Source organism: Heyndrickxia sp. FSL W8-0496 (genome assembly GCF_038007825.1).
GTDB classification, from domain to species: Bacteria; Bacillota; Bacilli; order Bacillales; family Bacillaceae_C; genus Heyndrickxia; species Heyndrickxia oleronia.
In genome coordinates this window covers 3,979,931-4,025,000 of sequence record NZ_JBBOXX010000001.1, presented here as the reverse complement: position 1 = coordinate 4,025,000, position 45,070 = coordinate 3,979,931, and the positions used below count along the sequence as shown (strand labels likewise).

The 45,070-nt window shown below is 34.5% G+C and carries 36 protein-coding genes, 15 tRNA genes and 3 pseudogenes (1 of these 54 only partly in view); 49 read left to right on the top strand and 5 right to left on the bottom strand.

Features of this window, described 5'->3' with window-relative positions; all coding sequences use genetic code 11:
- The 22 genes and pseudogenes from NST63_RS20380 to NST63_RS20275 all read left to right on the top strand — a co-directional run.
- A tRNA-Ser gene (locus tag NST63_RS20380) sits at nucleotides 1–71 on the top strand (it extends 22 nt beyond the left edge of the window).
- Between the two features lie 11 nt (nucleotides 72–82).
- Nucleotides 83–157 (top strand) — tRNA-Glu (locus tag NST63_RS20375).
- Between the two features lie 21 nt (nucleotides 158–178).
- A tRNA-Val gene (locus NST63_RS20370) sits at nucleotides 179–254 on the top strand.
- Nucleotides 255–263: 9 nt separating this feature from the next.
- Nucleotides 264–337, top strand: a tRNA-Met gene (locus NST63_RS20365).
- 35 nt (nucleotides 338–372) lie between these two features.
- Nucleotides 373–449 (top strand) — tRNA-Asp (locus NST63_RS20360).
- Between the two features lie 21 nt (nucleotides 450–470).
- Nucleotides 471–546: transfer RNA gene (locus NST63_RS20355), tRNA-Phe, on the top strand.
- Between the two features lie 7 nt (nucleotides 547–553).
- Nucleotides 554–629 (top strand) — tRNA-Thr (locus NST63_RS20350).
- Nucleotides 630–642: 13 nt separating this feature from the next.
- Nucleotides 643–727, top strand: a tRNA-Tyr gene (locus NST63_RS20345).
- Nucleotides 728–738: 11 nt separating this feature from the next.
- A tRNA-Trp gene (locus tag NST63_RS20340) sits at nucleotides 739–812 on the top strand.
- 2 nt (nucleotides 813–814) lie between these two features.
- Nucleotides 815–890: transfer RNA gene (locus NST63_RS20335), tRNA-His, on the top strand.
- A 37-nt stretch (nucleotides 891–927) separates the two neighbouring features.
- Nucleotides 928–999 (top strand) — tRNA-Gln (locus tag NST63_RS20330).
- Nucleotides 1,000–1,002: 3 nt separating this feature from the next.
- Nucleotides 1,003–1,077: transfer RNA gene (locus NST63_RS20325), tRNA-Gly, on the top strand.
- A gap of 5 nt (nucleotides 1,078–1,082) precedes the next feature.
- Nucleotides 1,083–1,156: transfer RNA gene (locus NST63_RS20320), tRNA-Cys, on the top strand.
- Nucleotides 1,157–1,162: 6 nt separating this feature from the next.
- Nucleotides 1,163–1,244, top strand: a tRNA-Leu gene (locus NST63_RS20315).
- Nucleotides 1,245–1,722: 478 nt separating this feature from the next.
- The gene (locus NST63_RS20310) at nucleotides 1,723–1,917 is read left to right on the top strand and encodes a hypothetical protein (protein ID WP_341043570.1); all 195 of its coding nucleotides are present in this window, start codon (nucleotides 1,723–1,725) and stop codon (nucleotides 1,915–1,917) included.
- A 63-nt stretch (nucleotides 1,918–1,980) separates the two neighbouring features.
- The gene (locus NST63_RS20305; RefSeq protein WP_341043569.1) at nucleotides 1,981–2,229 is read left to right on the top strand and encodes a hypothetical protein; all 249 of its coding nucleotides are present in this window, start codon (nucleotides 1,981–1,983) and stop codon (nucleotides 2,227–2,229) included.
- Between the two features lie 902 nt (nucleotides 2,230–3,131).
- A complete protein-coding gene (locus NST63_RS20300) occupies nucleotides 3,132–4,202 on the top strand; it encodes a serine/threonine protein kinase (RefSeq protein WP_341043568.1) in 1,071 nt (356 codons plus the stop codon).
- A gap of 158 nt (nucleotides 4,203–4,360) precedes the next feature.
- Nucleotides 4,361–4,739, top strand: a pseudogene (locus tag NST63_RS20295) (recombinase family protein); the annotation flags it as partial.
- A gap of 358 nt (nucleotides 4,740–5,097) precedes the next feature.
- On the top strand, nucleotides 5,098–5,997 hold the full coding sequence (locus NST63_RS20290; protein ID WP_341043567.1) for a ParA family protein: 900 nt from the start codon (nucleotides 5,098–5,100) through the stop codon (nucleotides 5,995–5,997).
- A complete protein-coding gene (locus NST63_RS20285; RefSeq protein ID WP_341044243.1) occupies nucleotides 5,966–6,361 on the top strand; it encodes a hypothetical protein in 396 nt (131 codons plus the stop codon). The genes NST63_RS20290 and NST63_RS20285 overlap by 32 nt, the downstream gene beginning before the upstream one ends.
- Nucleotides 6,358–7,029, top strand: coding sequence for a hypothetical protein (locus tag NST63_RS20280; RefSeq protein WP_341043566.1), 672 nt, complete (start codon nucleotides 6,358–6,360; stop codon nucleotides 7,027–7,029). Before NST63_RS20285 ends, NST63_RS20280 begins: the two co-directional genes overlap by 4 nt.
- Nucleotides 7,030–7,147: 118 nt before the next feature.
- A tRNA-Leu gene (locus NST63_RS20275) sits at nucleotides 7,148–7,226 on the top strand.
- Between the two features lie 305 nt (nucleotides 7,227–7,531).
- On the opposite strand, the gene NST63_RS20270 is transcribed toward NST63_RS20275, so the two are convergent.
- Nucleotides 7,532–8,971 (bottom strand): RNA-guided endonuclease InsQ/TnpB family protein, encoded by a 1,440-nt coding sequence (locus NST63_RS20270; RefSeq protein WP_341043565.1) that lies wholly within the window; start codon nucleotides 8,969–8,971, stop codon nucleotides 7,532–7,534.
- A gap of 466 nt (nucleotides 8,972–9,437) precedes the next feature.
- On the opposite strand from NST63_RS20270, the gene NST63_RS20265 reads away from it, so the two are divergent.
- The 5 genes from NST63_RS20265 (at nucleotide 9,438) to NST63_RS20245 (ending at nucleotide 13,909) form a co-directional block, all read left to right on the top strand.
- Entirely contained in the window at nucleotides 9,438–11,144 is a 1,707-nt protein-coding gene (locus tag NST63_RS20265; protein WP_341043564.1) for a DUF6119 family protein, read from the top strand.
- 154 nt (nucleotides 11,145–11,298) lie between these two features.
- Nucleotides 11,299–11,856, top strand: a complete 558-nt coding sequence (locus tag NST63_RS20260; RefSeq protein WP_341043563.1) for a hypothetical protein — start codon at nucleotides 11,299–11,301, stop codon at nucleotides 11,854–11,856.
- 451 nt (nucleotides 11,857–12,307) lie between these two features.
- Nucleotides 12,308–12,502 (top strand): hypothetical protein, encoded by a 195-nt coding sequence (locus NST63_RS20255; RefSeq protein ID WP_341043562.1) that lies wholly within the window; start codon nucleotides 12,308–12,310, stop codon nucleotides 12,500–12,502.
- Nucleotides 12,503–12,533: 31 nt separating this feature from the next.
- Nucleotides 12,534–12,839: a hypothetical protein gene (locus NST63_RS20250; RefSeq protein WP_341043561.1), complete on the top strand. Its 306-nt coding sequence runs from the start codon at nucleotides 12,534–12,536 to the stop codon at nucleotides 12,837–12,839.
- Nucleotides 12,840–13,228: 389 nt separating this feature from the next.
- Nucleotides 13,229–13,909, top strand: a complete 681-nt coding sequence (locus NST63_RS20245; RefSeq protein ID WP_341043560.1) for an Ltp family lipoprotein — start codon at nucleotides 13,229–13,231, stop codon at nucleotides 13,907–13,909.
- Between the two features lie 420 nt (nucleotides 13,910–14,329).
- Here NST63_RS20245 and NST63_RS20240 read toward each other — a convergent pair whose 3' ends face one another.
- Nucleotides 14,330–15,220, bottom strand: a complete 891-nt coding sequence (locus NST63_RS20240) for a helix-turn-helix domain-containing protein (protein ID WP_341043559.1) — start codon at nucleotides 15,218–15,220, stop codon at nucleotides 14,330–14,332.
- 117 nt (nucleotides 15,221–15,337) lie between these two features.
- Between NST63_RS20240 and NST63_RS20235 the strand changes: the two genes are divergently transcribed.
- The 4 genes and pseudogenes from NST63_RS20235 to NST63_RS20220 all read left to right on the top strand — a co-directional run bounded on the left by NST63_RS20235 (nucleotide 15,338) and on the right by NST63_RS20220 (nucleotide 22,027).
- Nucleotides 15,338–16,672: an amidohydrolase family protein gene (locus NST63_RS20235; RefSeq protein WP_341043558.1), complete on the top strand. Its 1,335-nt coding sequence runs from the start codon at nucleotides 15,338–15,340 to the stop codon at nucleotides 16,670–16,672.
- 1,401 nt (nucleotides 16,673–18,073) lie between these two features.
- On the top strand, nucleotides 18,074–18,625 hold the full coding sequence (locus NST63_RS20230; RefSeq protein ID WP_341043557.1) for a hypothetical protein: 552 nt from the start codon (nucleotides 18,074–18,076) through the stop codon (nucleotides 18,623–18,625).
- Nucleotides 18,612–20,594 (top strand): hypothetical protein, encoded by a 1,983-nt coding sequence (locus NST63_RS20225; RefSeq protein WP_341043556.1) that lies wholly within the window; start codon nucleotides 18,612–18,614, stop codon nucleotides 20,592–20,594. Before NST63_RS20230 ends, NST63_RS20225 begins: the two co-directional genes overlap by 14 nt.
- Nucleotides 20,595–20,679: 85 nt before the next feature.
- Nucleotides 20,680–22,027 (top strand): annotated as a pseudogene (locus NST63_RS20220) (IS3 family transposase).
- Nucleotides 22,028–22,419: 392 nt separating this feature from the next.
- On the opposite strand, the gene NST63_RS20215 reads toward NST63_RS20220, so the two are convergent.
- Complete coding sequence (locus NST63_RS20215; RefSeq protein ID WP_341043555.1) at nucleotides 22,420–23,712, bottom strand: hypothetical protein; 1,293 nt, start codon at nucleotides 23,710–23,712, stop codon at nucleotides 22,420–22,422.
- Between the two features lie 330 nt (nucleotides 23,713–24,042).
- On the opposite strand from NST63_RS20215, the gene NST63_RS20210 reads away from it, so the two are divergent.
- Genes NST63_RS20210 through NST63_RS20200 form a run of 4 tightly spaced genes read left to right on the top strand, consistent with a single transcriptional unit; the run spans nucleotide 24,043 to nucleotide 26,762 of the window.
- On the top strand, nucleotides 24,043–24,222 hold the full coding sequence (locus NST63_RS20210) for a hypothetical protein (RefSeq protein WP_341043554.1): 180 nt from the start codon (nucleotides 24,043–24,045) through the stop codon (nucleotides 24,220–24,222).
- A complete protein-coding gene (locus tag NST63_RS20205; RefSeq protein WP_341043553.1) occupies nucleotides 24,219–24,776 on the top strand; it encodes an ABC-three component system protein in 558 nt (185 codons plus the stop codon). Before NST63_RS20210 ends, NST63_RS20205 begins: the two co-directional genes overlap by 4 nt.
- A complete protein-coding gene (locus NST63_RS27825; RefSeq protein WP_436580617.1) occupies nucleotides 24,751–24,999 on the top strand; it encodes an ABC-three component system middle component 7 in 249 nt (82 codons plus the stop codon). Before NST63_RS20205 ends, NST63_RS27825 begins: the two co-directional genes overlap by 26 nt.
- Nucleotides 24,996–26,762 carry a DUF2326 domain-containing protein gene (locus NST63_RS20200; protein WP_341043552.1) on the top strand — a complete coding sequence of 589 codons (1,767 nt, stop codon included), beginning with the start codon at nucleotides 24,996–24,998 and terminating at the stop codon, nucleotides 26,760–26,762. The genes NST63_RS27825 and NST63_RS20200 overlap by 4 nt, the downstream gene beginning before the upstream one ends.
- 645 nt (nucleotides 26,763–27,407) lie before the next feature.
- On the opposite strand, the pseudogene NST63_RS20195 reads toward NST63_RS20200, so the two are convergent.
- Together NST63_RS20195 and NST63_RS20190 are read right to left on the bottom strand one after the other, a co-directional pair.
- Nucleotides 27,408–27,800: pseudogene (locus NST63_RS20195) on the bottom strand (Rgg family transcriptional regulator); the annotation flags it as partial.
- 441 nt (nucleotides 27,801–28,241) lie between these two features.
- Nucleotides 28,242–28,766, bottom strand: a complete 525-nt coding sequence (locus NST63_RS20190) for a hypothetical protein (RefSeq protein WP_341043551.1) — start codon at nucleotides 28,764–28,766, stop codon at nucleotides 28,242–28,244.
- Nucleotides 28,767–29,098: 332 nt separating this feature from the next.
- On the opposite strand from NST63_RS20190, the gene NST63_RS20185 reads away from it, so the two are divergent.
- The 14 genes from NST63_RS20185 to NST63_RS20120 all read left to right on the top strand — a co-directional run bounded on the left by NST63_RS20185 (nucleotide 29,099) and on the right by NST63_RS20120 (nucleotide 44,885).
- Nucleotides 29,099–29,701 carry a TetR/AcrR family transcriptional regulator gene (locus NST63_RS20185; RefSeq protein ID WP_341043550.1) on the top strand — a complete coding sequence of 201 codons (603 nt, stop codon included), beginning with the start codon at nucleotides 29,099–29,101 and terminating at the stop codon, nucleotides 29,699–29,701.
- A 14-nt stretch (nucleotides 29,702–29,715) separates the two neighbouring features.
- On the top strand, nucleotides 29,716–31,197 hold the full coding sequence (locus tag NST63_RS20180; protein ID WP_341043549.1) for an o-succinylbenzoate--CoA ligase: 1,482 nt from the start codon (nucleotides 29,716–29,718) through the stop codon (nucleotides 31,195–31,197).
- Between the two features lies 1 nt (nucleotide 31,198).
- The gene (locus tag NST63_RS20175) at nucleotides 31,199–31,618 is read left to right on the top strand and encodes a MaoC family dehydratase (RefSeq protein ID WP_071977069.1); all 420 of its coding nucleotides are present in this window, start codon (nucleotides 31,199–31,201) and stop codon (nucleotides 31,616–31,618) included.
- Entirely contained in the window at nucleotides 31,618–32,628 is a 1,011-nt protein-coding gene (locus tag NST63_RS20170; RefSeq protein ID WP_058003265.1) for a 3-oxoacyl-ACP synthase, read from the top strand. Before NST63_RS20175 ends, NST63_RS20170 begins: the two co-directional genes overlap by 1 nt.
- On the top strand, nucleotides 32,625–34,472 hold the full coding sequence (locus NST63_RS20165) for a 6-bladed beta-propeller (protein WP_341043547.1): 1,848 nt from the start codon (nucleotides 32,625–32,627) through the stop codon (nucleotides 34,470–34,472). Before NST63_RS20170 ends, NST63_RS20165 begins: the two co-directional genes overlap by 4 nt.
- Before the next feature lie 30 nt (nucleotides 34,473–34,502).
- Nucleotides 34,503–35,705 carry a substrate-binding domain-containing protein gene (locus NST63_RS20160; RefSeq protein ID WP_341043546.1) on the top strand — a complete coding sequence of 401 codons (1,203 nt, stop codon included), beginning with the start codon at nucleotides 34,503–34,505 and terminating at the stop codon, nucleotides 35,703–35,705.
- A 45-nt stretch (nucleotides 35,706–35,750) separates the two neighbouring features.
- On the top strand, nucleotides 35,751–36,524 hold the full coding sequence (locus NST63_RS20155; protein ID WP_341043545.1) for an ABC transporter ATP-binding protein: 774 nt from the start codon (nucleotides 35,751–35,753) through the stop codon (nucleotides 36,522–36,524).
- Nucleotides 36,502–37,206 (top strand): ABC transporter ATP-binding protein, encoded by a 705-nt coding sequence (locus tag NST63_RS20150; protein ID WP_341043544.1) that lies wholly within the window; start codon nucleotides 36,502–36,504, stop codon nucleotides 37,204–37,206. The genes NST63_RS20155 and NST63_RS20150 overlap by 23 nt, the downstream gene beginning before the upstream one ends.
- 664 nt (nucleotides 37,207–37,870) lie before the next feature.
- The gene (locus NST63_RS20145) at nucleotides 37,871–38,740 is read left to right on the top strand and encodes a branched-chain amino acid ABC transporter permease (RefSeq protein ID WP_058003270.1); all 870 of its coding nucleotides are present in this window, start codon (nucleotides 37,871–37,873) and stop codon (nucleotides 38,738–38,740) included.
- 41 nt (nucleotides 38,741–38,781) lie between these two features.
- The gene (locus NST63_RS20140) at nucleotides 38,782–39,735 is read left to right on the top strand and encodes a branched-chain amino acid ABC transporter permease (protein ID WP_341044227.1); all 954 of its coding nucleotides are present in this window, start codon (nucleotides 38,782–38,784) and stop codon (nucleotides 39,733–39,735) included.
- A gap of 225 nt (nucleotides 39,736–39,960) precedes the next feature.
- Complete coding sequence (locus tag NST63_RS20135; RefSeq protein WP_341043543.1) at nucleotides 39,961–40,182, top strand: hypothetical protein; 222 nt, start codon at nucleotides 39,961–39,963, stop codon at nucleotides 40,180–40,182.
- Nucleotides 40,183–40,185: 3 nt separating this feature from the next.
- Entirely contained in the window at nucleotides 40,186–42,003 is a 1,818-nt protein-coding gene (locus NST63_RS20130) for a DUF4179 domain-containing protein (RefSeq protein WP_341044226.1), read from the top strand.
- Between the two features lie 1,045 nt (nucleotides 42,004–43,048).
- Entirely contained in the window at nucleotides 43,049–44,215 is a 1,167-nt protein-coding gene (locus tag NST63_RS20125) for a sensor histidine kinase (RefSeq protein ID WP_341043542.1), read from the top strand.
- A complete protein-coding gene (locus NST63_RS20120; RefSeq protein WP_341043541.1) occupies nucleotides 44,208–44,885 on the top strand; it encodes a response regulator transcription factor in 678 nt (225 codons plus the stop codon). The genes NST63_RS20125 and NST63_RS20120 overlap by 8 nt, the downstream gene beginning before the upstream one ends.
- The last annotated feature ends 185 nt before the right edge of the window (nucleotides 44,886–45,070 follow it).

Sequence of the window (45,070 nt, the reverse complement as noted above, 5' to 3'; positions counted from 1 at the left end):
AGGAGCACGATTGGAAATCGTGTAGACGGTTAAGAGCTGTCTCAAGGGTTCAAATCCCTTGCTCTCCGCCATAATTAACTTTGGCCCGTTGGTCAAGCGGTTAAGACACCGCCCTTTCACGGCGGTAACACGGGTTCGAATCCCGTACGGGTCACCATTTAATTATATTATAAAAACTGGAGGATTAGCTCAGCTGGGAGAGCACCTGCCTTACAAGCAGGGGGTCGGCGGTTCGATCCCGTCATCCTCCACCATATTATTATCGCGGGGTGGAGCAGTCTGGTAGCTCGTCGGGCTCATAACCCGAAGGTCGCAGGTTCAAATCCTGCCTCCGCAATTAAAAATACTTTCAAGTACTCTTGAAACTATTTTGGTCCGGTAGTTCAGTTGGTTAGAATGCCTGCCTGTCACGCAGGAGGTCGCGGGTTCGAGTCCCGTCCGGACCGCCATTATACATAAGAATATGTAAAGGCTCGGTAGCTCAGTCGGTAGAGCAATGGACTGAAAATCCATGTGTCGGCGGTTCGATTCCGTCCCGAGCCACCATTCTTTAGCCGGCCTAGCTCAATTGGTAGAGCAACTGACTTGTAATCAGTAGGTTGGGGGTTCAAGTCCTCTGGCCGGCACCATTTTTTATTTTGTGGAGGGGTAGCGAAGTGGCTAAACGCGGCGGACTGTAAATCCGCTCCCTCCGGGTTCGGCGGTTCGAATCCGTCCCCCTCCACCATTTAAAAAAACAGGGGCATAGTTTAAAGGTAGAACTAAGGTCTCCAAAACCTTCAGTGTGGGTTCGATTCCTACTGCCCCTGCCATGGCGGATGTGGCGAAGTGGTTAACGCATCGGATTGTGGTTCCGACATTCGTGGGTTCGATTCCCATCATCCGCCCCATTACTTTATAAATAATTAAAACTTTAAATAGTATTAATGGGCTATAGCCAAGTGGTAAGGCAACGGACTTTGACTCCGTCACTCGTTGGTTCGAATCCAGCTAGCCCAGTACGCGGAAGTAGTTCAGTGGTAGAACACCACCTTGCCAAGGTGGGGGTCGCGGGTTCGAATCCCGTCTTCCGCTCCAAGTATGGCGGCATAGCCAAGTGGTAAGGCAGAGGTCTGCAAAACCTTTACCACCGGTTCGAATCCGGTTGCCGCCTCCATACTATGCCGGTGTGGCGGAATTGGCAGACGCGCACGACTCAAAATCGTGTTCCTTCGGGAGTACCAGTTCGACCCTGGTCACCGGTATCAATAGATCGAAGAAAACAAAAAAGTCAATGCATTGAGCAATCAATGTATTGACTTTTTTGATGTTTAAAAAAAATGACAATTATATTGATTATCTAAGAAATCTAGACACAGAACAGAAAGAATGATACGGTTCAACTTACAATCCTTTTGATTCCATTTTAAATTTATTTGAACTAAAGATATCGAAGCCCAAAAACGAAATTAAGAAGGATTTTATCTCAACACTTTAAAATATGCAATAGAATTTGAACATAATAGCATTTGCAAAATATGAGTTTGGAGGGATTGAAAAATAACAGCTTGCTATATCCTAAACGAAACGGTGAAACATCACTACATATTAAATTATATAATCAAGATAGTGAAAGTGTTGAACGAAGGAAATACGGTTATAAATTAGAGAAATTAGCTATTTAAATTCTGATTTTGCAAGTGAAGGTGATAATCAATGGGTGTATGAACAATTGAAGATGCGATGACGTTTCTTGAAAAGTATGTTTCATTTGAAGATGTTGAGGGTGATTTTGAGCATTGTGCGTTAGTTCAATCGGCATTGTATTTGGACAGCTTGAAAAATAAATGCTTAATAAATATGATACCTAATGACTTAAAATACCGTGAAAGACTACTCTCTGATGAAGAGTTGGAGAGAATGTTTTCCAATCAATAGCTTCTCATTATCTGTGTGAACAAGAGTTGAAAAATGGCTTCAAATTACGGTCAAAATATTTAAATGGGAGCATTAGTTGATGATGTACTGTATGTTCCTTGTAGAAAGTTTTTGGCAAATGAACAGAAGGATTATTACAAAAATCTTGATGGAAAATACAAAGTTAATGGTCACGCTATTTTTTGGGATACAGTACATATTGAATATGCTAGATTAGAAGAAAATCTAGAATTAGTGTTAAAGGATATGGCTAAATCAAAAGTTATCAAAATATCAAATGTAACAATTGCTGCTCACATTGGGAAAGCATGAAACATTACATGTTTTAGAAGCAAAAAAATCGATGATTTCAAACGTGAACTTAGAAGAGGTATGATGTTAAATCAAATGAGTTGCTGTTTAAGCCGAAAGCAAAATCGAAGCAAATCAAGGGTTATAATATAGAGGAAAAAGAGTATTTTGAATCACTTGGAATTGAATATGTTTATGATGCAATAGAATTTACATTAATGCGACAAAAAAAGAAATTGATTGGTATACGGCAAGAGAATTATCAAAAACAATTCAGAATAAACACTTACAATATGCTTATTTAAGGGCATTGAAATGAAAGTCGAAATTTAAAGATACATTGTTAGAACAACTTGGTGGAAAGGATAAACCATTATTTCAAAGTCATAATCTAACAAATCAGGAGTGGATAGAATAAAAGAACTAAATGGTACTTACGCTAATGAGATTCATGAAACATTAAAAACAATAGATAATGTTGAAGATACAATGTAATCTACCTCACAAAAAAAATCCAACATAAAGATGCGATTCTCCCGCATCGTGAATCACAAATCCCCTAAACATAAGACTTCAGTTGAAAACAACAATTATCCTTAATAAAACACGAACATATATGCTCAATTAAGTATATCTATCATAAGTAAAAGGATTAAACCTCCATCTCTGATGGGGATTTTCTACATAAAAGAGAAGTTTTATCAAAATTAGTAAACTGCCATTACAATCGTTTAAAAAATCAAATTCATAAGCTATAAATTCATGTCAATTAGATACTATTAGAGTGCGTATAAGATATAATTTTTCCAAAAATCTATCAATTTCATTTTGAAAATTTTAACTATATATGTATAATTTATGTTGTAAATAGCATATAGAACTGAACTCAGAATTACGTGAAAGTTTAAGGGGGAGAAAATTTAATGTTTATTACAAACAGTATATTGAACGAAAGATATAAACTATTGCAATTATTATTTAGAGGTGGAATGGGAGAGGTTTGGGTTGCAAAAGATATAGTATTGGATAGGAAAGTTGCAATCAAAACAGTTAGCCAAATACTTTTGAATAATGATGATAGTGCAATTAAAGTTTTTCAAGATGAAGCAAAAATAGGGGCACGCTTATTGGGACACCCCAATATTGTAGCTATATTGGATTATGGTATTTATGAAAACGACACTCAAGAAAAAGATTATTATATAGTAATGGAATACGTTGAAGGAATGAATGTTGAGACTTTTATTAAGAGTTTTAAATCCATACTTGATGAGGAGACGTATTACCATATTTGTTTATTAATAGCTTGGGAGATGGGAAGAGCTATCGACTATGCACATAAACAGGGAATTTTACATAGAGATATAAAGCCATTAAATTCTTTTATTTCCTTATTTGGTGTGACAAAGGTTGGAGACTTTGGTTTAGCAAGAATTATTGATGCTGTAACTAGGACACATACTGTAAACGACTTCCAATCACCTCCTTATTCTGCACCAGAACAATGGAAAGGGGAAAAACACGTAGAGGGGACCGATATCTATCAATTTGGATGTACATTATATCACCTATTTACAGGTAGATTAATTTTTGATAAAGGTAAAATGGCACTTATGTATGCACATCTTAATGAAGAGCCACAAGCACCAAAAGATTTTTGTGAGAGTATGCCAGTGGAATTATCTGATAAAATACTAGGAATGGTTAATAAAGAAATAGAGGATAGAACCGATTTATGGGAAATAAATGATATAATTGCTAATGAATTACAAAAGAGCTTCACATTAAAAGTAACTGTTGATAAGGAAAATACAGAACTTATTGACAAAATAGTTAAAATAACAGACTTTTCAAGTGAAACCCTAGTAGAAAAAGGGGAGGCTCAATTTGATTTTCCCGATTCAAATGAAGTTTTATCAGAGGGCATTCAATTAATCTTAAATGGAATTACAAGTTTCAGTATAATTGGAAAGGAACAAACAGTACAAGTTTAGAATGTAAAATTGTTTAATAAGTTTTAAAATTTTTTAGAACTTCACCGATTTTTAGAGTGAGGTTCTATATGTGTTTATATAGGTATACCTTTAAGGGAAGTAATAATACCCATTAGATATTGTTTATAAAGAGTATGCAAACTTTTTATATGTGCATAGATATTACGCAAAGCATCAAAGCAGATATAAAAGTATTGGATATGCCTCTACTCGATACAACTTGATATTAAAGACCAATTAGGATCGTTAGAATCTGACCTTGTTTTACAAGTTTTAGCTTTTGTAAGTGAGCATGAACGTGACAATATTCTTCAACGACAAGTTGAAGGAATTGCAGTTGCAAAAGCAAAAGGGAAGCATCTAGGTATACCGAAATTAAAATCTAAGCACATTGAAAAGGAAAAAAGACAAAATTTGGATGGCAACTTTCCTAAATGGAAAAGAAAAGAGAATACAGGAGTTGAATTTATGTCCTTGTTAGACATTAAAATGAAATCCTTTTACAAAATAGTAAAAGAATATGAAAAAACATTGTAGGCACTCATAAAAGGGTGTCTCCTTCATTTTTAGTCGTAGTACTTTTCACCAAAAACAGACGTCAGTTATAGTGAATATGCTTGAGGTCTTCCACTCCTGCACTCTTACTAAAGAAGTTAACCGTGTGAAATAAATGATAATATAGTCATTTAAGGCTATTTTACATGCAAATATTTGTCTTAAGTAATATCTAGATAAATATTTTTAGTAGAATATGTAAATGTGCTGGAGGATTGTTCTAGAAAAGATATGTTTGGAAATCATATTTACACATAGTCTTAAAATCTAGTATTCTAATGATTAATGATTAAATTTATTATCTATTATATAATCAAAGTAATAATATGGGGGTGTAAAAGTGGAGAAACATGCTAAAATAATTTCTTTTATAAATATGAAAGGTGGAGTCGGGAAGACTACACTTTGTAAAGAGGTAGGATTATATCTCTCTGAGCGTTATCAGTATGATAATGGAGAATCATTAAAAGTTTTATTAATAGATATTGACCCACAATCTAATTTAACTCAATCTTTGTTAGAGAAATTTGACAAACAAACAACCTTCTATGATGAGGAAGGTAAGGTAGATTATAAGTGTTCTATTGATAATATATTTAAACAAGACATGGTAGGAATGACTGAAAAACATGTGATTTTAAAATTATCGGATAATCTAGATATAATACCAGGTGAACTAGAAACTATATTTCTACAAAGACAACAAAATTCAAGTACACCGAATAAACTAATGGATTACATAATTGATAAAAACTTAAAAAATGAATACGACTATATATTTTTAGACTGTCCTCCAACATATTCTGTTTACACGGAAATGTCCTTTTATATAAGTGATTACTATTTAGTTCCTGCCGTACCAGATGCATACTCTGTGTTAGGTGTAGATTTGCTAGAAAGAGTTGTTAAAGATATCATTCATAGTCAAAGAAATGGTATTTTTAAAAATTTTAAACCAAAAAATCTTGGAGTTATATGGACTAGGGTAGACTTAAGTAGAAAACCAAAACAACAGGATTATATGGATGGATTAGAGTTCACAGAAATAGTTTTAGAAAATAATATCCATATATTCAAAAGTAAATTTAATGAGTCTCATAAACTCTCCACATCACCATTTGAAAAAACTATAGTGGATAGAAATGATGACAGGCTCAATGAAATTATAACTGGTATATGTGATGAGATAATAAATAGGATTGAGGTGCTTGAAAGTGAAATTTTTGTGGAAGAAAGTTAGAACGTTGGATTACAAAGAGCAAAATCCCGAGCAACTAAAAATGTACTTTTATGCAGTTTTAATTCCATCAATTTTATCAAAAGAATTATTTAAAAGGAATAGTGACATTAAAGAATTGGTTGATAAGTTTAAGGTTAAAAATAAGATTAAAGATTATTTGTATATAAGTAGAACAGCATTATTGGCTAAGCTAATAAGAGAAATAGAAGAGATTGAAATTGAAATGTTACAATATAATGTTCAAACTTTTAAAGAATACATAGAGGATTTACTTATTACTAAAGAGTTAATAAATAATGAGTCAGCAAATGTTACTAAAATAATAAATAAATATTCCAGAAATCATAGTGAGAAGCAAAAATGAGTTATGATTGGATTTACAATAACTATTTAGATTATTTAAAAGAACAAGCCCCGAGCTTTTTTCAAAGATTAAAAGAACAAGAGGAATTAAAAGAGTTATATTTAACAATAAATGATATCTTTTTTCTTTGTAATGCTTTTGATAGAGTAGAAATGCAAGATAAGAATTACTTTAACTTAATTAAAGAATTTAAAAGTTATGGAAGTAGATTGCTATTAATAATCACTTTAAATGATAAATACTTAGTTGACGTAATGTTAAGGCTGTTAGTTGAAAAACTATATAGAATTTTATATGGATTACATCGTCCAGAATTGGCTGAAAGTTCAATTAGAAAACATGAAAAAAGAAAAATGAAAGAACGCTTAGAGGGTTTTGTATTAAAACAGGAGGAATTAAATAACTTGTATTCTGATTACTCAGAATTATTACATCATACAACTCCTACTGTAACTGATTTATTAAATTTTAGAGAATTGATGGAAGCTGATACAGAGATAATAAATTATACAATAGAAAAAGTGAAAATAATACGAGACATATTTATAGAAGATTGCTTTTTTAAATCTTTCGATACAGTTGAGCTAGGATTAGCTACTAGTATGAATTTAAATAATAATCTTCAAGAAATTACAATTCAAAAACTTGTAGGTAAATCTCTACTTTAAAATTATTAAATCTCAATAGAATTAATATAATAAATCTGTTTCTTTTAAATAGTATTAAGGCATTTCTAATCGTATGGACAACTACACTTTTAACATTGACTTTAAATTTTGATATACTAACGGTGTGGCGGAATTGGCAGACGCGCACGACTCAAAATCGTGTTCCTTCGGGAGTACCAGTTCGACCCTGGTCACCGGTATCAAAATAGTGAAAGACCCTGAAATACATCAAATATAATGTGTTTAAGGGTCTTTTTTGTTTGTATTGCTTTTCTATAATACTGTATTTATATTAAAGGTATTTGTGAGTGAACAAGTGTCGGTTCGACTGCTTTGATTTTCCTCATCATTTTAATTCTATCTAAATCGGAATTAAAATGTCACACCTGAGTATAAATCTTTTCCCCAAGTCAAGACCATGAATAGTGTGATGGTCTTGTTGGCAGAACAACATATGTTGTCACAAGTATAGTTGAGGCTATTTGTATTTAGATAACCTCAACTAGCCTAAGCAAGGCAATGTTAGATTAATTTTCACCCAAGAAATCTCCGCTCCATATGGTGCTTTTCCTATAAAAGTGAAGCTTTGAAGCTTGTGTTTATAAAGAGGAATATTTAACTTATATCCTACCTTTTTTCCAATATTGACACTTGAATTAATATCTCTCATTAATGGGGTCCCACAGTTTTCACATGTAAAGCTACGGATATGGGGATCTCTTTTTCTCATATATCCGCAAACACAGCATTCTTTGGTAGTGTTATATTCATCAGATATTAAATAATACTTACCACGTTTAGTTGCAACCCATTTTAAGATGCTACGGAATTTCCCGATTTGTTCTTGGTTCAACATACTTCTTTTCATATTTTTGAAGGGAGCATGTTTATTTGCTGGAGTATAGTCACCAATGATAACTAGATCGTATTTATCGTACAAAGTATGGGCAATAGAATACAACGCTGTCTTAATTTGTTCTCGACGTTTGTTGTATGCTCTATTTACTGCAGAGTTTAATTTATTCCATCGTGGACTGTGAATTGTATAAGAATTTCCGTATTTGCTTTTTTTCGTTTTGTATTGTTTTACGCAAATATCTCGTTTGGCTTTTAGTTGATCTATTTTTTTATCCCAATAATTAATCATTAAAAGCTTCTTAAATTCAATAGAGTTACCTTCATCGTCTACACCAACAAAGAAGTTTTTATGGTTAGGATCTAAGGAAATCCATTTTATATTATCTGGAATATGGCGTTCCTGTTTAATTAATGAAGGTTTTTGAGGTAAGGGTTCATTTAACTTTGTAGACTTAATGCACTGAACTCGATAGTTTGACATTGCTTTTTTAAATTCAATTTCTGTTTCTGAGCAGCGTTCTATGGTGAAGATTGCAAAGAACTTATCGCCTTGTTGCTTGCAAAGGCTAAACGTTTTTAATTCTTCTCCATCACCTAACTCTACATTTTCTTTCAACTTCCCAATAATAGAAGGATTTTTTTTACCTCTTTGCTTTGGTAATCCAGGTACTTTGCCTAATGAAATAGAAACTGCTCTTCCTTCCTTTAGAATTTCCCAGCCTTTATTTGGCTCATCAAAAACAAGACTAAACCATTTTTTTCTCCAGCTCCTATGTTTAGGATATCTAGTATCACCTTTAAAGAAGCTTTTATATGCTGTAAGCAATCTTGTAGATGGTTCCTTTAACACAGAAGAGAAGACGGAGTTTAAGAATGGATGACTCTTTTTTAAAGAGACTCCGTAGTTACGCAGGTTTCTCCCCTCTAAAAGTTTTAAAGAATTATTATTTTCATTGTAATCCTTTTGGCAAGCATCTAATAGTTGATTATATAGCCAATTGCAAATTTTGCTCTGACCATCAAGTATCAGTTCATCCTTTTTGGAAAACTCAATTTGGATCTTCTTGGTGTAGGTTAGACTCATAATTTTCACCTCCCACTAAAAAAAGAGAACGTTTGTTCTATTGAGTTTATATTAACAAATGTTGTGTTGGATGTGCAACTCTTAATTTCAGTTAAAAGGGAATGATTAAAAAGCAGGATTCAGTGAGTCTAAACGGATTAAGGACTATGAATGGAACGAGCAGATACATTTACCAGCTACAGACTCGAAAGAAGAAATTTGTGACATTTGCTTTATAAAGGAAAACAAGATTTACTGTAGTGTATTACCAGATGCTGAAAAAAAGTTTGAAATATTTTTTATAAAGTGCAGCGGCAATCTGAGTTAGTGGGTAGTCACAGAAAGATATCTTTACCTTCAACATTTTTTTGTTGATGGTGAGGTTATTTTTTAGCAATTTTCTCATTGTTTTGTAAATATATAGCCTTATTTGTTATAATGTGTTAGTAAATTGTATTAGCCTGTTTACTAATAGGGGGATAAATAAATGGGGCAAATAAATATATATAAAATAGCAGAAAATAAAATACAAGTTTTTATAAGAGAACTTTCTGTGAAACTTGAAGAAGTAGGAACGCTACGAATAGAAAGGCAGAATGAGTATAAATTATTGGAAGATTCAGCAGAAGAGGCATCAGAGGGTGACCAATCCACAGGTAGGGAAAACGTAATACAGGAAATTGTTAATGAAATTTTCAACTTATCTTTATATGTGTCATCCCCACAAGAAGAAAAAGAAATAAACTGGAACTGGTTACTTAACGCTTTTAATCAAGAAATTAAAACTACATTACCTAACCCGAAAGCTATTTTATTGATTCGGCATAATGATTATTTCTACAGTGTAACTTTTGGTTTTTCTTATTTTTTAGTAGATAAGTATTGTGATAGAAATTTTGCCTTTAATTTTGCAAGAAAATTGAATTACAAAGAGGTTAAAACAACAGCTTTAACCACACCTAATTCTCAGAAAAACAAATCAATAAATACTTATGTCAACTATAATGATTTTGAGTTCGATAGTGGTGAATCCTTTACTAAAATCAAAGCAAAAGTCGAGCTTGAAAAAAACTTTTCTTTATTTAAAGAAGGTATAGAGGTTGGTAATTCAATCAAGTTTAACATTAGTGAAAACTCTTTAGAGACTATAGTAGATTTAATAATGTTTATTGAGGATGTATTGTTAAATTGTGATGACCAAGTGAAAATTCCTGTTTTCAGTAAAATTATTGAGGATGATTTAATTGATAAGCTAGAAGAGAAGCTTCAAAAGGCAATCAAAGAAGAATCTTATACAGTTAACTTTTCAGAAATTGACATAATTGGCACAAATGAGACGTTTAATCACAATGATAATACTTTTAGAATTTCATATAAGTCTCACCATAAAACAATTGAAGAACTTACCCAAGAAGAACTTCAAAAATTTGCTTATGAAAATGAATTTGACCTAAATGAAAATATATTAAATATAAAGGTAGTTAGTTATCAGAACGGAAATTCTGTAAGAACTGACACAATTAAAGATTTAATTGACTATACAGATGATGAAGAAAGGTGTCTTCTATCAAAAGGGCAATGGTTTAAATATAATGAAGATTATCTAAATTACTTAGCTGATTCAATAAAAGAAATTGAGACAATTTACGAAGAGCAATATGACTTTGATAAAGAAGAGCATATAGAATTTATTGAAAAGAAATTCCTTTTAGAAAAAGGAGAAAAAATATATCAGGGTCTATCAGATGAAAAAATAAAAGAGAAATTGAAAAAAAAATATTATAGTGAGAAGTATTATAATTTAAATTTGCAAGAAAAGTTCGGCTTTACAAACTATGATCGCAATTTTACAAGGGTAGGTACTGCTACCGTTGAAGAAATGGATTTGTATAAAGATGGAACAATCTATGCTGTAAAGATTGGTAATTCTTCCGGAAAGTTAAGCTATGTAGTTGACCAATCATTGCAGACGTTAAAAATCTTTAAGCATAATTTATCTGAAAATCAATTTGAAATTAAAGACATAGGTTTATGGATTATTCTGGACAGAAGAACTAACCTTCCAATAATTGAGGGTAAGCCGGATTTAAATCATCTTGATATGCTTATTTTAAAAAATAAATTAGACTATTGGAAAAAAGAAGTAAGGTTAATGGGCTATATACCGGTTATACGGATAAATTATGTGAAGTAAGTTTATTTTTTATAATTTGAACTTGCTTTATATGCAATTACGAGAATTGTATTAAACTAATTTACTTGAGAGTAAAAATGAAAAGGTCTAAATTTTACGACTCATATAATAATATTAATATATTATTTCTTACAACGAAAAGAGGCATTATAAAGTGAATGATTTTAGTAACCTGGAATACATCCAATTGGGAGACTCTATCGAGATTATCTATGAAGGTGATCAAATAGAGTTATGGGAAGTATCGATAATCAATTTAAGTCTTCATAGAATAATAAATAAAGTAGCTACAGAGGTGATAAGTAGGGAGTTTGCAAATAATCAAACAAATAAAGATTATAGATTAATTATAGATAGTGGACCATACAATGCCCATATACCAAGGCTAATAAAAACAAATATAAAGAGTGTCAGTAATGGTTCTATTCATCAACTTGTAGAATTATCAATTGTAAATTTAAATGAATTTGCTACAAACCAAGTGTTTATTGGAGGTGTTTTAGCTTCTATATCTGCATCTGTTATTGCATCTATTAGTAAGTCACCCTTAAAATTTGTAAAAATTATACGAGGAAAACAAAATGAAAATACTCGAACCGTTGATATAGGTCCCAATTTAGCCAACCTTGCGAAGGCGTTTAGGAAAAATAATAAGAAAATTAGTATCAAAGTTAAAAATGGAGATGATGAGGTAGAAATTAAAATAGAGTAGTTAATGGGCTTTTACTCTTTTACCATAATTGCTTTAATAATTTTTTTACTTCATTTAGCTTAAAGTAAATTCACCAACACTCAATGAGTTGCCATATACACTCTGGACATGTGGAATATGGAAACATTATTAACTATTCAATTGTCGTATAGGTTTATACTCCAAATCATTTTACACAAATTTTACACAACGCTGGTACAAAACCTTTTAATCTCAATATGATTGACCTATTTTCGACCCCGACCACAGGTATCAAATTTCGATATTCTGTATTATCGTCAATTACAGAAGAATTAAGGAATATCAACGTTTTAAACGCCTATCTACAGTAATGTAGGTAGGCGTTTTTTGTTTGGTTTTAAATTATCTATTGGCTGTTTGCTACACGACAAAAATTACTTCAAATCATGTTCACAGGGTCGTGTTCACTGGTGAAAGAGGAAATAGCTATATGGCAATATGTCAAAATATTTTAGATGAAAGGGAATTAGCAGTTTTAGAAAAGGAAACTAAGTATTATATTGAAACAATTAAGGATGCTATTGATTTATTTGTAAAGGACTGTGAGTTGCGTAATTTAAGACCTCATACAATTCAGTATTATATGAGTGTGTTTAAGGCATTTCTAAATTCTTTATCTGTATAAGAATAAATATTACCGAATTAAAACCTAGCATATGACAGAGGAACATATAAAAGAAAATATTATTTTGTATATGAAGAATTACAAAGGTAATAAGGTAGTTCCTATAAATAAACGTTTAGTGGCGTTACGTGCATTTTTTAATTTTCTAGATAAACATAAGCTTATTCCAAAAAATACAATGGAAAATATAAAACTGTTGAAAGATAGAAAAGCAGTAATAGAAAAGTTGCAGGAAACGCTTAGTGTGCCAATACAAGACAGATTGAAAGAATATCTAAAAAAATATATTGCTATTCATGATTATGTTGAAAGTGGGGCTTTATTTGTACTAGAGTGATCAAAACGGGGATACAGCAGAGAATTATTAAATAAGGTGAAATGGCAAAAAATTAAAGAGGTTCGTTGCAATCCTCACACGTTCTACGATACATTTGCAAAACTATGCGTCCAACAGGGGGGGAAATAAGGGCAATTAACTTTTATAGTTAGGTGTAGTATACAATTAGATTCATTACAGAAAACTTTATGGATAGTGGGGGTTACAGAATCACATTTTAATACGTGTGAATCTAGTTAAAAAATTTTTTAAGGACTTTTTGGTATCAGACATTCAGAAATGAGACTTTAATACTATAAATGTGAGAAATAGCATTCCAATAAATTTACAATTATGTTAAAATTGTTTCTATTATTGTAATCTAGTAACTTATGGGGGGAAGGTACATAATGGCAAAGGAAAAAGTTAAAAAGCCGTTCTATAAAAAATGGTGGGTTTGGGTGATTGCGATTATTATTATTATTATTGGGGCTGCTGTCAATGGCAATGATGGGGATAAAGAGGACTCAAACAAAAAGGAAAGTAAGCCGGCTGTTGCTGAATCGGCAAAAGATAAGCCAGTGGAGAAAAAAGAGGAACCAAAAAAAGAAGAAGTGAAAGCAGAAGATAATGTTCCTGCGGAATATAAGTCTGCTTTGAACAAAGCTGAATCGTATGCAAAAACAATGAGCATGTCCAAAAATGCTATTTATGACCAATTAACTTCAGTAAATGGTGAAAAGTTTTCCGAAGAAGCTGCTAAATATGCAATGGATAATCTTGAATTTGACTGGAAAGCAAACGCTTTAAAAAAGGCTGAATCGTACTCAGAAACAATGAACATGTCAAAACAAGGAATTTATGATCAACTGATTTCTGAACACGGTGAGAAATTTACTTCTGACGAAGCACAGTACGCAATTGACAATGTAAAAGCAGATTTTAATAAAAATGCTTTGAAAAAAGCAAAAAGTTATCAAGAAACAATGAGTATGTCACCAGCAGCGATAAAAGACCAACTGACTTCTGAACACGGTGAAAAATTTACACAAGAAGAAGCTGATTACGCTATTAAAAATTTAAATAAATAAAACATATAACACGCCCTCAACCAAATTTGGGGGTGTGTATTTGCTTATAGTTGTAAATCCGCATTTTTCTCACGCTATTACTAGAAGCTAATTAAATTTAATTAGTTGGGTGGATTATTCATTTGGCTTACTGTAAGGGTATAAGGAATACTCTCCATTTTATAATAATTGAACTACTGTTTTACTGATAAGTACAGAATTGTAAAGTGTCATTTATAGACGGTTCTGTTTATTGGGAGTAGTTGATTTTTAATAACAAATTCTTTGGTCCTATAAAAGTACTAGCCTTGTTACTACCTTCGCTGAAATTTCATCAAATATTGTTAGGTTTAATTAGTCTACTTACGAAACAGATCCGTAAAAAAACAACATGAAATATTCGTAAAACCCAATCTTTCATTGGTTAGGATTGTATCGTTATTATATGATTTGCAGCAGGTATTGCTCGATACCATACGCCATCCTAGTAGAATTCAGATCATTTAATAATTGAATAGCTTGTTTTATTTTTGCAATACCTTCTTCTTTGTTGCCAGTTCTGATGTCGTAGGCACCCTTTAACTCTAATAAATGTACTCTTTCCATTAAGTTGCTTTCGGGAATGGTAATCGTCTCAAGATACGATATAAACTCACTAAATTCCTTTTGAAATGTAAATTCTTCGTGAAATCGATTCACAGGACCAAGCAAATAGATAATGGTATTAAAAAGCACAGCTGTAATCGCATCATTCACCTTTTTGTAGTCTCTAAATCGAGCACTTTTCTCATAAGCGGTTCTGGATAGCATAATGACCATATCTGGCTGGAGTAATAGTAACGTTCCATTATACAGTGATAATTCATAATAACCCCAGACCTCTACCCGAAATAAATAATCCGAAAGAAGGCTTAAATCATACTCTTGTATTCGATCGACGGTATATTGTGTATCTACTATACTTTCATATACCTCTATTAATAGAGCATTAAAATGATAAGTTTCTACTTCATATTGCTTCCACTTCTTTAACGCCTTGTTTTTTAGCTGCTTAAGTTGTTTCACGTCCCTATTTAAATAAGCAATTCGCGCTGTTTTAAAAAATTGTTCCAATTTATCAGGCTGAAAATCGTTATGTATGTATAAGAACTCATCAAAGTGCATCATTAACTTATCCAATAATCTTGCCATGAGACCAAGAGTTATATCAGAATCTCCACGTTCAAACTTTGATAAAAAAGAGACAGAACAGATGTTATCTGCTAACTTTTTTAAGGTTATTCCTTTTTGTTTTCGTATCATTCTTAGTGTTTTACCGTATTCCACCGCCACTTATACTCCCCCTGAAAAGATAAGAATTCCACTATATGACAATTTTAAAATGCCATTGTTTAAATCAATATACAATAAAGTCAGAAAAATGGATATATACTTAAGGAGGAAACAAAAATGGGAAAATTATTAATCAAAAATGGAACGATTATCGATGTAGAAAATGGAGTATCTTTTATAGGAGCAATTGAAGTAGAAGGAAATAAGATAAAAAGAATCATGAAGCAGGATGAAGTGTTACCTGAGGGCATAGAGACGATTGATGCTAAAGAAAAATATATTATTCCGGGTCTAATCGATATGCATTGTCACATTAATGAGAGATTCGCACCCCATTTTGTAGCATCAGGGGTAACGACAGTACGAAATGCAGCAGGTAATGTCAACTTACTTCAAAACTTAATTGAAAAACCTGATCATGCGCCGACACCAAGAGTGTACGCGTCAGATAGAATGATTGACGGTACACCTGGACAATGGGGTCCAACAAGTTATGGTAATTTTGTAACAGATGACCCAGAAGAGGCAAGGAAAGAAGTTCGTAGACAAGTTGAAGTGGGAGCGAAATTTATAAAACTGTATGGATGGATAAAGAGAGACGTTATGGAAGCGGCAGTCGCTGAGGCGAAGAAATATAACTTAGAAGTAGCCTGTGATTTAATGAATTCAAAGGAGTTAACTATTTTAGATGCAGCTGAGTTAGGGGTAAATTGGATTGAACATATATCTGGTTTTGCACAAGAGATGTACAAAGGTTGGAATCCATTAGTAGACCAAGAGGAATGGAGTCATATCGATTGGGATAACCCAGATCAAGAAAAAATAAAGGAGATTTGTGGGAAAATTCTGGGATACAATGTAAAACTATCCCCAACAATGGTCGTTTTTGATCAATCTATGAAATATCCTGACATCTGGTCACCTAAAAATCAAGTTGTAGAATCCACATTAAATATAAATTACCTTATGGAATACTGGAAAGATAATGCGGAATATGTAGAGGCTATAAAATCAAGGACTGCAATTATAAATAATTTAACGAAAGCTATTGCTAAAACCTACTATGATATGGGTGGAACGGTGGTTGCTGGAACTGATACTCCAGCCTTAATGTTTACGTACCCAGGTATGGCTTTACACCGCGAACTAGAATTATTTGTGGAAATTGGTTTTACCGAAATAGAGGCTCTACAAGCAGCAACAGTGAATGCAGCAAAGTCTATTCATCTAGATGACATTGGAACACTTCAAGAAGGAAAAATTGCAGATCTAGTCATCTTAAACAAGAATCCATTAGAAAATATTAAACATACACAGGATATTGATTTGATCGTTAAAGGTGGAAAAGTATACAATCAAAAGGAAATTTTAAGTAGTATACCAAGTGAAGAAGAAGTTAATAAATCCATGCAAGCTTTTATCGAGGAATGGGAAGAGGCAAGTGTAAAATAAGTATTGGAATTATTAATATGGAAATTTCTTTAGTGATGATGTGATAGAAAAACATAGAACTTTTTCACCTTTCACAATTTATATATAAGGGTGTAGGGATTATAATCGTCTTAGCTATAATTAAATATTGTAAGAAAAATAAAAGTAGTTTTGATTAGAGGTTAATACATGGAGAACTTGGTACATTATATTTATACTTGCCTGGGGGTAATAGTCGGTATATATCTTTTTATTACAAAAAGGGATTCTCGAAAATCAATCTTAATGCTCTTGTTATCTTTAATTGCTTTTTACAGTAGTGCATATGTGTTTTATTTTATAACTAAGCCAATTAATTTAATTTGCACAGGATTAATACTAGTTCTTTGGATTATTGTACTCCGACTTGTTAAAAAGTTTAATTCAAATAAAGAGCAATTTTTCTGGAATATTTGTGTAATCTATGTAGCAATCTATCATATCTTGCATTATATCTTCGACCCGATTGCTCACAAAAATATAATGTATGCTTTTGTGTTTGTTATCTATACAAATGTTGGTATTCTTTTACTTGGATTGTATTATTTTTTAAGAGTTTACAAAAAATAATTTTTCTTAAATAGTTCCTTTTTAGACCTTCAACCCTGAAGGTCTTTTTCATATTTGTAATTAATATTTCGGTTAAAGATTGTAAAAGTAGAGCATGACCTAAATTAACAATTCGATGAATTATAATAAGGAGCGGATTCAATATGAGTAAAGGAAAATTTTATCCTATGTTAGGGTTCAATTGTTGAACAGAACGAACAAAGACAGGTAAAAGCGATTGAATAGGGAGCCAACCATAAAGAAATATCTTATTGAGAAGGTGAGCGGAAAGGGTATCAATAACCTCAATTTTGTGAAGCATATTCAGTAAGATTCTTTTCTAAATCTTTTTTTGAATTCTTATCGTTCTACCATTCAATTGTATAACAGATTCTACTTTATAAAACAATTTTATTTACAGAAGATATTTAATTTTTATTGAGAAGGTAAGGTTAATAAACTGTGGTGCTAAGAAAAAAATATTTTAGTTTTTTAATAATTAGACTTTTGAAAGAGGTAAATCTAGTAAAAGTGCTGTTTCAATTCATAGTAAATAAAGTAAAATAAATACTATAAAATGATTTAGATTAGTTCTTGCTCAAAAAAGGGTGTAATGATTTGAAATCAATCAAAATCAACATTGACTGAAATAGATATCCGAAACAAATAAATGACACAATTGTTGACGCGGATTGGATTTGATATATCAAGAGCATTTTGCACATGCTTCATGGAGGGGGAGTTTCATTGAACGGAAATATAATGTCGCAAAAAAATTAAGTAGAGGAAAAGAATTTGTTTCTTTTTGTATAAATAAATGGGGAGATGCTTTATATGCGAGGTATGAGTAAATTTTTTTCTCTTTGGAAAATCTTTATTAGTATTTTAATTTTAATTATTTTTGGGTTATTATCCACGATGTATTTTTTATATAATAATAACTTTATCACGAAAATTTTAACAATTAATCAAGCTGATGTAGATAGTTTAGTTAATACTATTTGGCAGATTCATGCAGCTATTGCAACATTAACAATTGCACTTATGGCTCTTTTGGTTGGATTCAATAATGATAAAAAATTCGGTATAAATACTTTAGAATATATTTTAGTCATTAGAAAAGAGTTTTTTAAATATCAAGATGAAATAATATTGTCCATATTTCTGATACTTATTCAATATTTCTTTGTGGCATATCAAGCTCTTGCTGGAGTAGTAATAATATTTTCTTTTAATATCTTGATTATTTGTCATATGGCATATACGAGTATTAGATTAACACTTGGTGATAGCGAGGTATCAAAAGAAATAAAGAATTACTTAATAGCAGAGATTAAAATTGCAATTAAACATGAAAACGAGGAAATAGAAAATGGCAGAAAATAATATAAATGCACATTTAAACAATCTTTATAAACATACTAGTTTGCTTATTGAAAACAAGGGCATAGATAACTTATATGGGAATTTGGATTTTTTAGGAAATGTTTTAGACGTAATTTTGATAGAAAGTATAGCTCCTCAAAAATCAAAATTACTGAGATCATGGATAAATTATAGTGATGCTATCTTTGCTAATATGATTCGAAATGATATGCAATTAGAAGCTATAGAATATATGAGAAAATATCATGAGATTAACAAAAATCACAGCTATAAGACTCAATTAGAATATTATCATGCGCTGAATAGTCTATTAAATTATGTGAAAGAAGAGAGGAGTGCTTCTAAACTATTTGAGTTACCAATTTTACATTTGTTTGATGATATGCTGGAAGGGACTAGTACATATGGAGAGCACTTTATTGATAATAGTCTTCCTTATCTTTTTAGTAGATATTATGTTTGCTTATATAAAAACACTTCAATAGAGAAGGAGGAGAAAGGTAAATTAATTAAACGGATCTTTCGACACATATTACAATTGCCGCATTATACACGTATAAAAAGTGACTTTAATAAAATAAATTTAGTTCAAAAAATTATAGAAGAAATAATAAAGACATCTATTGATTTAAAAGATAGACTTAATCTTAGATACTTTTTAACGATTTTGAGTAAAGAAAATTATTATTCAGGTAAAGGAATAGATATAAATAAAGGTTTTATTAAAGTTGCCGCATATATGTATTATCTAATAGAGAAAGAAGATTTAATCAGTCAAGAAGATAAGAAGGAGATAAAAAATGTAGTAAAAGATAGTGTTAGTATACTAGTTTATTGCATAGGTAATATTTATGATTTATGGAGGTACTATAATGAAATACAAAATAGTATGACCAAATGGGAACATTTTGATGAAGATGGAGATGTTAAATATATTATGATGGACTCAGTAATAAGAGAATTCTTTTATTATTTAAGCATTGCTACTAAACAGTTCAGAATTGATGATATTAGCGAAGAGATACTTGATCAAAATGAGATGTTCATATTTTTTAGCAATTATACAAAAGACTCAAAAATAACTGATAATTGCATTGAATCTTATACTAGATTTAAAGAACTATTTAACCTCCCTACAGAAAATAGTGTTGAGGAATTAATTAATTTACAATTTTCTCTTATGGGAAGATATAAGAAACTAGTTTTCGACAGAGTAAGAAAAGCGAGTAATAATGATAAGGCTATTAAAAAAAATGAAGCTAAAATAAAAGAAAGTTTAAATGAAACCCTATTAAGTAACCCATTTTTTAAAGCAATAAAAAATAAACAGGAATCTTCTTTGGACAGAAAGAAAATAAAATTATTATCTATATCGATGCCTGTTGAATTTATTGTAAATGAAACGAACTTCGATTTTCTTGAAAATAACTTTAATTTGAATTTTGACTCAGTAGTTAAGAAAATGCTGTGTAAAAAAGGATTTCTTTATGAAGAAATTAATTATAAAACTACTGAGAAAATAGAAATACTAAACCAATTGGTTAACACATATAAAAAATCTAAAACAAAAATAGATACTATAATATATGGTATTAAAGAAAAATCAAGCTTAATGTATTTAGAAACAAAAGAAAACTTAGAGCTTTATAGAAAGATATTAAAAAATTTAAAATATAAAGAAGTAAATAAATCTAATGAATGGATAGGTTTTAATAATGAGCAGTTACTTTTAAATTATAGCGAAGTATTTGTTGAAATTGTAGAACCTACTTCAGATCAAATAGCACTTGAACTAGAAAAAGTTAAAGTCGAAGATGATTTTTTTATTACTATTACAAATGATATATCCATTAAATTTAATGAAGATGAAGCAAAAGAATATCTAAAAATAAATAAGGTATTTATTAATGTATATATGAATATTGAGATAGTTATTAATAATCCTGGTTTTATTTTAGCAGTTCGCTAAAATTAGGATAATTATAAAGAGCCCACTTTAGTGAACTGCACCCCAATTGTTAGACACAACTAACAATTGGAGGTGCAGTTTTTTTATGACGAAATATTCACTTGAAATTAAATTAAATGCTATTCAAGACTACCTTAAAGGTGTGGAATCTTTCAAAGATACAGCAGAACGCCATAATGTCAGTACAACGATGTTGAAAAAATGGGTAGCGAAGTATCGACAACATGGATTGGAAGCTTTTCGGGAAACATATACAAATTATTCGGTTGAGTTTAAAATGGACGTAATTCATTATATAAATGAAATGGGAGCGTCCATTAATGAAACCACCACAGTCTTTAACATTCCTGACTCTGGCACTGTGTGGAATTGGAAACGTTTATTTGAAACACAAGGGATAGACGCTCTACAACCGAAAAAGAAGGGGCGTCCATCCATGAAAAAGGAATCAAAGAAAACTCAACCAGTAGAAGGATCACCAGAAGCACTACTCGCTGAAATTGAACGTTTACGTATGGAGAACGCCTATTTAAAAAAGTTGAATGCCTTAGTTCAAGAAAAGGAAAGATTACAGTACAAGACAAAGCGAAAGTAATTTATGAACTAAGGCAGGAATTTAAAGTGAAAGATTTAGTAAAAGTGGCTGAAATTCCTCGCAGTACGTATTATTACTGGGTAAACCAAATGAATAAACCAGATAAATATAAAGAAGTGAAAGAAGTGATCCAACAGATTTTTGATGAACACCAAGGTCGATATGGCTATCGTCGTATCACCTTAGAATTGCGTAATCGTGGTATAAAACTAAACCATAAAACGGTGCACCGCTTAATGAATGAGATGGGGTTAAAATGTCTTGTCCGCATGAAAAAGTATCGTTCATACCGTGGAAAAGTAGGAAAAATCTCCCCAAATATTTTAGAACGTGATTTTCAAGCAACAAAGCCAAATGAGAAGTGGGTAACCGATGTAACGGAATTTCATTTACATGGGGAAAAGCTATATTTGTCACCAGTCCTTGACCTTTATAACGGAGAAATTATTGCATATAATGTTGAAAAACGCCCAGTTTACGCACTTGTTTCAAAGATGTTGGACAAGGCTTTTAAGAGATTAGAAGATTGCGATACCCCTATTCTTCACTCTGATCAGGGCTGGCATTATCAGATGAAGAAGTATCAACATGCATTAAAAGAACATAGAATTACAAAAGCATGTCTCGTAAAGGGAATTGTTTAGATAACGCGGTGATAGAGAATTTTTTCGGCTTATTAAAGAGTGAACTGCTTTATCTTGAAGAATTTAACAGTATGGCGCATTTCAAAGAAGAATTAGAGAAGTATATTCACTATTACAATCACAAACGAATTAAGGCAAAATTAAAAGGCATGAGTCCGATTCAATACCGTACTCATGCCAAGGAATCTGCTTAAAATTCGTGTCTAACTTTTTGGGTTCAGATCATCTACTTGGTTCTTTTTTTATGGACGTTCCAATTGCTAATTAATTTTTGGAACTTAATCGGATCGTACTTGGAACGCCTGTTTGTTGTAAAGGAAATAATATATAAATTTTGAAATAACAATTGAATCATTTAATATCTTTAATAGAAACTAACTGATAAATTACAGACTTAATGATTTATTAAAATTCTATTGGGTAGTTTTTTTTTATTAAATATAGCTTAAATCTATAGTAATTAGTATTTGCCAGCTTGGCGGCTTTAGAAACAGACAACCCCTCGTTATAAAGTTTCTCAGCAGATTGAAATTTTTGCTTTTGAGTTACCAACTCTTCCTTTGTAAAGGGTCTACTTAATTGAACATTAAAACCATCCAAGTAAAGCCAACTTGATATAAATGTTCTGTCTAGATTCAAAGTACCTGATTCTCCTTATGGAAAAACCTTGCACGAATAGTTCAGAAGCTTGCTGAAGTAATTGGATACGTTTCTGTTTCTCCTCTTTGATTCTTTCTTCGAATAGTTTTCTTTCAGTTATAAAAAGCTGGAATTTTTCAAGTTTTCGAGACAGGTACACTTTTGCATCCTCATAAATAAAACTAAGAAATATTTCTGGGAAATTAACACCAGTATATCTTAAGTTGAACGCATTTCCTTCTGAAGTGAGTTTTACTTTAGGAAACTTCAATAATTTTCTAATTTCTTCTACGAATTGTTCGGTAGAAATCACTCCAATGTAACAATACGCAAAGCCATGTTTCTTGAATTTAGTAAAACTAATAGTACCATCACCATCAAAGTATCCACGTATAAAATGTTTCACGAGATTTGATGGAACAATTGAAATTGGAGGAAAATCTAAAACTAACGATTTTTTCGGGATACATCCTAATTTCACCAAATTGTTTACCAATTTCTTGCTATATATAGCCAATCTGTATGCATTGTATATTATTCCATTTAGTTTAACCTCTTTATGTGTTATTGGATGATCTGAACCTAGGAACTCTCTCAATCTTACAAGTTGGTCCAAGTCATCTGATTTAAGCGTAATTTCTAATACATTTCTTGCTCCTATACTTACGTAGGCATCTGCATACAAGAAGCCCAACCAGTAAGCTTTTTCTTCTGTGTCAATTCTTTCAAGTATATCTTCATTTAATATATATTTTCTACCCGTGAAGGAAAGTTCGTATCCTTTTTCTATTAAAAACTCTTTTAAAGTGTAGTAATCAGCTTTTGACTTCATAACTGCAATGTTAAAAGAATAACCTTTTTTTATTAGTTCTTCTGCTAGTTTTAACTTCGTATCTCGTGTATTTTTTTCCTTTATTGATAACCCTCTTTTTGGCTTAACGATATACCCTTTTTTCTGAAGCCAATTTGAGAAGGATTTTTTGCTAATGTGTAGTTGTTTTGATATTTTATTAATTGATTGACCATTTTTAAATAGACCTTCGCCAATAAGGTATTTCCTTTCTACCTCTTTCTTATTATGATTTCCAGCGATAACTTTTACCGTATATCCTAGTTCTTTCAGAATAAGTGATACTTCCTTTCGGTTTACACTTATTTCCTTACCGATTTTGGTGCATGAATATCCTTTTAAATATAGATTATCAATTTGCCCTATAACCAAGTTATCAATTTTACTCATACTAACCTCACAAATTAAATTTTTATAAGGTTATCCATAAATTCTCAATAATATTCCTTTTAATCTAGTTGTCTTTTAGGAGCCAATCTCTTCAGAGTATTTTTTGTTGCTTTATTTAGAGTGAAAAGTGAAGTAATGTAAAAAGGAAAGTTTGTGAATCCACTGAAAATGGGGAATTATCAGAGAGTGATGTTTGAAAAAAATCTTTGGAATCTAAAAAATATGGAAAGATTCGAAGGAAATGATATTGCTAACATTCCATAATTTTGAAATAATATAGGGAGTAGATTTATTTGAGAATACCGATAATAGATTAAAGAGGTGTTTATATTGAATATCGATTGGACAACGATTTTATCCCATGCTATTACATTATTAATTGGTGGGACAGGAGGTTTTGCTATTCGGTCAGCAATTAGTAAAAATGTAAATAAAACCAAGGGAAATAACAGCCCAATTTATAATAATGAGGGTAGTGTTACCACTGGGAAAATTGGTGACAACAAGTGATAGAGAGAAATCATACGTTAGGTCCTAATAGTCCTATCTACAACAATTCTGGGGATGTAAATCTTAATCTCTTTTCTTATAAAAATGAAGTTATAAATCCTTATAATTTAAAAAAGATAATAGAATTTTTAGAAAGTGAACTAGATGGAGAGATTGAGATAAGTCAATCTCTAGATAATGATGATGATTTAAAAAGAATTAATATAATTGAAAAAAATCTATTGAACAAGCTGGAAGATGAGCAGAGTAACGCCTATTTTAAGAATATTATCGAGAGTAGTATTTATTTTAAAAGTATAAAAGATATACTATCAAATCCTCGTAACAGATCTTTAAAAAAATCATATAATAATATTAAGAAAACAATAAATAACAAGATTCCAGACATAAAGAGAGAGAAAATATTTTTTTATGAGGTCTTGAATGAAATCATAGATAGATTTATTAATTCGAATGACACAGCAATATTAGATAATGAGGAAATGGTAAGTATTATAATTCATTTTATGTATTATATTTGTCATATAGGTGAGAACATTGCTGAAGCCGGATAAATTTACAGATTTAAATAAAAGTATTGTACACACTGTTGCAATTATTATAAATGAATTCAAGAAAAATAGATATAAATGTAGCTACAATGAGTTATATAAAATTGTTGAGGAGCATTTAGGTGAAGATGCATTTTATTTTTTTCTCCCATCACTAGATTTTTTATTTTTGTTGGGGAAATTAAAGTATGACATCGGATCCGATATGTTGGAGATGATTATATGAAGTTGTCGAGACTATACTGTGACGATCAAAGATTTAAAAATATTAAGTTTAATAACGGTTTAAATGTAATATATGGTTATGTTAATAATACAAATGTTAATGATCCACATAATTTAGGAAAGAGCGCACTGATTCATTTAATAGATTTTATGCTTCTAAAAGAAGTCAAAAAAGGCAATTATTTTTATAATAAACGGGAAGTATTTGCGCATCATACGTTTTTTTTGGAGTTAGAATTAAATGATGGGAGATTTTTAACGATTCGTCGATCATTTAAAAGTATTACTAGGGTAGATATAAAGATTTCTAAATACTCCCAAGAATTATTAGATTGTAAAGAATGGGACTATGAAAATTTAGTATTAAACTCAAAAAGCGAAAAAACAATAGCAGCTACAGAGGTTTTAAATAGGGAATTAAAATTTGATATACTTAAAAATTATGACTATCGAAAACTAGTTGGGTATTTTATCAGAACACAGAATGATTATAGTGATGTATTCCAATTAAGTAAATTTTCAAATTCCACAGATGAAGTTTGGAAACCATTTATTTTTGAATTGCTGGGATTTAATAGTAATACCCTTTTAGAAAGATATATCAATTATAGTGAAATAGAAAAGTTAAAAGCAAAAATTAGTAACATGGAAAGTTTTTATAACGTTTCTGATATTGATAGAATAAATGGGCAAATCAATATTTTGAGCAGGGAAAAGGAAATTCTCGAAAAGGATCTTGACTCATTCAACTTTTATCTAAATGAAAAACAAATTAGTCAGGACTTAATAAAGGAAATTGAAAATAAATCTGTGGAACTAAATAATCATGCGTATAATTTAAGGTCTGATATAAACCTTATAGATAAATCTTTGAATACAACCGAATTCTTAGATTTTGAATACATAAAAGAACTTTTTAATGAAGTACAAATTTACTTTGGGGATCAATTAGAAAAATCATATGAAGAACTTGTAGAATTTAATAAATCACTTGTTAAGGACAGAAAGGTACATCTAACAAAACTATTAGTTGAAAAGAAGACTGAACTTAAAAAGGTTGATGAGGAACTTAAAACGTTAGGGAATAAGCGTTCTGAGATACTTAGTGTTTTAAATAATACTGATGTTATTAGCAAATATAAACGGTTAAGGTCTAATTTGATTGAGAAGGAAAGAAGTATTCAGGGTTTGGAGACACAGAAAGAGATTATTTTACAGACCAGAACGGATATCAAAGAGTTAAATCTCAAGAAAAAAACGCTTGAAGAGATAAATCAAAAAATAGAATCTAGTATTGAGGAAGGAAACGAAACTTTAAATGATATAAGATATTTATTTAAGATAATTTTTGAAAAAATTACAGGTAAAAAGGGTATAATTGATATTTCAACAAATAATGCTTCAAATGTTGAATTTAACGCAGGGATTATTTCAGAAAAAGGAGTCTTAACACATGAGGATGAAGGATTCTCATATCGAAAAATCCTTTGTATGTGTTTCGACTTGGCAATATTAGGATTTTACTCCAAAAGGAGTTTCTTTAAATTTTTATATCATGATGGTTCTTTAGAAGCATTACATGAAAATAGAAAAGAAGCTTATCTTGATTTTATAAAAGAATACTCTAATGAAAAAAATATTCAATACATTATAAGTGTTATCGATTCGGATGTCCCCAAGGAGCAATTTGAAGAGTATGATATCGTCTGTGAACTGTATCAGGATGATAAAGGGGAAGGTAGTTTATTTGGCTTTAAATATTAGCTTTGAGCTATAACTCATATCTTGATATTTTAGGTTTAAATGTAATAAAATGAATGCTTGAATTAATTAAAGTAAATAATTCTTTATTCAGTATAAATCATAAAGGGTTTAATTGAATAATAAGGATTTAGTATAAAGATATCTTTGGAGAGTAACTTAAAAGGTGAAACTAACTTAGTTAAATGACCATGTATACCTTTAAGTCATGAATAAAGTAATAAAGTAAATAAGCAAGGATGCATCACTACATCTCATCTTTATTTTATGGTTTTCCTACCGTCAGCACTCCACACATGTGGAATTAAGGAATAAAAATATAAATAGAAATAATTACCATTACACGATTTTTACACAAGGCTTTGTCAAAACCTTATAAACTCAATGTTTATTAAGTTATTTATATCCCGACCACCGGTATAAAATAAAAGCCCATTAAACTTTGCTAATGTTTAATGGGCTTTTTGTTCGTTCCGGTATTCGGAATAGATATACCTGGAGGTGGAATTAGAAATATCTGTCCTGGAATTATTGGCGCTTGATTGAATATTTTCAGGATTTTAATTAGTTCAATAAGGATACAGATCCGTAAAGCAACATGAAATAAAAGTAAAACTCAATCCTTCATTGGTTAGGATTTTATAGTTATTATATAATTTGCAGCAGGTATTGTTCGATATTATACGCCATCTTAGTAGAATTCAGATCATTTAATAATTGAATATCTTGTTTTATTTTCGCAGTACCTTCTTCTTTATTTCCCGTTCTGATGTCATAGGAACCCTTGAGCTCTAATATATGTACCCTTTCCATTATGTTGCTTTCTGGAATGGCAATCGTGTCAAGTTACGATAGAAACTCACTTAACTCCTTTTGAAATGTAAATTCTTCATGAAATCGATTCACAGGACCAAGCAAAAATATTATAGTCTTAAAAAGCATAGCTGTAATCGCATCATTTACCTTTTTATAGTCTCTAAAACGAGTACTTTTCTCATAAGCGGTACTGGATAACATAATGACCATATCTGGCTGTAATAATAGTAACGTCCCATTTCAAAAGCTTAAAGATCAATATAAAAATAATAAATCTCTTTATTAGAAAGATTCTTGGAATTACTGCCAAATTAAAATGTCTGAAATAGACAAAAAGTATGTGGAATGATAATTGTAGTATTGTTTAAAACCTATACTTGAGCATAGTATCTTGTTCATATAATAGAAAAGACTTTTGGTAATCCGTATGATGATAGCGTTGGCGAATCTTGTACCTACCATTACATTTAAGGAGTATTCACTCAAAATGAAAGCCATTCAAATGCTAAATAGATTTCTAAGATTCGCTTTAGTAGTTGATAATATTTTCGAGAAATCTGTGTTGGAAAAAATAAGGTAGGATGAGGTGCCAATTTCAATGTGAAAAGAAATTCACTTATTGCATAATAACCAAAGTTATATTTCGCAATAAGTGAATTTTTATTTTTAATTAGTTTTGGTTGTTATATTTGATTTATTTGTCTTCAAGAGATTGTTTTTTTGTGCCATGTTGTAAATGTAAGAATGAATATCACTAACTCTATTAATTACTTCTTCTTTCTTTCCGCTGCGTTTATGCGTTTCAAGATTTTTTAGTGCCTTTAGTTCTTCCAGTATATATAAATAATCATTATATTCATTTCTATCAGCAAAACCTGGATTTAACCATTGAATATAAATTTGAAAACCGCAATTGTACAATTTTTTAATTGTTTTTAAGCCATGTTTATTATATTGTACGGAGCATAAAAGTATATCAGTTTCTACTTTTATAATTTCGTCTACTTCTAATCCACGTTCTTCTGGTGAGCCGTTAATTAAAAATACATCTACATACTCTATTTTATTCAAGTAAAGTTTTCTCTTTTTTGAAGATGTTCTAATGTTTACTTGGTTAAATAATCTTTTCCATGTTTCTGATTTCCCAGCATTTCTGTTTCCTAGTACAATAATTGCTAATTTATTTGTCATATTTTCTTCCTCCTCAGCATAAAGAATATATTTATTTATATGCTACGATTATAGTAAAAAGAACAAAATACAGAACATTTTATTAAATAGCAAAAAGCTATGTTAAAAATAAATGTTGATATTCGAAACATAGGGACTTAATGATCTGAAATAAAAAAGATGGTATGGAGGAACAATCGTACATACTCCAGTGTTTTTACTATTATTCCAAGGAGTGAAAAACAAGAGAACCACCCATGTGCTTCAATCATATCTACTAATTTTCAAAACACAAAAATTATTATTGTAATTTTAAAAATATTATTTATAATAAAAGTTGAGAGGTGATTCAGGTGTCAACTAAGAATGTATCTGAGGAAAAAGCATTAACTCCGAGAGGAATTGAAACACGTGAGAAGCTTTTACGTGCTGCTGAGGAGGTTTTTGGGCAGAAGGGATATTTTGAGGCTTCTATTGTTAATATTTCACAGGAAGCTAAGGTTGCGCAGGGAACGTTTTATAATTATTTTCCTTCAAAGAAGGATATTTATGATGAGTTAATTCGGAGCTATAGTCGGGATTTGCGTATTGCGATTAAAGAAGGAATGGCAGGAAGCACATCTTTTGAGGAAGCACAGCGAAATGGTTTTTTTGCTTTCTTCAGCTGGGTAAAAAATCATCCCAATTTGTACAGCATTGTCCAACAAGCTGTTGTGGTGGATCAGGAGCTATTCCGCTGGTATTATGGCAAGCTGGCCACTGGTTTTTTAAAGAGCTTGTCTCAAGGAATCGAAGCGGGAGAATTTAAGGACCTGGATCAGGAGACCGTTGCCTACTGTTTAATGTCTATTGGGCAGTTTCTCGGAATGAGATGGGTGTACTGGGAAAAGAAAGAGGTTCCTGAAGAAGCATTTGATGCTGCGATGACGCTTATCTTCAAAGGGTTAAAAAAGTAAAGAGGGGGAGTTCGATGAAAGGGATTGCCTATTGGATTGAGAAATGGGCATACACACATCCAGATCGAACAGCAGTTATTACAGATAACGAAAAGGTGTCCTATAAACAGTTAGATAGAATGATAGGTTCAGCTGCCCAAAGAATCCAGGAAAAACTACAAGGAAGAAAAGGGGAGCGCATTGCGATATTGTCGCATAATCGCTTGGAGTACATCGTCCTTTTATTTGCGATTGCTAAGGCAGAATGTGTGGCGGTTCCATTGAATATTCGGTTAAGTGCGAAGGAGCTTATTTTTCAGCTCAATGACAGCGGTTCTAAGATCCTTTATGCCGAAAAGGAGAATGCGGAGTTTGCCGCATCCCTTGTTGAGCAAAGTGAGCTTGAACATTTGGTGTTCATGGAGGATGTATGTGAGGACACTCAAACAAGCTTTGCTTTTGAGCGAATGATTGATGAGGAGGCACCATACATTATCTGCTACACGTCAGGGACAACCGGCAAGCCAAAGGGGGCGGTGCTGACACAAAGCAATATATTCTGGAATGCCGTCAATAACAAGCTTGCCATCGATTTGACGTCAGAGGATCGCTGCATTGTGCTTCTTCCGTTATTTCATATTGGCGGAATCGGGCTGTTTGCGTTTCCAGCCTTATTTTCAGGCGGAACGATCGTAATCCCTGGAAAGTTTGATCCAGAAAAAACACTGGCAATGATTGAAAAGTATCAGGTGACCGTGGTGATGGGCGTTCCGACCATTCATCAGGCATTGCTCATGAGTCCATCATTCAATACCACTGATTTGAGTACCGTTCGCTGGTTCTATAATGGGGGTGCACCATGCCCGCGTGAATTAATAGATGCCTATTTTGATAGAGGTTTCTTATTCGGCCAAGGATTTGGGATGACCGAGACATCTCCTACTCTATTTATGCTTTCGAAGGAAGATGCCCCAAGAAAGAGAGGCTCTATTGGCAAGCCTGTGTTATTTTCCGAATATAAGCTGCTGGATTCTGAGGGGAGAGAGGTTGAAAAAGGGGCAGTTGGCGAGCTAGCTGTTAGAGGCCCAAATATTATGAAGGAATATTGGAACCGTGCCGATGTCACAAAGGATGCACTAAAGGATGGATGGCTGCTGACAGGAGATTTAGCGAAAACAGATGATGAAGGCTTCCTGTTTATCGTAGGCAGGAAAAAAGAAATGATCATTTCTGGTGGAGAAAATATTTATCCGCTCGAAGTCGAGCAGGTCATTAGTCAATTGGAGGGTATCGCTGAAGTGGCCGTCGTTGGAAATGCGGATCCGCTTTGGGGGGAAGTTCCTGCTGCGTTTATTGTCAAGGAAAATGGAAGCGCTTTAACCGAGGAGGCAGTGATTCAATACTGTCAAGGAAATCTAGCAAAATATAAAATTCCAAAGCAGGTTACATTTTTAAAAGAAATGCCGAAGAATGCAACTGGAAAAATTCAAAAAACAAAACTCATAGGAAGCAGGTGACATGGTGAATAGTTATCATATCGGACAACAGGCCTCTTGCAGCAAAACGATTACCGAAACAGACTTTATCCTGTTTGCAGGAGTAAGCGGTGACTTCAATCCCATCCATATTGATGCGGAATATGCTAAACAAACGAGGTTTAAACAGCGTATTGCGCATGGGCTTTTAACTTCAAGCTTATTATCACAGCTCTTAGGTGTTCATCTTCCAGGTAAAGGGGCCGTTTATGTCGAGCAAACCATCCAGTTTAAAGCCCCTGTTTTTATAGGCGATACCATTACAGCACAAGGAACCGTACAAGAAATTGATGAAAAGAGACGAATACTGACATTGCTAACACAGTGCTTTAATCAAGAGGGGACACTCGTTTTGACAGGTACCGCCAAGATGATGGTTCCTGAGGATGGAGGGGTAATTTAATGGGAATTGGGATAAAAACAACAGGTGTCTATTTTCCGCCTGGCATAGAAACGGCAGCAGACTTAGCTGTAAAAACAGGCATACCGGAACAGGTGATTATCGAGAAGTTTGGTTTAGTCCAAAAGCATGTGGCAGATGATAGCCTGCATGCATCAGATCTTGCTGTGGCCGCTGGCAGGCAGGCGCTCGAAGGAATTGATCCGCTATCCATCGATGTGGTGATCTATTTTGGCAGCCCTCATAAGGATTACTATGTCTGGTCGAGTGCGCCAAAAATACAGTATGAATTAGGTGCGAAAAATGCCTATGCGTTTGAAATCATGAATGTCAGCTCCTGTTTTCCGATTGCCTTAAAGGTAGCAAAGGACATGATTGCTGCGGATTCATCAATTCAAAACATCCTGCTTGTTGGGGGCTGCAAGGAATCGCAAGTTGTGGATTATGCTAACCCGCGTTCGCGCTTCATGTTCAACTTTGCGGATGGGGGCAGTGCCGCACTCGTAACAAGGGATTCCACCGAGAGCGAAATTCTCGGAAGCGCCATCCTGACAGACGGCTCCTTTCATGATGATGTTAGAACACCTGCTGGAGGGTCGAAGCATTTTGCCAGCCATGAAACGGTCGAAAAGAATCTTCATTATATTGATGTGAAGGATCCACAATCCATGAAAGAAAGACTGGATCCTGTGTCGATCGCCAATTTTGATACTGTGATTCGCAAGGCACTTCATAGAAGCGGTTATACTCCTCAAGATATTAAACTCCTATTGCCACTGCATACAAAACGATCAATGTTTAAAGAGCTCTTACAATCACTGGAACTTCCTGAAGAAAAGGCGGTCTACTTAAATCATCATGGTCATATGTCAGCACTTGATCCATGCGTTGGACTTCACTTTGCCCAGGAAAAGGGACTACTAAATCCTGGCGATCTTGCTGTAGCAGTTAGTGCCGGAACGGGCTATACATGGGCGGCGACTGTTGTGAAGTGGAAAGGAGAGAAAAGATGAAAAGAGTAAAGAGTCTCGTCCTTTTCCTCCTTCTATTTTCCCTTTTGTCTGGCTCAAGCGTGTTTGCAGAAGAGTCCTATCGTTTCCAGCATGCGTGGGGAAATGAAACCGATCCTTCTAACGAGTTCCGCACGCCGGTAGCAATGGCGAAGGATCACTCAGGGAATATTTACATGGCAGATATGGGGAATCATCGAATTGTAAAAATGGATTCCTCCGGTAAAATTCTCAAGTCATTTGGCACGCTCGGTCATTCTCCTGGCCAATTTAATATGCCATTTGGCATCGCTGTTGATCAGGAAGGGAATATTCTCGTTGCAGATACAGGGAACTTTCGCATTCAAAAGTTCGATTCTGAATTCAGGTTTATAAAAAGCTGGGGAACGAAAGGGGAAGGAAATACTCAATTCGGTTTCCCAAGAGAAATTGCGATCGATCAGGAAAACAATTATTACATTACTGATGAATTTAATCACCGAATTCAAAAATTTACTTCTGATGGTCAGTATCTCCTTACGATTGGTTCCTATGGAAAAGGTGATGGCCAGATGGCCCTCCCGCAAGGCATTGCGATAAACAATAAGGGTGAGGTCTATGTAGCTGATACGTACAATAATCGAATCCAAGTGTTTGATCAAAACGGCAGATTCATCAGGAAAATCGGCGGGCTTGAGCCTGGAATCGGCGCGTATCAATTTTACCATCCACGAGGAATTAACTTTGAGCCAAGGTCTGGCGCTTTCTATGTAGCCGACACTTATAATAACCGCATCATGAAATTTGATGATAAGGATAGGTTTGTTTATACGACAGGGATTTTTCCTAATTTAGTGTATCCGAATCAGATTTTACCATCCGAGAATGGCGATTTATTCATTACGGACACAGGTAATAATCGCATTGAGGTGTACAAGGAAATTGGCCTGAGTATAACCTATAAAATGACTATCGGTTTAGCTAGATACGGAGACAAGCAATATGCAGGACCTTATGATGTGCAAAGCGATTCAAAGGGAAATGTCTTTGTATCCGATTCGTTTAATCACCGGATTCTGAAATATGATGCAAACGGAAGTCTAGTTAGCAAATGGGGAAGCATGTTCGGTACTGGAGGGCCGTTTGGCTATGGCAGTTATTTTGGCCAATTTTTTGTACCGCGGCAACTAGCGGTGGATCGTTATGACAATGTCTATGTAGCCGACTCAGTGAATCACCGAATTCAAAAGTTCTCCAATTCAGGGACGTTCCTTGCGGCGTACGGCTCATTAGGAACATTAAGCGGCTTTTTCCAATTCCCAAGCGGAGTGGCAGTTGACAGCAAAGGCAATATCTTTGTGTCCGACTCGGAAAACAATCGAATTCAAAAGTTTAATTCCTTTTTCGTCTACACGAAGGAATGGGGCAGAAAAGGGACTGGCAATGGTGAATTCTCTCAGCCGATGCAGCTTGCCATCGATTCGAAAGACAATGTGTATGTAGTGGATCGAATCAACAATCGTGTTCAGAAATTCGATAACAATGGCAAGTTTCTCGCGAAGTGGGGAACGAATAACGGAAGCGGGAACCTCGATCCATTGGAAAATTGGGGCGAAGAGCCGGGTGATTTGTTCTTGCCGACAGGAATTGCCATTGATGATCAGGACCGTGTCTATGTGACGGATACGTCAAATAATCGCATGAATATCTATGATGAAAATGGAAGATTCATCGAACAATTTGGTTCCTTTAGTGGCGAAGATGGTCAGTTTTTCTCACCTCAGGGGCTAGATATTGATCATAATGGGAACATCATTATCGCAGATGGACTGCTTCAAAAAATACAGTTCTTTAAAAAAGAAAATTAATCATAGGGGGAATGGGAGATGAGGTGTAAGATGCCTGGCATGAAGTCTGTTTTATCGATCATCATCGTACTCACTCTGTTAGTTGTAACAGGTTGTTCCGGGGAAAAGGCAAGCTCGAAGGAGGACACCATCAAAATCGGTGTTCTTGCTTCCTTAACCGGTCCGCTTGAAACGTATGGAAAGCAGACAGTAGCGGGATTTGAACTGGGGCTGGAGTATGCAACCGATGGATCGAATGAAGTCGCAGGCAAGAAGGTGAAGTTTATCGTTGAGGATACGGAAACTAAGCCGGATGTCGCGGTAAGAAAAGCAACGAAGCTGCTGGAGGAGGATGAGGTCGATTTCTTAGTAGGTTCATCAAGCTCAGGCGATACGCTGGCCGTCCTGCCGCTTGCTGAGGAATACGAAAAAATTATGGTGGTGGAGCCTGCGGTTGCCGACAGCATCACCGGTCAAAACTGGAACAAGTATATTTTCCGGACAGGACGAAATTCCTCACAGGATGCTGTAGCTGGTGCAGCTGCAATCGCTGAGAAAGGTGTGAAAATTGCAACCTTCGCACAGGATAATGCCTATGGCAGAGAGGGGATCGCGGCTTTTAAAGAGGGAGCAGAAAAGCTCGGTGCGACGATTGTGAATGAACAATATGCAGATCCAAATTCAACTGATTTCACAGCAAACATTCAAAGCATTATAAAAGAAAAGCCTGATTATCTCTATATCGTCTGGGCAGGGTCCAATGCACCATGGAAGCAGTTAAAGGATATGCAGCTTGAAGAGCAGGGGATTAAAATATCTACTGCCGCACAGGATATCGCTTCTTTAAAAACAATGGATTCCTTAATTGGCATGAGCGGTTTTTCCATTTACTATCATACGCTACCAGATAATAAAGTAAATGACTGGCTAGTGGAGCAGCATAAGAAAAAATTCGATGGGGAAATCCCTGATCTCTTTACTGCCGGCGGGATGACGGCTGCGATCTCTATTGTCGAGGCGCTTAAGAAAACAGAAGGCGACAAAGATGTGGACGGCTTAATTAGTGCAATGGAAAATATGGAGTTTGAGACTCCGAAGGGAACGATGAAATTCCGAGCAAAGGACCATCAGGCTTTACAATCATTGTATGCAGTAACCCTTGAAGAACAGGAAGGTGTGGATCATCCGGTTCCAGTTCTGATCAGGGAATTAAATATGGATGAAACAGAGCCACCAATCAGAAATGGCAAATAAAAATTCAGAATAATTAGATATATATAAGAGGGGAGGAGTGTTGACATGGAACCTATTCTGGAAACGAAAAACCTATCTGTTTCCTTTGGTGAGCATGATGTCATCAGAGATGTGACCCTGAAAATAGAGCGCGGAAGGCTCATCTCTATTATCGGTCCAAACGGGGCGGGCAAGACGACACTTTTTAACTTACTGAGCGGCCAAATTTCACCGACTAAGGGAGACATTTATTTTAAAAACGAGAATATAACCAAGCTTTCTGTCCCATTACGGGCGAGAAGGGGCATTGGTCGCTCCTTCCAGCTCACAAATATTTTTCCGGAGCTGACGGTTCTTGAAAATATCAGGCTGGCCATCCAATCCTCAAGCAACGATTACTATTCCATCCTGCCGCGGCTTTCTTCCAGGAGCCGCCAGCAGGATGAAGCAAAAGCCTTTATGAAGAAATGTATGCTAAGTGGCAAGGAAGACGTACTGGCACAGGATTTGGCCCATGGAGAAAAAAGAAAGCTGGAGCTGGCGATGCTGCTCGCTCTTAAAACAGAATTACTGCTTCTTGATGAACCTACTGCAGGAATATCGATTGAAGAGGTTCCTGCCATTTTGGAAGTAATCGAGAACATTAAAAAGGAAGGCTTGTACACGATTATATTAATCGAACACAAAATGGAAATGGTGATGCATTTATCGGATACGCTTGTGGTTCTATTTAATGGCGAGCTCTTGGCCAGCGGGAATCCACAGGAAATCATCAAGGATCAAAGGGTTCAAACGGCATATTTAGGAGGCTTGCATCGTGAGTCTATTAAAACTGGATAATTTGGAAACCTATTTGGAGCAATATCACATTCTGCAGGGCGTGTCCCTGTCTGTTGAAGAGGGAAGCATCACGGTCCTGTTCGGCAGAAATGGAGCAGGCAAAACGACAACACTCCGCTCGATTATGGGCTTCAATCCCTCCACTACTGGAACGGTGCATTTTCAAAACCAGATAATCAGTGGAATCTCTACTCATCTCATATCAAGAAAAGGAATCGGATATGTGCCTGAAAATCAGGGGATATTCAGTGGCCTGACCGTGGAGGAAACACTGAATTTAGCTAAGGCAAAGAGCGCGGGCGAGACGGAAGCAAAAATGGAATGGATGCTGGAGCTATTCCCGGATTTAAAGAAATTTTGGCGCAAAAAAAGCGGCTTGCTTTCAGGCGGACAAAAGCAGATGCTGGCGATTGCCAGGGCGTATATTAATGGGGATGGTTTGTTACTGATTGATGAGCCGAGCAAAGGCTTGTCCCCGATTATGGTTGAAAAACTGATGGAATCACTTCTTAAAATGAAGGAAAAAACGACAATTCTTCTTGTTGAACAAAATTTTCTGATGGCCAGCGAGATTGGCGATTACTTTTATATAATGGACGACGGAAAAATTGTCCATGAAGGCATGATGCAGGACCTTAAGGAAGATAAGGAAACCTGTCAGAAATACTTAGGGATAGCGTAGAGACGATCGTGTTAAAATGATCGACCGGAAAGGTTACCGAAACATGAAAGAAAGAGGAAATAGGGTAACCAATCGGCCGGAATGATGACCGAAACTTGCAAGAAAGAGGAAGAAAGGTAACTAATTGACCGGAAAGGTTCCCGTACCTCGAAAGAAAGAGGAAGAAAGGTAACCAATCGCTCGGAAAGGTGACCGAAACCCGAAAGAAAGAGGAAGAAAGGTAACCAATCGCTCGGAAAGGTTCCCGAAACACGAGAGAAAGAGGAAGAAAGGTAACCAATCGCTCGGAAAGGTTCCCGAAACACGAGAGAAAGAGGAAGAAAGGTAACCAACCGCCCGGAAAGGTTCCCGAAACTGGAAAGAAAGAGGAAGAAAGGTAACCAATCGCTCGGAAAGGTTCTCGAAACACGAGAGAAAGAGGAAGAAAGGTAACCAACCGCCCGGAAAGGTTCCCGAAACTGGAAAGAAAGAGGAAGAAGGGTAACCAATCGCCCGGAAAGGTTCCCGAAACACGAAATAAAGCGGAAATAGGGTAACTATCGCCCGGAATAGTTACCGAAACACAAAAGAAAAAGGAAATACTGAACTATTCGATCTAAATAATTACCGAAAATAAAATGATATAAAGTTTTGACAATATGTAGGAAACGAAGGGGGGCTGGAAATGGAAGTTTTTATTAATTTATTGGTCAATGGGGTTTCAACAGGGCTGCTTATTTTCCTTCTGGCTGCTGGACTTACTTTAATTTTTGGATTAATGAATGTGTTGAATTTTGCCCATGGCGGATTATTCGTCTGGGGGGCTTTTTCAGGCGCATGGATTTTTAAGGAAACAAACAGCTTTTTATTAGCGATTGCTGGTGCCATTGTGATCGGAATCGGATTAGGCTGGGTCATGGAGAGATTTCTCATTCGGCCAGTTTACGGGAATCATGTCCGGCAGCTGCTGATAACATTAGGAGGCATGCTGATTTTATCAGAAAGCATCAAAATCTTTTGGGGACCCAATCCCATTCGGGTAAATTTGCCTGGATGGCTGGAAGGAAGCTATCAGTTTGACGGAATTATTATTATTAAATATCGTGTGTTTGTGATTGTGATCGGCTTGCTTCTATATTTGGCATTATGGCTTCTGCTCAGCCGTACGCAGATCGGCCTGATGATCAGGGCTGGTGTCATGGATAAGGAAATGGTCCAGGCGCTCGGAATCAATGTAAAGGGACTGTTTACCTTTGTGTTCCTGCTGGGAGCGGCATTGGCTGCTTTAGGAGGTGCGCTTTTGGCGCCATATTCAGGAGTCGTTTTTGCGGAAATGGGCATGCAGTACGCTATATTAGCTTTCATTGTCGTGATCATAGGCGGAATGGGCAGCCTGCAAGGATCTGCCCTCGCTTCCCTGATTGTAGGTGTAGCGGGAGCCTTTATGGCCTATTTTATGCCTGATTTGTCACTCGCATTGAATATGCTCCTTTTAGTCATTGTTTTATTAGTGAAACCAACTGGACTGCTGGGAGAAAAGGGGAGTGCAGTATGAGAGGGCTATTTCATAAGGTGCCAATGTATGTGGGGCTTGCCATTATCTTGATGCTGCTGCTGTTCCCATTTGTCAACGACTCCCGAAGCATCCTGATTTTATTCACACAAATCTTCATCTTTGCTATTTTTGCGATGAGCTTTGACATCCTTTTAGGGTATACAGGTATCGTATCCTTTGGGCATTGTATGTTCTTTGGAATTGGTGCCTATAGTACGGCTATTATTTTTAATCATTTGGAAGCCAATCTGCTTACGTTTATGATCGGTTTGGTTATAGGGATTGTCCTGTCAGCCTTGGTGAGCTATATCATCGGCTTATTATCGTTAAGGCTCAAAAGCCATTTTTATGCGATGCTGACATTGGCGGTTTCCCAGCTTTTTCTCGTTCTAGCGGAGAAGTGGCGTGGATTCACACATGGCGGAGATGGATTTACATTCAGTGTGCCTGATGTATTCAAGGATCGTACTTCCTTCTATTATATTGCACTCCTAAGTGTGGCAGTTGTGTTTATCCTGCTGAAGCTTTTCACGGAATCATCTACTGGCAAAGTGTTAAAAGCCATTTCTCAGAATGAATATCGGGCAGCTGCATTAGGGTTTAGAACGCTACATTATAAGCTGATTGCCAGCGTAACTGCAGGGGTAGCCGCATCCTTTAGTGGAGCACTATATGCTGTATCATTAAGATTCATCAATACCAATGTCTTTTCCATCGAAGTCACGCTCGATGCACTATTAATGACGATGATCGGAGGACTTGGAACGCTTGTAGGGTCTATTGCCGGGGCAGGAATAATCGAGTTTTTAAGGCATTACCTCTCAGAGCTTGCGATGTCCTACCCTATTTTTGAAAGATGGACCATTATCCTCGGGTTCTTATATATCGTGGTACTGCTTGGATTCCCTTCCGGCTTGGCAGGATTTATTAAGAAATTCACTTTGAAAAAGAAGCGGAAGGTGAAGAAAAAAGGGGAATTGGAGAGGACTGCTTAGTAAATAATGGACCAAAAGAGGGGGGCGTTTTTGCTCCCTTTTAATATTTCATATATTTATAGGGGGATTTACTTCGAATCGGTCAATTGGCGAGACAATAACTCATCAAGATGAAAAAACTGAAAAGTTCTTGTCTTCTGATATTGTAAATAATTGGTTCTCCTTATATCATTAAGGATAAAGGGGGATACAATTATGATTCCAGCAAAAAGGGGTCCCATTTCAATGACTAAGTCAAAAGAAAAAAGTGTCGAATCGATCGTCGATTGGTTCGATCAACATAAACAATCATTCTATATTCTAGGTTGGTCCTATCTTAAGAGTCAGAAGCAAATGGAAGAGCTTTTTTATCGATCCATTGTAAAAGTCCACAAGGAGTTGCCGCGATATAAAAGAGAACTAACATTTGAAACGTGGGTAACATCTATTTTTATGCATATTTGCTAGGAGATTTCCGATGATCGTAGGTTACAAGTTTCTGAGAAAGGCGAACCACGCCATGATTTTTTTAATGCACTTGATCAGTTGAAAAAAGTTGAGAAAGAGGCAGTAGTCCTTACGTATATCACAGGAATTTCCCAGGAGGATACAGCAAAACTTCTCCAAGTTTCAGTGGAACAGGTGAAAGAGTATTTGTTTTCCGGTCTCCAGTCACTTAGAAAAGGAATGGGGGATGGGTCACGTTTTAATGGCTGTAACGAGTATCAACAGAATTACATCGATTACATAGAGAGAACATTGGATCGGGAGAAAAAGGTTGAATTTGAGGTACATATGTATCATTGTCAAGACTGTCAGGAGGATTTCGCTGACTTTAAGGAAATCATGTTAACTCTATTAAATTTTACTGAGAGTATGAAAGATTTCCATGTGCCGTCTGATTTCATGGAGAATGTCACAGCTAGGTTGACAGAAAAGGATAAGCAAAGAAGATTGAAGAGTAAGAAACGGAAAAGATTGGGGATTGTTTTTGCAAGTGTGTTCGCTTTATTAATTGGCATAGAAGTTTTTACAGGATCTTTTACTAGCCTCTACTATACATGGGCAGAAGAAGATCCGGAATTACGTGACCTTTTACAACAGGGGCTGGTTAAAAGGCTGGACCTGGAAGCGGAAAGTAATGGGGTGAAAATTAAGATCAGGAGCGCGATCGCTGATGATGTCCAGACGCTTGTTTTTTATGAAATAGAGGATACAGCTGAAAATAATCAATATGCGATCGTTTATAATGAAGGTGCTTCTGTGGAAAATGATTATGAAATCATGAATAGGGAAACTGGTCACATGTACTATTATCCTCCTGATCTTAAATCGGATCAAAATAATAAGGAAAAGAACGTGTTTCAAGGAAAGCTTAGTCTCTTGGCACTGACAAAGGATAATGGGACAATTAAACTAAAAATCACACAGCTTCTAAAATTGGTTCGTGACCCTTCTGACCCAAATAGTTTTGGAGCTTACGAGAATATGGAATATAAAACAGGGGAATGGAACTTCGAGATCCCTGTAACAAAATGGCCATCTAAAGAATATGCATTGGATGAAACAACAGAAATAGAAGGAATCCCTGTTCGATTTAATAAACTAACCATTGCTCCAACAGCGACAATTCTAAAATATGCAGTTAATAATGAACAGCCAGTGAAGCGGGTAGAGTTTCTTACTGCTGATAATTTGGAAGTAAACAATAAAAAAGTGAGAGCGACTATTTATGACAGCTCTTTTACAGATTTCAATATGAATGGTAGTACGTTTCAAACAAAATTTCCCTCACTTTATGGAGATAAACCAAAAGAGATGAAAGTTCAATTCGGATTTGCTCGTTTAACATTTGAACACCAAAAAGCGATCGAACTTGATCCTTCTAGTAGATACCCTAAAACCTTTGACTATGCTGGCAGTACGATCTCCATTGACAAGGTGGAAGTTGGAAAGTCTACTAATATTGTTATAAGCAATCATGACATTGAGAATCGAGCATTTGAGTCACTTAACTACGATATTGTGAGTGAGGCTGAAAAAGAATATAGTTCAATGGAGATGAATTTTGAAGGGGTACTGGTTGATAAGAATGGGATTAAATACGATGTGAATGAAACCCCCTTCGCATATGAAGAAATCGAACAGCCCCGTTATTTCTATACTGTTCAAGAGACACAGTTAAAAAGTAACTACGCTGGAGAGACGGTGATCCCTAAAAAGCTGATCATTAATGGATATAATACAACAAAATATTTGGATAATGTTGTGAAGATTTCGTTGAAATAATAGTTATCTGAAGTGTCTTAAAAAAAAGTAATGGTAGACTACTAGTATCGATTTTAGCAGAGTATGCAACTTTCTATTGTTACTCTGCTATTTACTTAAATTAATCTTCATATTAATAAGTTTTATTACTCTCTATTCCAGCAAAGGAATTGCTTTATTCCGGAATATGGACGATTTGTTGAAGAAAGTATCCTGTTTCAGTAAAAAACTTTTTTGTTATGGTAAAAAGCAAGTATGTAGATAAATATATAGTTTGAATCAATTGTATATGGTATGACAAGTTCAACTTTCAAAGCCTTAACAGAATCATAGCTTTCAGCACAGCCCACTCTTAGTTAAAAATTTTACTGGTACAGGGCAAGGTGAAAAACCGGCATTTTAAGCAGGGGGCAATGAATATGCAGTGAAGATCTAGCACACGGAAAGTGTCTCCTCACAATTGAATGTACACATTTTTGTTTAATATTCTTTTATTTTTTGTAGTACGGTACAGGTAGGTAAAGAAATTAACCTAAGGAAATATAAAACGTAGAGGTTTCCCAATCGTTTAAGCAAACTTTGGTGAACCTTTTTTATTTGTAATATTTTGGGTGGACGATAAAAAGTGGATTAATGAGATGGCAACACACGGCTGACACCTGATGAAGTTCACTTTTACAATAGGGGAACCGGGGCATTTGTTTACCCTAATGAGCTTAGCAGTGGGATGTCTCCAAATGTGAAAAAGGATTAATTTGACTTTTTACAGATAGTGGTATTTCCATTGTTAGTGAATTCTTAACATAGCTGTTGCAGCGCTTATAGCACTTCCTATTATAAAAATATAAAAGCGCAAAAGGGAATTAGAGAAAACCCATCTACTTTTTGAATGAATCATTGGAATCTGAATTCGACAATGCACTGACGCTTATCCTCAATCAAATCTAAAAAAGTCACCGCTAAACTTTTGATGTTCAATTTTATGTGTTTCCCACAAAATATCCTATACAATGGAAGTACAGGGTGTTTCTATCTAAATCCAAAATATGAGTTAGGGGCTCAAGTAATGAAAAAAATCTCTTCTATAATGGATTGGGGGATATTTGCACTCCGATCCTATAATTATATAGTGCTATTGCTGCAAATATTTCTTAAGAGCGGCTATTCGAATCAACAATTGCTTGGAAACACAATCTGGCTTCTTGCTGCCTATATTATTCCTATTTTAGGCTGGTTTCCGCAGTTAAGGAGGAATAAGTCTTGGTTCTCCATATCTGAATTATTACTTGGAGGCTCTCTTTTTACTTATTCCATTATCCATATGCATCAGGTCGCAAGTGTGAGTTACCTCATTCCAAGTCTTGCCATCGGATATTTATTGACCAGATGGACCGTTTGGGTCATTCCCATTATTGTCCTCCTCCCTTCAGCTGGTATCTTATTAGGTGAAGTGCCATGGAATTTAGTCATTGGTTCAAGCACTGACAATTTACTCTTCTTATTTATTGGAATTTGGGTCAGGTTTATTACTAAAGCCTATCATGACAAAGATGCACTGGCCCAAGAAATTAATGAACAGAATAGATTGCTTACCCAATATGCTGCTGAAATTGAAAGAATGACTCTGTTAGAGGAGAGAAATCGTATGTCCAAGGAGCTGCACGACACACTAGGACATTCCTTTATTTCCCTTATTATGGGTCTTGACGCTGCCATTGTTCTTATGGATAGAAAACCGGATTTGGCTAAAGAAAAGTTAATGGATTTAAGAGCTTTAACGGAGGATAACCTGAATGAAATGAGAGACATTGTTCATGAGATTGGTGAAGAAGAGGAAATCAACCTGATAAATCAGATCAGGACATTGATTAACAAACTTCAACATCATACAGGGATAAACATTCGATTTATAGTAAATGGCGCAGAAAGGATTGTGAGCTTTGAAATACGCCAAACCATTATTCGAGTGATTCAAGAATCTTTTACAAATGCACTGAAACATGGTAAAGCATCGGAAATTGAGCTCAACCTTCACTTTACAGCCGATGATTTGCAAATGATTATTAGAAATAACGGAAGTCCAATAGAAAAAAACGCGTTCGGGTTCGGACTAATATCAATGAAGAGCCGAATAGAAAGTCTTAGTGGTAGTTTTTCGATCGATTCTGTATTGAATGCCTGTACTGAAGTAAGATGCGTTATACCTTATAAGGAGGTAGAATTTAATGTCTAATATCAAAGTATTAATAGCGGATGATCAGGAATTAATTCTCGAAAGTCTTAATATTGTTCTAAATATGGAGGATGATATTGAGGTTGTAGCATTGGCTAAAAATGGTGAAGAAGCTGTTGAATTTTGCGCAATATTTCATCCGGATATCGTATTAATGGATATAAACATGCCCATTTTGGATGGTGTGGGGGCAACAGAGAAAATTAAGTTGAATGACCCCGCAGTGAAGATTATTATTTTGACATCCTATAAAGAAGTAGATTTTGTACTATCTGCACTAAGCCACGGAGCTGAAGGATTCCTCCTTAAAGCGATCCATCCTAAAGATCTTGTCGCTGGCATAAGGGTGGTACACACAGGGGGGACACTGATTTCACAGGAAATGGCTAATGAAATGATTAAAAGTATGAAAAAAAGTATGAATATAGGGGCAAAAGAAGAACTCCATAAATCCCCAATTAAAGGTAACCCATATGGACTTAGCCCCCGAGAGGTTGAAGTTCTTCAAAAGCTCTCCTTAGGTCTACGTAATCAGGATATTGCTGAAACACTATTTCTTAGCGAAGGGACGGTTAAGAACTACATTTCGAATATTTATTCGAAACTAAATGTCAAAGGTAGAAGGCAAGCAGCGCTTAAGGCTAAAGATGAAGGGATATTTGGTGATTAACATTAAGTACCCCATGAAATAGAGCTGAAATACTATAGTTACCAAGCTGGCAGCGAAAAGACTGTCAGCTTTTTGTCGTTTATGAAATTACAGAATATGTGATTTGTTAATAATTGAAATTGAATTATGTGCCGATGTTTTCAAGTCTCACACCTTACTTCCAACTTCCGGACAAGCGCGATAGC

Bases quoted from the DNA above. Each gene is read 5' to 3' on its own strand.
- NST63_RS20155 (WP_341043545.1), top strand. From the start codon at position 35,751: ATGGAACCTATTCTGGAAACGAAAAACCTATCTGTTTCCTTTGGTGAG.
- NST63_RS20245 (WP_341043560.1), top strand. From the start codon at position 13,229: ATGGCAAAGGAAAAAGTTAAAAAGCCGTTCTATAAAAAATGGTGGGTT.
- NST63_RS20300 (WP_341043568.1), top strand. From the start codon at position 3,132: ATGTTTATTACAAACAGTATATTGAACGAAAGATATAAACTATTGCAA.
- NST63_RS20160 (WP_341043546.1), top strand. From the start codon at position 34,503: ATGCCTGGCATGAAGTCTGTTTTATCGATCATCATCGTACTCACTCTG.
- NST63_RS20230 (WP_341043557.1), top strand. From the start codon at position 18,074: ATGCGAGGTATGAGTAAATTTTTTTCTCTTTGGAAAATCTTTATTAGT.
- NST63_RS20305 (WP_341043569.1), top strand. From the start codon at position 1,981: ATGGGAGCATTAGTTGATGATGTACTGTATGTTCCTTGTAGAAAGTTT.
- NST63_RS20250 (WP_341043561.1), top strand. From the start codon at position 12,534: ATGACAGAGGAACATATAAAAGAAAATATTATTTTGTATATGAAGAAT.
- NST63_RS20120 (WP_341043541.1), top strand. From the start codon at position 44,208: ATGTCTAATATCAAAGTATTAATAGCGGATGATCAGGAATTAATTCTC.
- NST63_RS20310 (WP_341043570.1), top strand. From the start codon at position 1,723: ATGACGTTTCTTGAAAAGTATGTTTCATTTGAAGATGTTGAGGGTGAT.
- NST63_RS20165 (WP_341043547.1), top strand. From the start codon at position 32,625: ATGAAAAGAGTAAAGAGTCTCGTCCTTTTCCTCCTTCTATTTTCCCTT.
- NST63_RS20170 (WP_058003265.1), top strand. From the start codon at position 31,618: ATGGGAATTGGGATAAAAACAACAGGTGTCTATTTTCCGCCTGGCATA.
- NST63_RS20200 (WP_341043552.1), top strand. From the start codon at position 24,996: ATGAAGTTGTCGAGACTATACTGTGACGATCAAAGATTTAAAAATATT.
- NST63_RS20190 (WP_341043551.1), bottom strand. From the start codon at position 28,766: ATGACAAATAAATTAGCAATTATTGTACTAGGAAACAGAAATGCTGGG.
- NST63_RS20135 (WP_341043543.1), top strand. From the start codon at position 39,961: ATGACTAAGTCAAAAGAAAAAAGTGTCGAATCGATCGTCGATTGGTTC.
- NST63_RS20255 (WP_341043562.1), top strand. From the start codon at position 12,308: ATGGCAATATGTCAAAATATTTTAGATGAAAGGGAATTAGCAGTTTTA.
- NST63_RS20235 (WP_341043558.1), top strand. From the start codon at position 15,338: ATGGGAAAATTATTAATCAAAAATGGAACGATTATCGATGTAGAAAAT.
- NST63_RS20125 (WP_341043542.1), top strand. From the start codon at position 43,049: ATGAAAAAAATCTCTTCTATAATGGATTGGGGGATATTTGCACTCCGA.
- NST63_RS20145 (WP_058003270.1), top strand. From the start codon at position 37,871: ATGGAAGTTTTTATTAATTTATTGGTCAATGGGGTTTCAACAGGGCTG.
- NST63_RS20265 (WP_341043564.1), top strand. From the start codon at position 9,438: ATGGGGCAAATAAATATATATAAAATAGCAGAAAATAAAATACAAGTT.
- NST63_RS20270 (WP_341043565.1), bottom strand. From the start codon at position 8,971: ATGAGTCTAACCTACACCAAGAAGATCCAAATTGAGTTTTCCAAAAAG.
- NST63_RS20215 (WP_341043555.1), bottom strand. From the start codon at position 23,712: ATGAGTAAAATTGATAACTTGGTTATAGGGCAAATTGATAATCTATAT.
- NST63_RS20175 (WP_071977069.1), top strand. From the start codon at position 31,199: ATGGTGAATAGTTATCATATCGGACAACAGGCCTCTTGCAGCAAAACG.
- NST63_RS20280 (WP_341043566.1), top strand. From the start codon at position 6,358: ATGAGTTATGATTGGATTTACAATAACTATTTAGATTATTTAAAAGAA.
- NST63_RS20180 (WP_341043549.1), top strand. From the start codon at position 29,716: ATGAAAGGGATTGCCTATTGGATTGAGAAATGGGCATACACACATCCA.
- NST63_RS20225 (WP_341043556.1), top strand. From the start codon at position 18,612: ATGGCAGAAAATAATATAAATGCACATTTAAACAATCTTTATAAACAT.